53 protein-coding genes and 2 tRNA genes (2 of these 55 cut by a window edge) are annotated in these 56,550 nt (G+C 55.3%); 23 read left to right on the top strand and 32 right to left on the bottom strand.

All coding sequences use genetic code 11. The features are described from left to right. Together ACOSDR_RS14545 and ACOSDR_RS14540 are read left to right on the top strand one after the other, a co-directional pair. Positions 1-1,054, top strand: the 3' portion of a protein-coding gene (locus tag ACOSDR_RS14545) for an SLC13 family permease (RefSeq protein WP_420731727.1). It extends 323 nt beyond the left edge of the window; only the last 1,054 of its 1,377 coding nucleotides appear in the window; the start codon falls outside the window, past its left edge; it ends in the stop codon at positions 1,052-1,054. A gap of 109 nt (positions 1,055-1,163) precedes the next feature. Then, entirely contained in the window at positions 1,164-1,994 is an 831-nt protein-coding gene (locus tag ACOSDR_RS14540; protein ID WP_420725594.1) for a universal stress protein, read from the top strand. 50 nt (positions 1,995-2,044) lie between these two features. Here ACOSDR_RS14540 and ACOSDR_RS14535 read toward each other — a convergent pair whose 3' ends face one another. From ACOSDR_RS14535 to ACOSDR_RS14510, 6 genes are all read right to left on the bottom strand, one after another. Next, positions 2,045-3,142, bottom strand: a complete 1,098-nt coding sequence (locus ACOSDR_RS14535; RefSeq protein WP_420731726.1) for a TAXI family TRAP transporter solute-binding subunit — start codon at positions 3,140-3,142, stop codon at positions 2,045-2,047. Positions 3,143-3,303: 161 nt separating this feature from the next. Further along, positions 3,304-4,305 (bottom strand): ketopantoate reductase family protein, encoded by a 1,002-nt coding sequence (locus tag ACOSDR_RS14530; RefSeq protein ID WP_420731725.1) that lies wholly within the window; start codon positions 4,303-4,305, stop codon positions 3,304-3,306. Positions 4,306-4,472: 167 nt separating this feature from the next. Then, positions 4,473-5,240 carry an amino acid ABC transporter ATP-binding protein gene (locus ACOSDR_RS14525; protein ID WP_420725597.1) on the bottom strand — a complete coding sequence of 256 codons (768 nt, stop codon included), beginning with the start codon at positions 5,238-5,240 and terminating at the stop codon, positions 4,473-4,475. Positions 5,241-5,263: 23 nt separating this feature from the next. Further along, the gene (locus ACOSDR_RS14520; protein WP_420725598.1) at positions 5,264-6,379 is read right to left on the bottom strand and encodes an amino acid ABC transporter permease; all 1,116 of its coding nucleotides are present in this window, start codon (positions 6,377-6,379) and stop codon (positions 5,264-5,266) included. A 9-nt stretch (positions 6,380-6,388) separates the two neighbouring features. Then, the gene (locus tag ACOSDR_RS14515; protein ID WP_420725599.1) at positions 6,389-7,588 is read right to left on the bottom strand and encodes an amino acid ABC transporter permease; all 1,200 of its coding nucleotides are present in this window, start codon (positions 7,586-7,588) and stop codon (positions 6,389-6,391) included. Between the two features lie 185 nt (positions 7,589-7,773). Then, positions 7,774-8,790, bottom strand: a complete 1,017-nt coding sequence (locus ACOSDR_RS14510; protein ID WP_420725600.1) for an amino acid ABC transporter substrate-binding protein — start codon at positions 8,788-8,790, stop codon at positions 7,774-7,776. Positions 8,791-9,265: 475 nt separating this feature from the next. Between ACOSDR_RS14510 and ACOSDR_RS14505 the strand changes: the two genes are divergently transcribed. After that, on the top strand, positions 9,266-9,673 hold the full coding sequence (locus tag ACOSDR_RS14505) for a hypothetical protein (RefSeq protein WP_420725601.1): 408 nt from the start codon (positions 9,266-9,268) through the stop codon (positions 9,671-9,673). 44 nt (positions 9,674-9,717) lie between these two features. After that, positions 9,718-10,341, top strand: a complete 624-nt coding sequence (locus ACOSDR_RS14500) for a flavin reductase family protein (RefSeq protein ID WP_420731724.1) — start codon at positions 9,718-9,720, stop codon at positions 10,339-10,341. A 47-nt stretch (positions 10,342-10,388) separates the two neighbouring features. On the opposite strand, the gene ACOSDR_RS14495 is transcribed toward ACOSDR_RS14500, so the two are convergent. Continuing rightward, positions 10,389-11,093 carry a DUF4197 domain-containing protein gene (locus ACOSDR_RS14495; protein ID WP_420731723.1) on the bottom strand — a complete coding sequence of 235 codons (705 nt, stop codon included), beginning with the start codon at positions 11,091-11,093 and terminating at the stop codon, positions 10,389-10,391. Positions 11,094-11,379: 286 nt separating this feature from the next. On the opposite strand from ACOSDR_RS14495, the gene ACOSDR_RS14490 reads away from it, so the two are divergent. Both ACOSDR_RS14490 and ACOSDR_RS14485 read left to right on the top strand, forming a co-directional pair. Beyond that, complete coding sequence (locus ACOSDR_RS14490; protein WP_420731722.1) at positions 11,380-12,309, top strand: hypothetical protein; 930 nt, start codon at positions 11,380-11,382, stop codon at positions 12,307-12,309. A gap of 39 nt (positions 12,310-12,348) precedes the next feature. Next, the gene (locus ACOSDR_RS14485; RefSeq protein WP_420731721.1) at positions 12,349-14,142 is read left to right on the top strand and encodes an ATP-binding protein; all 1,794 of its coding nucleotides are present in this window, start codon (positions 12,349-12,351) and stop codon (positions 14,140-14,142) included. A 15-nt stretch (positions 14,143-14,157) separates the two neighbouring features. On the opposite strand, the gene ACOSDR_RS14480 is transcribed toward ACOSDR_RS14485, so the two are convergent. Beyond that, positions 14,158-14,592 carry an acyl-CoA thioesterase gene (locus tag ACOSDR_RS14480; RefSeq protein ID WP_420725606.1) on the bottom strand — a complete coding sequence of 145 codons (435 nt, stop codon included), beginning with the start codon at positions 14,590-14,592 and terminating at the stop codon, positions 14,158-14,160. Positions 14,593-14,935: 343 nt separating this feature from the next. On the opposite strand from ACOSDR_RS14480, the gene ACOSDR_RS14475 reads away from it, so the two are divergent. Then, on the top strand, positions 14,936-16,597 hold the full coding sequence (locus ACOSDR_RS14475) for an ATP-binding protein (protein WP_420731720.1): 1,662 nt from the start codon (positions 14,936-14,938) through the stop codon (positions 16,595-16,597). Between the two features lie 113 nt (positions 16,598-16,710). Beyond that, positions 16,711-17,316 carry a histidine phosphatase family protein gene (locus ACOSDR_RS14470; RefSeq protein ID WP_420731719.1) on the top strand — a complete coding sequence of 202 codons (606 nt, stop codon included), beginning with the start codon at positions 16,711-16,713 and terminating at the stop codon, positions 17,314-17,316. A gap of 117 nt (positions 17,317-17,433) precedes the next feature. Here the strand turns inward: ACOSDR_RS14470 and mtgA are convergent, their stop codons facing one another. The 6 genes from mtgA to ACOSDR_RS14440 all read right to left on the bottom strand — a co-directional run bounded on the left by mtgA (position 17,434) and on the right by ACOSDR_RS14440 (position 21,128). After that, entirely contained in the window at positions 17,434-18,099 is a 666-nt protein-coding gene (gene mtgA, locus ACOSDR_RS14465) for a monofunctional biosynthetic peptidoglycan transglycosylase (protein ID WP_420731718.1), read from the bottom strand. Beyond that, on the bottom strand, positions 18,100-18,846 hold the full coding sequence (locus ACOSDR_RS14460; RefSeq protein ID WP_420731717.1) for a cupin domain-containing protein: 747 nt from the start codon (positions 18,844-18,846) through the stop codon (positions 18,100-18,102). A 236-nt stretch (positions 18,847-19,082) separates the two neighbouring features. After that, complete coding sequence (locus ACOSDR_RS14455; RefSeq protein ID WP_420731716.1) at positions 19,083-19,568, bottom strand: hypothetical protein; 486 nt, start codon at positions 19,566-19,568, stop codon at positions 19,083-19,085. A gap of 9 nt (positions 19,569-19,577) precedes the next feature. Next, complete coding sequence (locus ACOSDR_RS14450; RefSeq protein ID WP_420731715.1) at positions 19,578-20,039, bottom strand: hypothetical protein; 462 nt, start codon at positions 20,037-20,039, stop codon at positions 19,578-19,580. Further along, positions 20,029-20,718, bottom strand: a complete 690-nt coding sequence (locus ACOSDR_RS14445; protein WP_420731714.1) for a hypothetical protein — start codon at positions 20,716-20,718, stop codon at positions 20,029-20,031. The genes ACOSDR_RS14450 and ACOSDR_RS14445 overlap by 11 nt, the downstream gene beginning before the upstream one ends. Before the next feature lie 335 nt (positions 20,719-21,053). Then, positions 21,054-21,128: transfer RNA gene (locus ACOSDR_RS14440), tRNA-Val, on the bottom strand. A gap of 351 nt (positions 21,129-21,479) precedes the next feature. Here ACOSDR_RS14440 and ACOSDR_RS14435 point away from each other — a divergent pair. Both ACOSDR_RS14435 and ACOSDR_RS14430 read left to right on the top strand, forming a co-directional pair. Continuing rightward, positions 21,480-22,367: a hypothetical protein gene (locus ACOSDR_RS14435; protein WP_420731713.1), complete on the top strand. Its 888-nt coding sequence runs from the start codon at positions 21,480-21,482 to the stop codon at positions 22,365-22,367. Between the two features lie 3 nt (positions 22,368-22,370). Beyond that, positions 22,371-23,834, top strand: coding sequence for a hypothetical protein (locus ACOSDR_RS14430; RefSeq protein WP_420731712.1), 1,464 nt, complete (start codon positions 22,371-22,373; stop codon positions 23,832-23,834). Between the two features lie 49 nt (positions 23,835-23,883). On the opposite strand, the gene ACOSDR_RS14425 is transcribed toward ACOSDR_RS14430, so the two are convergent. Both ACOSDR_RS14425 and ACOSDR_RS14420 read right to left on the bottom strand, forming a co-directional pair. Further along, positions 23,884-23,958: transfer RNA gene (locus ACOSDR_RS14425), tRNA-Val, on the bottom strand. Positions 23,959-24,074: 116 nt separating this feature from the next. After that, entirely contained in the window at positions 24,075-25,238 is a 1,164-nt protein-coding gene (locus ACOSDR_RS14420; RefSeq protein ID WP_420731711.1) for a hypothetical protein, read from the bottom strand. A 149-nt stretch (positions 25,239-25,387) separates the two neighbouring features. Between ACOSDR_RS14420 and ACOSDR_RS14415 the strand changes: the two genes are divergently transcribed. After that, positions 25,388-26,107, top strand: coding sequence for a hypothetical protein (locus ACOSDR_RS14415; RefSeq protein ID WP_420731710.1), 720 nt, complete (start codon positions 25,388-25,390; stop codon positions 26,105-26,107). A gap of 2 nt (positions 26,108-26,109) precedes the next feature. Here ACOSDR_RS14415 and ACOSDR_RS14410 read toward each other — a convergent pair whose 3' ends face one another. Continuing rightward, positions 26,110-26,511, bottom strand: a complete 402-nt coding sequence (locus ACOSDR_RS14410) for a GFA family protein (protein ID WP_420731709.1) — start codon at positions 26,509-26,511, stop codon at positions 26,110-26,112. A gap of 137 nt (positions 26,512-26,648) precedes the next feature. On the opposite strand from ACOSDR_RS14410, the gene ACOSDR_RS14405 reads away from it, so the two are divergent. After that, on the top strand, positions 26,649-27,833 hold the full coding sequence (locus ACOSDR_RS14405) for an aminotransferase class V-fold PLP-dependent enzyme (protein WP_420731708.1): 1,185 nt from the start codon (positions 26,649-26,651) through the stop codon (positions 27,831-27,833). Here ACOSDR_RS14405 and ACOSDR_RS14400 read toward each other — a convergent pair. The 3 genes from ACOSDR_RS14400 to ACOSDR_RS14390 form a co-directional block, all read right to left on the bottom strand. Further along, positions 27,817-29,034, bottom strand: coding sequence for a M24 family metallopeptidase (locus ACOSDR_RS14400; protein WP_420731707.1), 1,218 nt, complete (start codon positions 29,032-29,034; stop codon positions 27,817-27,819). The two genes, ACOSDR_RS14405 and ACOSDR_RS14400, sit on opposite strands and share 17 nt — an antisense overlap. A 119-nt stretch (positions 29,035-29,153) precedes the next feature. Further along, positions 29,154-30,845: a GMC family oxidoreductase gene (locus ACOSDR_RS14395; RefSeq protein WP_420731706.1), complete on the bottom strand. Its 1,692-nt coding sequence runs from the start codon at positions 30,843-30,845 to the stop codon at positions 29,154-29,156. Positions 30,846-30,907: 62 nt separating this feature from the next. Next, positions 30,908-31,621, bottom strand: a complete 714-nt coding sequence (locus ACOSDR_RS14390; protein ID WP_420731705.1) for an HAD-IA family hydrolase — start codon at positions 31,619-31,621, stop codon at positions 30,908-30,910. A gap of 145 nt (positions 31,622-31,766) precedes the next feature. Between ACOSDR_RS14390 and ACOSDR_RS14385 the strand changes: the two genes are divergently transcribed. Then, a complete protein-coding gene (locus tag ACOSDR_RS14385; protein ID WP_420731704.1) occupies positions 31,767-32,684 on the top strand; it encodes a LysR family transcriptional regulator in 918 nt (305 codons plus the stop codon). On the opposite strand, the gene radC is transcribed toward ACOSDR_RS14385, so the two are convergent. The 5 genes from radC to ACOSDR_RS14360 all read right to left on the bottom strand — a co-directional run bounded on the left by radC (position 32,681) and on the right by ACOSDR_RS14360 (position 37,373). Continuing rightward, on the bottom strand, positions 32,681-33,388 hold the full coding sequence (radC, locus tag ACOSDR_RS14380; protein ID WP_420731703.1) for a RadC family protein: 708 nt from the start codon (positions 33,386-33,388) through the stop codon (positions 32,681-32,683). The two genes, ACOSDR_RS14385 and radC, sit on opposite strands and share 4 nt — an antisense overlap. 47 nt (positions 33,389-33,435) lie before the next feature. Continuing rightward, positions 33,436-34,242: a type I methionyl aminopeptidase gene (map, locus tag ACOSDR_RS14375; RefSeq protein ID WP_420725444.1), complete on the bottom strand. Its 807-nt coding sequence runs from the start codon at positions 34,240-34,242 to the stop codon at positions 33,436-33,438. A gap of 88 nt (positions 34,243-34,330) precedes the next feature. After that, on the bottom strand, positions 34,331-35,065 hold the full coding sequence (gene sfsA, locus ACOSDR_RS14370) for a DNA/RNA nuclease SfsA (RefSeq protein ID WP_420725432.1): 735 nt from the start codon (positions 35,063-35,065) through the stop codon (positions 34,331-34,333). After that, complete coding sequence (locus ACOSDR_RS14365; protein ID WP_420725431.1) at positions 35,062-35,847, bottom strand: DsbA family protein; 786 nt, start codon at positions 35,845-35,847, stop codon at positions 35,062-35,064. Before ACOSDR_RS14365 ends, sfsA begins: the two co-directional genes overlap by 4 nt. 131 nt (positions 35,848-35,978) lie before the next feature. Continuing rightward, positions 35,979-37,373, bottom strand: a complete 1,395-nt coding sequence (locus ACOSDR_RS14360) for a M48 family metalloprotease (protein ID WP_420731702.1) — start codon at positions 37,371-37,373, stop codon at positions 35,979-35,981. Between the two features lie 2 nt (positions 37,374-37,375). Between ACOSDR_RS14360 and ACOSDR_RS14355 the strand changes: the two genes are divergently transcribed. Both ACOSDR_RS14355 and ACOSDR_RS14350 read left to right on the top strand, forming a co-directional pair. Continuing rightward, positions 37,376-39,091, top strand: coding sequence for a gamma-glutamyltransferase (locus tag ACOSDR_RS14355; RefSeq protein ID WP_420725429.1), 1,716 nt, complete (start codon positions 37,376-37,378; stop codon positions 39,089-39,091). 8 nt (positions 39,092-39,099) lie between these two features. Then, entirely contained in the window at positions 39,100-40,257 is a 1,158-nt protein-coding gene (locus ACOSDR_RS14350; RefSeq protein WP_420731701.1) for a pyridoxal phosphate-dependent aminotransferase, read from the top strand. 52 nt (positions 40,258-40,309) lie between these two features. Here the strand turns inward: ACOSDR_RS14350 and ACOSDR_RS14345 are convergent, their stop codons facing one another. Continuing rightward, the gene (locus tag ACOSDR_RS14345) at positions 40,310-43,321 is read right to left on the bottom strand and encodes an ankyrin repeat domain-containing protein (protein ID WP_420731700.1); all 3,012 of its coding nucleotides are present in this window, start codon (positions 43,319-43,321) and stop codon (positions 40,310-40,312) included. Positions 43,322-43,517: 196 nt separating this feature from the next. Then, positions 43,518-43,970, bottom strand: coding sequence for a dihydroneopterin aldolase (folB, locus tag ACOSDR_RS14340; protein ID WP_420731699.1), 453 nt, complete (start codon positions 43,968-43,970; stop codon positions 43,518-43,520). A gap of 206 nt (positions 43,971-44,176) precedes the next feature. On the opposite strand from folB, the gene folP reads away from it, so the two are divergent. The 3 genes from folP to ACOSDR_RS14325 all read left to right on the top strand — a co-directional run bounded on the left by folP (position 44,177) and on the right by ACOSDR_RS14325 (position 46,116). Continuing rightward, entirely contained in the window at positions 44,177-45,070 is an 894-nt protein-coding gene (gene folP / locus ACOSDR_RS14335) for a dihydropteroate synthase (protein ID WP_420731698.1), read from the top strand. A gap of 2 nt (positions 45,071-45,072) precedes the next feature. Further along, the gene (gene folK, locus ACOSDR_RS14330; RefSeq protein WP_420731697.1) at positions 45,073-45,552 is read left to right on the top strand and encodes a 2-amino-4-hydroxy-6-hydroxymethyldihydropteridine diphosphokinase; all 480 of its coding nucleotides are present in this window, start codon (positions 45,073-45,075) and stop codon (positions 45,550-45,552) included. A 258-nt stretch (positions 45,553-45,810) separates the two neighbouring features. Beyond that, positions 45,811-46,116 carry a helix-turn-helix domain-containing protein gene (locus tag ACOSDR_RS14325; protein ID WP_420731696.1) on the top strand — a complete coding sequence of 102 codons (306 nt, stop codon included), beginning with the start codon at positions 45,811-45,813 and terminating at the stop codon, positions 46,114-46,116. A gap of 42 nt (positions 46,117-46,158) precedes the next feature. Here the strand turns inward: ACOSDR_RS14325 and ACOSDR_RS14320 are convergent, their stop codons facing one another. The 3 genes from ACOSDR_RS14320 to ACOSDR_RS14310 are packed head-to-tail and all read right to left on the bottom strand — an operon-like array spanning position 46,159 to position 47,810. Then, positions 46,159-46,956, bottom strand: a complete 798-nt coding sequence (locus tag ACOSDR_RS14320) for a vWA domain-containing protein (RefSeq protein WP_420731695.1) — start codon at positions 46,954-46,956, stop codon at positions 46,159-46,161. 42 nt (positions 46,957-46,998) lie between these two features. Continuing rightward, the gene (locus tag ACOSDR_RS14315) at positions 46,999-47,451 is read right to left on the bottom strand and encodes a hypothetical protein (RefSeq protein WP_420731694.1); all 453 of its coding nucleotides are present in this window, start codon (positions 47,449-47,451) and stop codon (positions 46,999-47,001) included. Further along, positions 47,448-47,810, bottom strand: a complete 363-nt coding sequence (locus tag ACOSDR_RS14310; protein ID WP_420725420.1) for a hypothetical protein — start codon at positions 47,808-47,810, stop codon at positions 47,448-47,450. The genes ACOSDR_RS14315 and ACOSDR_RS14310 overlap by 4 nt, the downstream gene beginning before the upstream one ends. Before the next feature lie 107 nt (positions 47,811-47,917). Between ACOSDR_RS14310 and gorA the strand changes: the two genes are divergently transcribed. Then, positions 47,918-49,291 carry a glutathione-disulfide reductase gene (gene gorA / locus ACOSDR_RS14305; RefSeq protein WP_420731693.1) on the top strand — a complete coding sequence of 458 codons (1,374 nt, stop codon included), beginning with the start codon at positions 47,918-47,920 and terminating at the stop codon, positions 49,289-49,291. 31 nt (positions 49,292-49,322) lie between these two features. Here gorA and ACOSDR_RS14300 read toward each other — a convergent pair whose 3' ends face one another. After that, positions 49,323-49,502, bottom strand: a complete 180-nt coding sequence (locus ACOSDR_RS14300) for a DUF3012 domain-containing protein (RefSeq protein ID WP_420731692.1) — start codon at positions 49,500-49,502, stop codon at positions 49,323-49,325. 315 nt (positions 49,503-49,817) lie between these two features. Between ACOSDR_RS14300 and ACOSDR_RS14295 the strand changes: the two genes are divergently transcribed. The 3 genes from ACOSDR_RS14295 (at position 49,818) to ACOSDR_RS14285 (ending at position 53,025) form a co-directional block, all read left to right on the top strand. Beyond that, the gene (locus ACOSDR_RS14295; protein WP_420731691.1) at positions 49,818-51,203 is read left to right on the top strand and encodes a class II 3-deoxy-7-phosphoheptulonate synthase; all 1,386 of its coding nucleotides are present in this window, start codon (positions 49,818-49,820) and stop codon (positions 51,201-51,203) included. Between the two features lie 83 nt (positions 51,204-51,286). Then, positions 51,287-52,432, top strand: coding sequence for a nicotinate phosphoribosyltransferase (locus tag ACOSDR_RS14290; RefSeq protein WP_420731690.1), 1,146 nt, complete (start codon positions 51,287-51,289; stop codon positions 52,430-52,432). A gap of 35 nt (positions 52,433-52,467) precedes the next feature. Then, positions 52,468-53,025, top strand: coding sequence for a PAS domain-containing protein (locus ACOSDR_RS14285; RefSeq protein WP_420731689.1), 558 nt, complete (start codon positions 52,468-52,470; stop codon positions 53,023-53,025). On the opposite strand, the gene ACOSDR_RS14280 is transcribed toward ACOSDR_RS14285, so the two are convergent. After that, entirely contained in the window at positions 53,022-55,535 is a 2,514-nt protein-coding gene (locus ACOSDR_RS14280; RefSeq protein WP_420725414.1) for a mechanosensitive ion channel family protein, read from the bottom strand. The two genes, ACOSDR_RS14285 and ACOSDR_RS14280, sit on opposite strands and share 4 nt — an antisense overlap. A gap of 75 nt (positions 55,536-55,610) precedes the next feature. Between ACOSDR_RS14280 and ACOSDR_RS14275 the strand changes: the two genes are divergently transcribed. Then, positions 55,611-56,550, top strand: partial view of a glucose-6-phosphate isomerase gene (locus ACOSDR_RS14275; protein ID WP_420731688.1) — the 5' portion only. It continues 434 nt past the right edge of the window; 940 of the gene's 1,374 nt are visible here — the first part of the coding sequence; the start codon lies at positions 55,611-55,613; the stop codon falls past the right edge of the window.

Raw genomic sequence — 56,550 nt, 5'->3', positions numbered from 1 at the left:
CGCCCGGGCGCTGGCGCGGTTGTTTCCAGCCAATTATACCGGCTTGATCGCGGGGTTGATCTTTGTTGCCATGGCTATTTCCTTCTTTATGCCCTCCAGCATGGGTCGCATCGTGTTGTTGATGCCCATCGCGCTGGCCCTGGCGGATCGCTATGGCCTGGCGGAGAAGTCACTGGGGCGCAGCGGCGTGGCGCTGGTTGTCGGGTTTGCCTGCTTCAATCCTCCCAACGGCATATTGCCAGCCACCGTCCCCAACATGGTCTATGTCGGTGCGGTTGAGAAAATCTATGGTGTCGCCCCCCTATATGGCGAATGGATGTTGCTGCACTTTCCTTTGCTAGGGTTTGGGAAAGCAATCCTGATTTGGCTGGTTGGCTGCTTCCTGTTTCGTCAATCGGTCACAATACAGACAGAAACGGAACAGTCTTCGCCCTTGTCGGCTGAAGAAAGACGATTGGCCTTTATTCTGTTGTTTGCCCTGTTGGGATGGTCGACGGATATTTGGCATGGCATCTCACCCGCCTGGATTGGGCTGGTGGCGGCTGTATTGTGTTTGCTGCCAGGTGTCGGCGTATTGCCAAAGGACGCGTTCAAACAGATCAATATTGCCCCTGCAATCTATGTTGCCAGTATTCTGGGCATGGGGGCCCTGATTGCTGATAGTGGTCTTGGGGCGCTGTTGGGGACGGCAATGGCCGATATTCTTCCTTTGGCTCCAGGGGCCGCGGTGCAGAACTTCTTCTCATTGGCATTGGGGGGGGGCGTGACATCGCTTGTATCCACGATGCCGGGCCTGCCTGCAGTTATGGTTCCGTTAGCCGAACCGTTGCATGTCGCCTCTGGTTTGCCGCTGCAAACGGTATTGGCCAGCGTTGTCCTGTCCTATTCCACAACCATTTTACCCTATCAGGCACCCCCGCTGGTATTGGCGATCGGTATGACCGGCGCCCGGTTGATCGATGCCACCAAACTGGTTGTTCTGGTTGGTATTCTAAGTGTCCTGATCATTCTGCCCCTGACTTTTGCGTGGTGGCGATTGCTGGGTATGATTTAATCACATTTTCTTTGCAGCCTTGATTTGCATCAACGCGGTCCCGAAGTGGGAGGCATAGGATGCTGCCATAAGATTTGGCAATAATCAGTGTTATGCGAGGAGATATGATATGACTGTGAAGCGAATTTTGGTTCATTTTGATGGATCCAAACGTTCTGAGCGTGCGCTATCCGCCGCGCTGGAACTGGCGGAAGCACAGGATGCGCATCTGATTGGTTGCGCTGTAGAGGCAGAGCCGCGCATTCCAACCTATGCTGCGGCACAGATTCCAGCAGATGTCATTGCTTCAATGGCAGACGAACAGCGCCGCTATGTCGAAGCAGCAAAAGTATCTTTCGAAAAACTGGTGGCGGCATCCGGTTGGACGGATCGATCCGAATTCGTGATGGCAAAAGGGGATGCGACCCGCGCCTTGTCGCGCATAGCACGGGGCTGTGATCTGGTCATTCTGGGTCAGTCCGAGCCGGACACGGATTTCGTGGAAATTGAAGATCTTCCCGATAATGTCGTGCTGGAAAGCGGTCGCCCGGTTCTGATCATTCCCTATATCGGGAAGAAAAAGCCGATTGGCGGGCATGTTCTGTTGTGCTGGACCGATACACGCGAAGCTGCACGGGCGCTGTCAGATTCTATCCCCCTGTTGAATGAAGCATCAAAAGTGACGGTGTTGAGTGTTGGGGAGAGCCAAAAGAATCCTGCTGTATCAGCCGATGACGCCGCGCGATTGCTGGCGTCACATAACATTTCTGCGGAACTGCGCCATTCCCCTGGAAAAGGTGTGGATGTCGGCTCAGTCGTTCTGAATGAAGCGTCTGATCTTGGTGCGGATCTGATTGTAATGGGAGCGTATGGCCATTCCCGCTTGCGGGAAACGATACTGGGCGGCGTGACCCACACGATCCTGAAGGAAATGACTGTGCCCGTTCTGATGTCGCATTAGAACAAAGCCTGTGTGAACCTATGCGAAGGCATGATGCGCTAGAGTTTCTATCAACTGCTGTGAATTGTATCGTAGTAGGCTTGGGCACCTGGATGGACCGGAACACGTCCTTTCGGGCGCCCTTCCTCTACCGTCGGGAAGGTCAAACCCGGATTGTTGTGATTGAATAAATCTGCCGTGCTGCTTTGCCACAGCGCGCGCGTGATATTTTGTATCAATACCGCATCCATTTTTTCTTTAACCACCCATTTAACGCCCAGCTTTACGGTCGTGATTTCTTCAATCTTGCGATAAACCTGGGATGGGATGGTTCCTGCAGACAGAAATGGGAAGAATCCCTTCAAGGTTTGTTGCGCCGCGCCATCGATGGGCAACAGTTTTATGGTCTCTTCCTGTTGAAGCTCTGAAATGGCTTCGATAGGGGCGGCCCCCATTTCAAAGAACGCGTCAATAACCCCGGTGATCAAATGGTCTGCGGCTGGGCCTGGGCGCAAATATACCGGTTTGATGTCTTGGAGATTCAGGCCATTCAGGCGCAACAGCGTGTTTACGATTGTGCCTGTCCCGGCCCCTCTGGCGCCAAGGGATATGGTGCGCCCTTTCAGGTCCCGGATGCTGTTGATACCGGAATCGGCCCGAACAACAATATGCAGGGAGACGGGGATCAGGTCTGCGATTACACGCAGGTCGGGAACGCTGGCCTCGTCCGCGAAGGGGCCACCGCCGGTAAAGGCCCAATAGGCCATATCTGCGTGGACCAGCGCTGATTCCAGAACGCCATCGCGAATGTCACGAATATTGGGGATGGACCCAGCGCGGGTCTGAGCTACCGCGATCAGTCCGGGAACACCGCAGATGCCCCCTTCATCACACGGGCTGCTGCCGGGGGGACGACTGATCCCTGCTGAAATCGCGGTCCCCAGGCTGTAAAGTGACTCTGCTGAAGGGCCGGTCCCGATCCGGAAAAAGGAAAGGCTGGGGCGTTCATCCTGCGCCGATAGGGGGGTAAACGGAGTTGGCAGCAACAATCCCACCACAGCACCCCCCAGGCCCGTGGCGAGGATGCGGCGTCGATTGGGCTTATGACTGACGAAAGACTCCTGAGTCTGGGCCAGGACCGTTGACGATGGCGGCTTTTCACGGGTCATTTACAATTCCACCGTGGGAGATCAGGACACAAGCATCATGCGTTCGCATGAGCTGACAAAGGACAAGCGAGCATCATGCGTTCGCATGAGCAGCAAAGCGATACTCTAGTAAATTGCGATCAAGGTAAAGACGGACCACAGGACGAACGCCCCGATTTACCCTATACGGGCTTTTGATAACAGCCTGTCGCTTCTGCCCGCATTCGGGTCAGGGCATAGACCATCCGCATTGTATCACACGGCGTCTTCAGCAGGTCGGCGACTTCTATCGCCGCGCCCAGGATCGCATCCAGTTCTATGGCGCGTCCACGGTCATAATCTTGCAGCATGGAGGTCCGGAATGCCCCCAGTTTCAGGCCCCCCTGGAACCGCTGATCGATGGTGACGGACAGGGAAACCTTCAACGCGGCACACAGGTCTGAGAACTCTTCCATCATACGCCGCCCGATCCCAGAAATCTGTGGATCATGGGTCATGATATCAAGTGTTCCGCCGGTCACGACAGAAAGCGGGTTCGCCCACAAATTCCCCATCAGCTTGTTCAACACGTCGGCGCGGATTGCTTCAGACACGGTGCATGTCAGTCCCGCCGCTTCCATGACGGGTGCGATTTCTGACAGGATGGCAGGGGGCGGTTGTGTGATGGCGCCGATGACCAGTCTGTTCGCCCCTGAACTTTTGATCGTGTAGGGGGCGATGACTTCTGAAGCCAGATAGACGGCACATCCAATAATTCTGGACGGATCGAACTGCCGTGACAGGGTGCCATCCGGATCCACATGTTTCAGGATGTGATTCTTGTGGGGACCGTCCGCGCCTTGGAAGAACCACCAGGGCAGGCCATTGATGGCGGTTAGAATATGGGTGTTGGGACCCATCAACGGGGTAATCATGGGCAGGGCGCTTTTAATCTGGTGGGCCTTGACGGCAATAATGATCAGGTCCTGTGGGCCCTCAACCTGTGGCGCATCCGTGACTCTGGGGTGACAGGTGAAACCGCTTGCAGCGTCCTGGAATGTGGCATCTTCAAAGGTCAGGCCATATTGGCGGATCGCAGCCAAAGTCGAACCGCGCGCGATTAACAGAGGGTCCGCCCCAATCCTGGCCAATAGTGCCGTGATCATGCCCCCGATAGCACCCGCCCCAACAATCGCAATCTTCATTTCGTACCCTTTATTGGTTCTTCACCGCACTGTAGCGCGATAGGAAACGGGCGTCAGAGGATTGCCACTGACGCCCGTTTGCTGATGAGGTGCCACTGCGATTGGGTGGCGACCATCCCCTCTTTAGTCTGATATCTCCCTAAACTCAGGCAATTTTTTCGCCGGGTTTAATGTCCCAGTATCTGGCTCAGGAACAGTTTCGTGCGCTCGTTTTGTGGATTGGTGAAGAATTCCTCAGGTTTGTTTTCCTCGATGATTTCCCCGCCATCCATAAAGATTACACGGTCGGCGACTTTGCGTGCAAAGCCCATTTCATGGGTCACACACAGCATTGTCATGCCGGTTGAGGCAAGGTCGATCATCGTATCCAGCACTTCGGAAATCATTTCCGGGTCCAGGGCAGATGTCGGCTCATCAAACAGCATGATACGCGGGTTCATGCACAGGGATCGGGCAATGGCAACGCGCTGTTGCTGACCACCGGACAACTGACCCGGATATTTTAATGCCTGTTCCGGGATTTTGACCCGTTCCAGGAATTTCATGGCGATTTCTTCTGCTTCGCGCTTGGGTGTCTTGCGAACCCAGATCGGCGCCAACGTGCAGTTCTCAAGGACCGTCAGATGCGGAAACAGATTGAAGTGCTGGAACACCATACCGACTTCACGGCGGATCGCATCAATATTCTTCAAATCGTTCGTCAATTCGATGCCATCCACCAGGATATGACCTTGCTGATGTTCCTCCAGCCGGTTCATACAGCGGATCATTGTTGATTTACCAGACCCGGATGGGCCACAGATTACGATCCGCTCGCCCCGTTTAACGGTCAGATTGATGTTTTTGAGAACGTGAAATTCACCATACCATTTGTGCATTTGCCGCACTTCAATGGCGTTTTCATTTTCAACCTTACTTGTGGCAACCTCTGCCATGTCAGTATCCTCTCGTCGCGCGATTAGCGTTTGTGGCCTGTGTGCAGTTTTTTCTCCAGATACATGGAATACCTGGACATACCAAAGCAGCAGATGAAGAAGAATCCTGCCACGAAAACGTAGATTTCTACGGAAAGCCCATTCCAGACCGGGTCAGACACCGCGGATTTTGCAACGCCAAGAACGTCCAGCATCCCGATCACGATCACCAATGTCGTATCTTTGTACAGGCCGATAAAGGTGTTCACGATACCTGGAATTGATATCTTTAAGGCTTGCGGCAGAACGATCAGTCGCATCGTCTGCCAATATTTCAGACCCATGGCGTCGGCGGCTTCGAACTGGCCCTTGGGCAGGGATTGCAGCCCCCCCCGGATAACTTCCGCCATATAGGCAGAGGCAAACAGGGTCACCATGATCAGAACCCGCAGCAGAAGATCAAAGGTCGTCCCCGGCGGCAGGAAATAGCTCAACATCGTCGAAGCGACAAACAGCAAGGTAATCAGGGGAACCCCCCGGATGAATTCGATAAAGACGGTACAGACGATCTTGATCGCGGGCAGGTTGGAATACCGACCCAGAGCGAGAAGGATGCCCAATGGAAGCGAGAAGGTAATGCCGGTGACGCCGATCACGATCGTCAGCAACACGCCGCCAAACAACCGGGTGTCAACAGGTTCCAGGCCAAACACGCCACCCACCATCAGAACCCCCGCGATGATTGGGAAGGCGAGAGAGAACATCAGGCCATATTTACGGAACGGGATGTTGTCATACAGCACCGGCGCCAAGGCAACGAACAACAGGACAAAAGTCAGATTGGGGCGCCAGCGCAATTCATTTGGATAGAACCCATAGATGAAAACCTGGAACCGGTCCCCGATAAAGGCCCAGCAGGCCCCTTTTCCGAGTTCTGCGCATTCTGCCCGTGAACTGGCGTTAACAACGGCATCGAAAATGAAATAGTCCAGTATGCCCGGCACGATCAGATACAGCAGGTATACTGACAGCAGGGTCAGTACCGTATTGGTGACGGTTCCAAACAGGTTATCCCAAATCCAGCGTTGCCAGCCGACAAGGTTCTTCGGGGGCGCAAGGCTGGGATGTTGACCTGGCTCGTAGCTTTTTGCGTCGCTCATCTCAGCCTCCTATCGCTCTATCAGTTTAATTCGGTTGTTATACCAGTTCATAAAGCCTGACACCGCCAGCGAGATGCACAGATAGATCGCCATGACCAGGACCATGCATTCCATTTCCCGCCCGGTCTGGTTCAATGTGATGCCCCCCAGCGTGGCTGTGATGTCCATATATCCAATGGCAATGGCCAGGGATGAGTTCTTGGTCAGGTTCAGATATTGGCTGGTCAAAGGCGGAACAATAACGCGCATTGCTTGGGGAATGACCACCAGTTGCAGGGTCCGGTTATTGCGAAGTCCCAAGGCGCCCGCAGCTTCCGTCTGACCATAATTCACGGCCAGAATGCCGGCCCGAACCGTTTCCGCGATAAAGGCGGAGGTATAAAGCGCCAAAGCCAATGTCAGGGCAATCAGTTCCGGTTTGACGACATAGCCGCCCTGGAAGTTGAACCCCTTCATAACAGGCGTGTCCCAGTCCAGGGGTGCACCGGTGATAAAGTAAACGATCACGGGCAGCACAACGATCAGACCCAGGGAAACATACAGGACTGGTAAAATCTTACCCGTTTCATCCTGTATTTTTTTGGCATAACGCTTGAAGATAATCGCGCCAATTATTCCCAGAATAAAGGTAATTGCCGTCGCCCAGAACAGCGGATGTGGAACCGGGCTTGGCATATTGATGCCACGATTTGAGAAGAAGAAGGACTCGCCCAGACCAAGCGCCTGCCTAGGACCAGGCATATTGATCACGATAAAGCCGTGCATCAACAGGATCCACAGCAGAACCGGAACATTGCGCAATGCTTCGACATAGCAATAGACCAGACGGTTCATCAGGAAGTTCTTGCTCAATCGCAGAACACCCATAATGAAGCCGACAACCGTTGCGATGAGGATACCCAACCCGGCGACAAGGAATGTGTTCAGCAAGCCGACGACAGCAGCTTTCAGGTTCGTACTGCGCGAGTCATATTCCAGAAAAGATTGATTGATGTCGTAATTGGCGGGCTGGAGAAGGAACTCGAAGCCCAGCGTTTTACCAATCGCGTCCAGATTAATGATGGCATTGCGAATAAGGTAAAAGACCAGTGCGAAAAGAACGGCGATCGTGAAGATCTGAATGATGACTTGTCGTGCTTCGCTATCGTACCACAATCGCATTATTCCGCCACGCTGCGGTGTGGAATCAGTGTCAGATGCTACAGACATCAAGAGTCTCCCTCGAGGTTTGCCGTAACTGGGGCCTCGTCAAAGGGTGTGAATGGCAAATACCGTCCGGTTACGATGACCTATTGCCGGTCAGCACAAAACGGGAGCCAAGCTTGTAAAGGAACATAGGGCTGAAAGAACCGAGGCGGCACCTTTCGGAACCGCCTCGGATACTCATTCAGTCTTTAGCGGATTGGCGGTGCGTAAAGAATGCCGCCTTGGCTCCAGAGAGCGTTCAACCCACGCTCCAGACCGATTTCAGTGTTCGGACCGATGTTGCGGTCGAAGATCTCACCATAGTTACCCACGGCTTTGATCGCGCGCAGGGCCCATTGATTGTCGAGACCAATCATTTCGCCGTAGTTACCTTCGGCGCCCAGGATACGGGCAACGCTTGGGTTTGGCGGATTGGCGGCCATTTCATCAGCATTTGCTGCGGTGATGCCATATTCTTCGGCTTCGATCAGTGCGTTCAGAACCCAACGGGTCGTGTCCGCCCAGGCATCATCACCCTGGCGCACGGCCGGGCCCAAAGGCTCTTTGGAGATGATTTCTGGCAGCAGGATATGATCCTTGGGTGCTTCAAAGGTCGCACGGGTTGCCGCAAGACCGGACGCATCCGTGGTGTACACATCGCAACGACCGCTCAGATAGTTGGTCCGGGCTTCTTCGTTGGTTTCGATCGGAACCGGCTCATAGGACATGCCCTGAGCACGGAAGTAATCGGCCAGGTTCAATTCCGTTGTCGTCCCGGTCTGGATGCAGACCGATGCGCCATTGAGTTCTTTCGCAGAGGTAACACCCAAAGCCTTGTTCACCATGAAACCCTGACCGTCATAGTAGTTGACGCCCAGGAAGGTGAGCTTCAGGTCGGCGTCACGGCTCATCGTGACCGTTGTGTTCCGATACAGGATGTCGCCTTCGCCAGAGTTCAGGGCGGTAAAGCGGGTTTTACCCGTGGTCGGGACGAATTTCACTTTCTCGCCATCGCCCAGCACGGCTGCCGCAGTGGCACGACAGAAATCGACGTCAAAGCCGTTCCAGCGTCCGTTGGCATCCGTGTATGCAAAGCCGACGAGGCCGGTGGTGACGATGCAATTCAGTTCGCCACTTGCTTTAACGTCTTCAAGCGTGGCTGCATTGGCGACGGTAGCCGTCATTGCCAAAGCCGCGCCTGCGACCAGGATTGATTTGAGTTTCATGTGGTATTGTCCCCTATTCTTTCGGTTGTTGCCAGTTTCATAACTGGTCAAGCAGCTTGCTCAGGCCCTTTTTAATGCTCCCAAACGGCTGCTATCGCAGCTCTATTCTGGTTAGGTAAGAAAATATTCCAAATCTGATGACGTTTTGCAAACCGAAATCTTGCGGTGCACATTTTTTTAATCATCAGCGGTGTTTATTGTTGGATTTCTTACCCATCCTTAATCCCATACTCACACAACTAGTGTTGAATGTCCAAAAAATTGCAGCATTGGTCGCTTTTGGAATTCTCAGGCCACATTAACACTTTGGTATAGACGGATAAATGCACAGAAACGCATACACGTTTAATGTGCAGGTTACTATTTAAATAGACGCAACCGACCGCATTATGCGACATTATCCATGCGCGATCTGGAATTGAGCGCGCCCGGAATCTATACTGGGAAGAAATTTGCGACGCACAGGGGGCTGAGTATGGGCGAGTCAAACAGCAATGCGGGTATTCGAATTGATTCAGCGATGTTGGAGGGGCGGTCTCGTGAAGAGCTGATCGATGATATGGCGCTTCCGTTCCTGGACATGGCGGAACAGATTGAGGCCGCGAAACTGAACAATGTTTCCGGGGAGGCCTGGCAAAGCATTCTGGAAACCAATCTCTTCCTGTGGCGGTTTATCTCCAACTTTCTGCCCCGCCATTTTTCAGAAGATGTGACCACTGAAACGGCCGGATTATTGTCGAAAATCAGCGATTTTATGACGAAGGTCACAGTTGCGATGGCCGATGGCGGTGCGCGGGAACCCGAATTGCTGGATAAGATGATCAAGCTGAACCTGAATATGTGCGATCAGATCCTGGCAATGCGAAACAATCCGGACCTTTAGGCAGGGCGCGTTTCAGGATCCGTTTTCCTTCCATAAGGAGTGGTATGTTTTACAAAGCCAGCGAACCGCACGGCCTGCCGCATAACCCTTTCAATGGTCTGATTGTCCCGCGTCCAATAGGCTGGATTTCCAGTATGGATAAGGACGGTAACGTCAATCTGGCACCGTATTCTTTCTTTAATGGTGTTTCATACTTCCCGCCACAGGTCATGTTCTCGTCTACGGGTCCCCATACTCAGCATGACGGCCCAAAGGATTCCGTCAGAAATATTCTGGAGACAGGTGAGTTCGTTCACAATATTGCGACCTGGCCCTTGCGGGAGGCGGTAAACATATCGGCGGTTTCTGCACCGCACGGGGTTGATGAATTTGAACTGGCCGGCCTGACCCCGGTGCCGTCCCTTCTGGTGGCGCCGCCACGCGTTCGGGAAAGTCCAATTCAGCTGGAATGCAAATTGGTGAAAGTCGTCGACCTTCCTTCGACCCAGGAAAATGGGTCCAACACCATTATCTTTGGGGAGGTGATAGGCATTCATATCGACGACGCTGTTCTGGTGGACGGCATTGTCGATATCAGAAGAGTCGATCCCATTGCGCGGTTAGGCTATCGCGACTATGCGCGGATCACAGAAACTTTTTCCATGGATCGGCCAAGCTGGCCACTTTAGAGTAATGCTGCGCAGCATGCTGTAGCATCCGCCAAGAGCCTGATGCGCTATTTCGAAAACACCTTTTGCAGCAGTTCTGTGGTTCGTTTTGCCGGATTTTCGCGAATGGCGGCTTCTTCCTGCGCAACATAATGAAACAACCCTTCATAGGCTTTTTCGGTTGCGTGGGTTGTCAGATCACCCTTCACATCTGGAACAAAGGGCATTTTCTTGTAGCTGGCCATCATTTTATCCAGAGCCTCTACCGCGCCAACCTCTGTCAGCGCCTGGTCGACGATGGGGCGGATTTTCGCCTTGATGTCGTCGCCTGACACGCGTGCCAGATATTGTGTCGCGGCGTCATCGGGACCCTGTAGAATGCCTTTGGCATCGTCCACACTCATGGCTTGAATAGCGTTGATGACAATCTCGCCACTGTCTTCCATCGCGCTTTCTGCGGCGCGGTTCATCTTTAACTCAACTTCCTCACCCAGACTGCCCAGGCCAACCTTGGACAACATGGATTGTACTGTCTTTAGCTGATCCGGCAGGGGGATATGCACGACAGGGTCGGTGTTGAACCCGTCTTTTACCCCCAGCGTATCGACGACCCGCTCGCTGCCGATGCGCAGAGCTTCTTTCAGCCCCTTGGTGATGTCGGCACTGCTGAGCCCGGATACGTCGGGCGCAGTGGACTGAGAGGAATTCAGATTCAGCAATGATTTCGCACTGTCCAAAAGGCCGGTTGCCTGAGCCGTAGACGCCGATGACAAAACCAATAAGCCAATCACCAGAAATGGGCCGCAGAATAGGAAAACACTTGGTAGGGAGCAGCTTGATTGGGGCGAAGAAGCCAAGGAGGTAAAGCGCATTGTTGGCGAACCCTTTCAGAACAAAAGACAGTGATTGCTGTTGCATCAGCCTAATCTATGTGCCCCTGAAAGAGAACTAATTTGAGCGGTTTCTGCTCTTACCTGGCATCGTCCCCACGCGATAGGTGACCCCGCCGCTTTAACAGGTTAGACTGCGAACAACTTATATTTTAGGGGGACTCTGGTGATGTCATTTTACAGCAAGATCACGGATGGCCTGCGGTATCAGGGCGGAATTAAGCACATATGTGTGGGCCCCCTGGTGGCGCTGGGTCTGGTTGCGGCGCCCATTTCGATGGCATGGTCTCAGACAAATGGGACGGCTGAAGTCGGGGAAACCGGCTCAACGCTGCCTTCTGTTGAGACCGCTCCCCCCGGGGGACTTCCTATTCTCAACAAACTTGGCGAGCAGATGAGTGGTTTGAATGAGACCATCGGCGCAATGGCCAAGCAGTTACAAGAGAAATCAGAGCAAATTCAGTTATTACAGGCGCAAGTGGAAGCGTCACAGAATGAACTGAAGGCGGCGAAAGCCGAAGGGAAACAGAATGCTGCCCTGATTGATGAATTGCAGAATAATCTGATCGCAGCGTCGGGCACGTTAGACACAGCGCAAAAGGATTTAGCGGAGTCACGTACGGTGATTGAGGATCTGACCGCCCAGGTCGATGTCGGAAAGTCCAATGCCCAGGCTGTTTCAGATTTGAAGGCAGATGTCGAAGCCTTGACCCAATCAAACAAAGCACTGGAGGCAAAGGCCGCGGAAGCCACGGCGGCGCTGGAGACGGCGCAGGCGGACCAGAAATCCAGCGATGACATGCTGGCCCAGGTTCAAATGGAGCGCGATGCCCTGGCGCGGCAACGGTTCTGGCTGTCAATTCTGGTGGCATTGTCTTTGGTCGGGGTCGCGTATTTGGCGATGCGGGGTCGCCAGTCCAGTTCTGATGATGCAGTAACCAAACCGAACTCTAAGTCCGACCAGAATCAGAATGCCAGCGACACCCCGGCGAGTAAGCCCGACACAACGGCAAAGGGCGCCGCGTCCAAATCAACTCCGAAAACCAGCGCCCCGGCGGAAAAAACAAGTAAAGCCAACAGCGACGACAAGACGTCATAGCAATGGTACGCAGATACCAGATGCGATAAGGGAGCATATGTGAAACTGGGTCTCAGAGTGATCCTGGCCTTGGCCTTCATGGTTGCGTCGATTGTTCCCTTATCGGTCTGGGCCGTTTGGGTGCGTTCAGCGGCATTGGACCGGGAGATTGAGGAAGTTAGGGACAGGCACCTGTTGCTCGCCCGGAATCTCAGTCTTGCCCTGGAGCGGTACGCCCAGGATGTGTCGGCGGTGTTTTCCCATGTCGTTGAAACTGATCCGGAATTGCGCGGGTCCCAACATTTGGGAACATTGTTGGCATCGCTCAGTTTTCGGCATATCTGCTTGATCGAAACTGACACGAAGCGCGTGGTTTCCGTTACGCCATCGGCCACTTACAGCATGGAAAGTATTGTTCTACCGCCTTTGGATCGGTTCATTGAAGTGGCGGAATATGGTCTTGGCAAACTGGTTTTCACCAATGTGATGCTGAATCCATCCGGCAAGCCGGCAATTTATCTGTTGAAGAAGATAGAACCTAATACGCTGGCGCTGGGGGAGTTGAGCACGGAATTCTTGCGAACAACCCAGCGTGCTGTGGCGTTCGGCGAGGGAGGGCATGCGGCTATTGTCGATGCCATCGGTCGTGTCGTAGGTCATCCCCGTGCGGATTGGGAAAGGGACTTGAAAGACCTGTCTGCCGTCGACCCAGTTGCTCGAATGATCAAAGGGGAAACCGGGGTCTCCAAGTTTTTCTCACCCGCCGCAAAGGAGGATATGATTGCGGGTTTCACAACCGTTCCCGCTACGGGATGGGGGGTGATGATACCTCAGCCGTATCGTGAATTGCAGGCCAAGGCCGATGAAGTGCAAAAGTCGGCCTATTTCATCGTCGCCTTTGGTGTTGGTTTATCCACTTTACTGGGGTTTGCCATTGGTGGCTTTATCGCCGGCCCGATTAAAGCTGTTTCAAAGGCTGCGGATCGCGTTGCGGATGGCGACGCCGATGTTTCTGTTTATGTTCCAGGCGGCATTGTTCCGGTGGAAGTAAGGGCGCTTACCAAACGGTTTAATGAAATGAGCATTGCCTTAAACAAGGCGCGGCAGGCCGAGGTCAGGGCCTTGCGTGCCGCGGAGGAAGCTGTTGAAGCGAAATCAGATTTTCTGACCCGGGTCACGCATGAATTGCGCACCCCGCTAAACACGGTGATCGGATTTTCCGGGATGATCCGGGATCAGACTCAAGGACCCATCAATTCGCCCGAATACGTCGAATATGGTCGTTACATTCATGATGGCGGCCAGCGTTTGCTGGAAATGGTGAATGATATCATTGCCTTTTCGCGTGTCGACAGACGAGGCGATGACGTTGCGCGTTCTGTTGTGGATATCACCGTAATCTTGACCATGGCAGTTGAAAAAGTTCGATCGATGGCAGGCGACGGGCAGATCAATGTTTCTTTATCTCTGGCGGAGGACCTGCCTGATCTTTGGGTGGATGAGGTGAAGTTTCGCCAGATCATTTCACATCTTGTGACGAATGCCGTTAAATTCACACCATCAGGCGGATCTGTTGTTATTGACGCGCATACAGGTCCTGCGGGCGGTGTGGAAATTGTGATCCGTGACACGGGAATTGGCCTATCAGAAGAACAGATACCCCTGGCGTTAAGCCCGTTTGGACAGATATCGACCCATCTTGCGCGGGACTATGAGGGGGCCGGGCTTGGCCTGCCGCTGTCGAAAATGCTGGTAGAACAGCATGGAGGAACGCTCACGATTCAGTCGACGCCGGGGCAAGGCACCATCGTCACAGTATTCCTTCCCCCGGAATGCGTCGCTGCATCAGCCTGAAACAAGATGTTTCTGTCAGTCTATTTTGGCATCCGTAATGGTCAATGCCTCTGCGCTTTTCGCCTGATCCTCCGGCAGGGTAACGGTGGTACCGGTTTCCAGGCTGGCTTGAACCGCGGTTACGTCAGAGGTTGCGATCAGAGCGCCTGATTCCACATCGAACATGCGATGCAACAGCCGCAAATGTTTGCGACCCACAGCAATAAAACCGCTTTCGACGCGGACCAACTCCCCCCCGCGCAGTTCCCGGATATACTGAAAGTTCTGACGCACAACGGCGATACGTCGGCCTGCTTTCTTGATTGAACGCGGAGAGACCCCGATCCCATGCAACAGGAACCATGTCGCCTGATCGAACCGTTCGATATACAGACGCGAATTCATCGATGATTCCGGGTCATACTCAGATGCCAGAACGGCACCACGGAATGTTTCGGTCCAACTGCTCATAAAGGATTCCTCCGGTTTTGGATCGATGGATGTGATTTCTGGACTTGTCTTAGCAAAGTTCAGCAGGTAGGGCCATGCCCCCTGGCGATGCGACTATGGATTTAGATCGGCCTGCCACCCTAACGCACCTGTGAATTGTAATTCAGCCATAAGACGAAAAAACCTTGGTGCCGGAAATCAAAATACCATAAGGCGCCAAACTGGCTATAGTGGGAAACCAAAGGGGAATCTCAGGCCAAGTACTGGCTGTTGGGAGATTTGTATGGCGGTAAGGCGGGTGCGTCAGAACCGCAATTGAAACGGCGTTCAGAGCGATTGTCTGGATGTGAATTGGAGAATTCTGGTGTCAGAAGCAGGTAAATCACAACACGTTCTGATATTGCGGAAAGCCGCCGTCCGGTTCGCGTTGTTGCTGATCATTTGTTCGGCACTGGGCGTCCTTGTTGAGCGTATGATCCTTCAGGACGCGCTGTTGCAGATGCGTGTCGAGGCGCAGAAAGAAATGGGCAGCCTAAGGATTTCTATTGAAGGTGTGCTGAATAACAACACACAGCGTGTACAAGGGCTCGTGGGCTATGTCGTTGACAGCCCGGATGTTTCTCAAGACAGTTTTTCCAGCGTAGCGAGTTTCTTAATCGGCAAAGATGAAGGGCTGATACGCAATATAGCTTTGGCTAAAGACCTGGTTGTTTCGCATATTTATCCGACCGCGGGTAATGAAGCGGCCCTGGGGTTGGATTATCGGAAAGATAGAATCCAATGGCCGACTGTTCAGCACAGCATCGAACAGAATAAGATAACGCTGGCGGGCCCTTTGGAACTTGCGCAAGGCGGAATGGGATTGATCACGCGCTATCCGATCTATCGCGACAATAGTCAAGGGAAGCCGGACCTTTGGGGAATAGCCTCGCTGGTTATTGATTATCAACGCTTTCTGGAAGCCATCCAGATATCCAGTTACTCACAAATCTATGATATCGCCTTGGTCGGCAGTGATGCGAAAGGAATGTCGGGTCCTCCATTCTGGGGAACCATGGAGGGTATGCCAAAAGCGCCCATTGATGTGGATGTCTACGTGCCTGGCGGAAAATGGGTAATCATTGCCGCCCCAAAGGGCGGTTGGCCGCGGGTTTCTTCAAAAGTCTGGTATATCGTGGCGGCATCCATTTTTGTGTTTTGCATTGGATGTGCCGTCATTCTGGGCACGGTCCGGTTTGAAGTTGCGATGGTTGAATCGGCACAGGAACTGGAATTGTCGCGCAATGATGCGGAATGGGCGCGCATGCAGGCTGAACAGGCCAATCGGGCAAAAAGCTTGTTCCTGGCCAATATGAGCCACGAATTGCGGACCCCTTTGAACGCGATCATCGGGTTTTCTGAGATCATGTCCCATGAACTGATGGGCAAGATTGGGAACGAGCGCTACAAGGCCTATGCCATGGATATCTATAACTCATCCAACCATCTGATGGAGGTGTTGAGTGATATTCTGGACATCACCCGAATTGAATCGGGGGATTTGGAATTGAATGAAACGGTGATCGCGCCAGATTATCTGGTTAAGTCGGCCCTGCGTCTGATCTCTGACCCTATGGATAAAAAGGCGGTGAAGCTGGAGGTGACAGTGCCAGAGGCATTGCCGAATATCTCCGTAGATGCCCGTTTGATGCGTCAGGTGCTGGTGAATACGATTCAGAATGCGATAAAATACACCCATCCGAACACGACAATTTCAATCACAGCCCATGTCCCGGAACAGGGCGGTGTCGCGTTTTGCGTTCTGGATCACGGCCCCGGAATTCCATCAGAGGATCTGGAGCGTATTCTGGAACCCTTTATTCAGATACGCCCCACCGCAGAGGTGACTTTTGAAGGGGCGGGCCTGGGCCTTCCGATTGCCAAGAAACTGATGGAAGTGCATGGCGGCAGCCTGAATATCGACAGTGTTGTCGGCCAATGGACTCGCGTGACCCTAACCATCCCCCCCAGTCGCATTGTCACCTGATCTGACCTGACAGATCGCGCCATCCCTGCAAAAGGATGCAATCTGAATAACCGTCCCCGACGTAGCATGAAAGAAGGGTCGTTATTCTGGCTTGCCGTGTGAAAGGGATTTGTATGTCTGATTTTTCCAGTGTCGGGTTTTACCGCTCGACCATCGTCACCGCTGTGGCCGCTGTGCTGCTGGGTGCCTTGATGCTGGCACCACCGACTTATGCATCGGATACTCAGAATCTGTGGCAGTCCCTGCAATCGGGCGGGCATGTAGTGCTGATCCGCCATGCGATTGCGCCTGGTACCGGTGATCCGGACACTTTCGATGTGAATGATTGCAGCACACAACGGGTGCTGTCCCAGGAAGGCCATCAGCAGTCAGACCGCATCGGCACCCTGTTTCGGGACAATGGCATCCAATCAGCACAGGTTTATTCCAGCCAATGGTGCCGCTGTCTGGAAACCGCACGGGGCCTGTCCTTGGGGGCGGTGCAGGAAATGACGGCGCTGAATTCCTTCTTTCAGAACAGGGGGATGCAGGGGCCTCAAACCCAGGCTTTGCGCGAATGGCTGCGCGAGGCACCGCTGACCCAGCCGACGGTTCTGGTGACGCATCAGGTAAACATCACCGCCCTGACCGGCCATTATCCGCAATCGGGAGAGTTGATATTTCTGCGCGTTGAAGAGTCAGGGGATGTGGTTCAGATCGGCACGATCCAGACTCGATAGAGCGTGTTTCAAATGTATTTAAGCTCATGCGGTCGCATGATGGTGGGATTATTCGTTAAGCTCATCCGGTCGCATGATGCAGGGAGTATTTATAAAGCTCATCCGGCCGGATGATGCTTATAGGCACCCCCACAATTCCGCCGGTGCGCGGTACAGGTCGCCTGCAATCTTGTCCGCCCGCGCCTGTGTCGCCGCATCGGGATTGGCCGGGTTCCGCTCCAGCGGGTTGGGCAGGACAGCCACCAGCCGCGCCGCCTGGTTCCGGGTCAGGTCCTTGGCGCTGACATTGAAATGCCGCCTGGCCGCCGCTTCCGCCCCATAAATCCCATCGCCCCATTCCGCGATATTCAGATACAGTTCCAGAATGCGCCGCTTGCTGAGCAGGAAATCCATCATCACGGCCATGGGGATTTCGATCACTTTGCGAATGCGGCTGCGGGCGGGCCACAGATACAGGTTTTTCACCACCTGCATGGTGATCGTGCTGGCCCCTCGGCTGGCCGCACCGGTTTCCTGTAATTCGTCCAGCACCTTGGACATTTCCGTCCAGTCTATGCCCCGATGGGTGCAGAACCGCTGATCCTCTGACACGATCACCGCCCACTGCAGGGCAGGCGCGATCTCCTCAATAGACACCCAGTCCTTATCCATCGGCGCGTCGCGCATCAGCATCAGTGGCGTGACCGGCACCGGCACCACGCCATAGATCAGGATCAGCAGCACCGGCAGCCCGATCAGGACCGCGGGAATGCCGATCAGCACTTTGCGACGGGTGACGCGCATTCACCCAGCCGCCGGCGTGACCGAACAGTAAATCTTGCGCACATCTTCTGTGCTGACCCAGTCAACCTCCGCCCCCAGCGGCACCAGGAAGGTCTCGCCCGCCGTGAAGGTCCGGGGTTTCTGTCCAGTCTCCGTCAGGGTGACCGATCCAGACAGCAGATGCATCAGCTCATACCGCTCAAACCGCACCGGCTTGCGGTTATAGGGCGTGGACTGCCACAGGCCGACGCTGAATTGCCCGGTCGCATCCTCATAGACCTCAACAGCTTGTTGTTCGGGGGCCGCCCCGATCAGGATATCCGCCCCCGGCCCAACAGAGGGCGCCAGCGGCAGGGCGGGATCAATCACCAGTCCCGATCCGTCATGGTCCACCCCCTCAAGGGTCCCGGCTGCGCCCTGTTCAAAGATCACATAGACCTTCTTGATGTTCCCCGTCTGATGCCAGGCACAGACCAGCCCCTTGGGCAGGAAGAAACTCTGCCCCGCCGACACCGTAATCTCCGCCCCCGACTCAAGGCGGATCGTCACCGCCCCTTCCAGCACGATCATAAACTCATCCACCGAATAGGGCCCCATCTGCGCCGTCCAGGCCGTACACGCCCAAATCCCTGCGGTCAGCCCCAGTGCTGGCACCTCCAACAAATCCACCCCCCGATGGACCGGCGCGCCGGAGGCAATGACAGAGGCCGGAATCTCCGGCAATACCGGTAGGTCAGACAGATCATGTGGAAACGAGATGATAGGCATGTGCGATGGCTCCCCAAAAGGCACGGATGATACGGCGCGATACTAATCGCGGAACGGGGAAAGAGCCATGCTTGGATTTTGGGGTGAATTGGGGGGGGAGGGATTGGACTTGCGATGTATGAGATGTCAATGAATCTAACGAGGGTAGGTATCTGCTATTTCTAGCTTTTTACAGGTTAGCGGTTGTAGTCAAAATTAAAAAAAGACTGTGTAAGTAGGACACAGACAAGACACAACTAACTCCCAGTGTCATGCCCATGGTAGCCTAGACCATTAAGCATTTCCCATTGACGGGCCCGCATGTGAACAAATGACAACAAGACACCAAGGATTAGACCAGCGACCACTAGCGCAGCCGAGGGGCCTACAGCGTCCGCAAAACTCAAGTCAATTGCGCTTTTTTCGTCAAGCGTCACTACCAGTCGTTCGATAGTGAAGATACCCATGTTAGCGGACGCACCACCAAAACAAACAATTCCACAAACACGCTGCCAGCCAATTATGTTTCTTCCTACTGATGGAAGATGAAAGTACCAGATCATCAGAGCGCAGATACAAAAACTGCTGATACATATCATGCACAATACCAAAGCTTTTACCGGAATGGTATCGACGAGACTTACATAACGCTGGGGGAAAAATGAGACTGCAATGACCTGCCCAACCAGCAATAGTAAGAACATCAGTGCTGAGCCGAAAAACAACTTAGCTGGACCACTCATTGAAATGCCCTATCTTAAAAGCCGCAATCTGGTCTCGACAATGAAGCTTAGTATTGAGACAATTAACAATCCAACTGCAAAGAAACCTGCTGCAATCGAATACCCTAAATAGCCTGAGTCAAGAAGTTTTGACGCAACAGCAGACGAAACCATTGCGAATAGGAAGGTCAACAAAGGCATTAAGTAAACAAATTGCTCTTTCAAGACACTCACAAAAGGTTCATAATCACATTCCTGGTCAACTTGCATAGAATTTTTTTTGTCTTTTGCTGCTCGATCGTGTTCTACTTTATGTTCTGCGGTCGCTCGAGCTTTTCTCTCCATTAAGCTGATTACTTGCCCATACGCATCTCGATTATTACTGCGACCATTGCGGGATGATCTACCTTTAATTGCCGTGTGACTGTTATCATCTCTATCAAATAACTTGTACAGTTCGTCCCCACTCCCAACTGCATAATCAGAGCCCAATGTCTTCCTCCCCAAGTATGAAACAGTCAACGTTGCAGCTGGTTATCATTAAACCCTTCAGTTTTTCAGCTTTTTCCAACGCTATTGTACATGATTCTTTTAGGTTCTCTATATCTTTCAAATCCATTGTTATATCAAATTTCTCGTCTACACCCTTTCTGGATACGTCCATAAGAAGCTTAAACACAATGATTGAACCAGCTACTTCGTTTCGATCACCATTAAACACAGGCCTTACATCAGTTAGTACCTTGCCGTCAATATACAACTCAGAATACTCGTAGCTCAAGTTCATCGATTTCAGGGCTATTCTTACAGCCTCTGAATTCAAAAGCTCGACAAATATAGGGGCGACCTTTTCCCAATCGTCGCTTGAGTACACTTTCTCCAGATCGTGGGCAGCGAGGGCGTCTCCAATAGCACGCACGGTGTCATGAGACGAAACACCTTTCCGGTCCTTAAGACCGGCCAAACCAACTAGGTGCCTAACGAAAATCGCTGCGACCTCGTCTCCGTAGATATCGTTTGCGATTTTACGGAGTGCAGACAGACGAACAATTCCTGGCTTCGCTGCTCCTACCGCATTTTTAAACTCATGAGCCTTATCAACACCCATTGCTACTATGCGTGCTAAATCATTTGCGTGCTTCTTGGTAATTTGGACGTCGACATCAGACATGGCTCAAACCCTTTAGCTCATAAGAATTAACCTTACCTAAGCTATAAGTTGGCCAACATTCCAACTTAGCAAGCTCATTATCCAGATCGGCAAGCGATCTAGAAGTAACGTGCATGATTATATTGTCTTATGCGGGTACATTCAAACGATACGAACCCGTAAGATTGATATTACGTTTCCAAAGGGCGTGAAACAGAAATTGGGAAAAGTGTTACGATGATCCTAGAAGCCAACAAGACATCTTCGGGTCGATTGGTTTGACCTCATTGACCGAAATACAGTGTTTCAACAACACCCTCCAAAACAAAACCCCCAGGTTTCCCTGGGGGTTTTGATGGTGGGCGCGGGAAGGATTGAACTTCCGACCCCTGCGATGTCAACACAGTGCTCTCCCACTGAGCTACGCGCCCGTCGCGGTGGTTTGCGAGTGGCGGGGGTGTATCACCGCCGTCCCTTGGCTTCAAGCGTTATCGCGGATGCGGGCAGCATGTCTGGTGCGGGGTATCTGGGGCTGGGGATCTGGGGCAGGGGATCTGGGGCAGGGGATCCGACCGGGGCGGAGTGCCCTCGCGACACAATTTATTTGGATGACTTTCTTGAGTAATGAAGGCGCTTGTGCTCCTATTCTGTCATTGGGAATGGCGATTGAGGGTCGCCCTTAGGGGGCTCGGGCGCCAGAATTGGGTCGTGCGCAGTGTTCTGGTTTTGCCTTGGTTTAGAGGTGCGTTGGTCAGAGTGCGCGTTCGAGGGATGAGGCTTACATGGTTTGGTTTCTTAAACTGCGACCTCACTTTGTCATGGTCGTAGCGGGTCTGTTCTTGTCGGGATGCGTAACGGCTGCCGATCCTCCTGCAACCCTTCAATCGTCCTTCCAGACCGCCGCCGGGCCTGTGCCTGGAAAGGAGGGCCGGTTCTCCGCGAATGCGGCCGACCCGGCGACGGATGGTCTGTTGCATGTCTATCGCGAAGATCTGTTCGTTGGCAGTGCGGTGGACTCGGCGGTTCGGATCAATGGCGATATTGCGGCGGCGTTCAGCCATGGCGCGGCGAGTTTTCCGATCGCGGCTGGCACATATCCGATTGCGATTTCCTATGGCATGGCCTGCGACTGGATTATGGCCGCGTCGGATTGCGCTGAAAACCCCTACCCCTATCAAGGCCAAGAAGCTGAGTTGACCATCCGTCCCGGCGAAGAGGTGTTCTTGGAGGTGAAGTCGATCAACCAACTGCCGGGATATATTTTTGTCCAGGCCCCTGCGGACGCCTTTCTGACGGGGCAGCATGCAGCAGTTGAAAAGCGGATCGCACGGATCGGCCCTGTTGCGCCGAGCAATGCAGAGCAGTTGGCCGCCTTTGAAGACAGCACGCTTAAGCCTGCGGCGATGGAGCGGGATAATCTGGTCATCTGGATCAGTGCGCTGGTTAAGGAGGGCGATTGGGTGGCGGCACTGCCCCTGTTCCAACGCCTCAATCAGTTGCCGGTGCCTGTTGACCCGATGGTCGACTATTATTGGGGCCGGGCGCTGGTTGAGAGCGGCGATACCCCGGCGGGTCTGGCGAAGCTGAACCGCCTTGCCCGGCGTCTCGACCCGTCTTCGCCCTATTACCAACCTGTGCTTCAGTTGATTTCACAGACAGAGCAGAGCTAATCGATGACAGTCAGATCTTTTCTTGCAGCCCTCGCCCTGGTGCCGGTTTTGTGCGCCCCCGCTATCGTCCCGGCCAGCGCACAGGATACAGAGCGTTTCAGTGGTGACGTCGCGCGCACAATTCAGGCGGCCTGTCACAGCTTTATCGTTGATGCCTTGCCGGATGCGGTGGCCTGGCTGCGTGAGGACATATACCAGAACAGCCCGTTTTGCAGATCGCTTGACGCGGCTGGCGATATGGAAGCGTTCGGTGAGACGGTTCAGGAAGCCTATAATCGGCTGGGCCCGGATGATCCGCGCCTGGATCTTGCGGGCCGGGTTGACCGTGATCTTGCGATTACAATCGAGTGCCAGAGCGAATATATGTGCATGGAGACCCGGTTGAAATTCCTGGGCTCCGATAATCCGGTGGATCAGGCGGCATATGACACGGTCAGTGCCTATTGCGATGGTCGGTATGGCTGCATCCAGGCTTATTTTAGCCGTTGGCCCGCGCCACTGCCGGCCCCAAAAGCACTCTCAGAGATCGCGATGGCGCGATTTGAGAAAGAAGTAGGCCCGCCCGGGCAGGCAGATATGCCTCCCGCTCAACAGGTTGCTTCCGCCCCGGAAATGTCATCAGAACAACCCCCGGCAGTTGATCCCGTCCAACCGATTTCGGCAGCCCCGGTAAGCCCGGCGGCTCCTGAGGAACCCGTGGCCTCGCCGACCCCAGCGGCCCCAGCGGAACTAGAGGCCCCGCCGACGGGTGAAATCTCAAAGCGGATCGATACGTTGAATGCGTCGCTGCAGTCGAATTGTCGATGCTCTCTCGCCGGGGCGCCATGTTTCGACAATCCCTATGGCCCGGTGCGGACGCATATTCAACAGGTCGAAGAACAGCGTTTGCGGTATTGCAAGGCTTGGGATGATCTGAGCCGGGGCGGGATCGCGCCGTCCGATCAGACTCAGGCGACGGCGGATCAATTGTCACAATTGTTAAAATCGGTGACCGACGCGGATGATCGCGGGGAGCAGATTATCCAGATCGCCATGGAAGATTTCGAAATCATCAAATATCGGGTTAGGAATAATTTGCCCTTCAAGCCGATGCCGGAGCGAGACAAGATGGTCGAGCAACTGGCTGCGGACCCGTCGCCCCCGCCAACTCAAACGGAGCAGACCGCGTCATCCACCGGGACAGACGGGACAGCGCAGTCTGACGAACCAGAATTCATCATGGGCCAACGCCAGGGATGGGAACAGGCCGGCGCCTTTTGCAGCAGCATCGGACGCCGTCTGCCGACCGTGGCCGAAGCGCGGGACCTGCGCACTAAAATTCCGGATGAGGATTGGTACTTTGGCCTTTGGACATCGGAAGCGCACTATGTCGACGCCTATGTCAAACGCTATAAGACGATGCGTCCGAATGGCCGCACCGAAGGCGAAGACCGAAGCTGGGAAGCCCGCGTTGCCTGCGTTCAGTAACGGAGGTTTGGTCTGAAAGGATGAAAGTCCTAATCGCCCTTGGGGGGCATGGTGGGCGCGGGAAGGATTGAACTTCCGACCCCTGCGATGTCAACACAGTGCTCTCCCACTGAGCTACGCGCCCTTGTGCAGCCTGCACGCTGTGCGTTTGCTGCGGCAGGGTGAATAGCACCGTGGGGCGGGTCCTTCAAGCGTTTGATCGGGGTGTGACAGATTTTTGTCTGTGGCCCGGATTTTGGCTCAGGGCGTGGTCCAGAACTGGTCTTTCAGGCAGGTCAGCACCGTTTCCATCCGCTGGGTCCAGGTATGGGTGCGGGCATAGTGTGCCTGGGCCGTGTGGCGGTCATCGTCGGTGCGTGCCATGGCCTGGTCTATGGCGGTGGCGGCCCGGTCTGCGGCAAAGGGCAGGGGGGTGATGCCCAGCGTCGTTGCCTGCGCCGGTGTCAGGAAGCGGCTGGGCTCTGTGACGACCGATGCGCCCCGCGACAGGCCATAGAAGACGCGCTCATGCGCGCCATTGCGGAAGCTGGGGCTGCTGTTGATCAGCACACGGGCGCGGCCCATCAGGTCGGCGGCGTCTTCAAAAGTGACGGCACCGCGATCTTCCATCGTGCCGGGCAGGGCGGTGCGCAGCGACGGGTCGATGACGCCGCAATAGACGATTTTGTGATGTTTCAGGCTGTTCAACAGGGCAATCCGGCGGGTGCTGATCAGATGGGATTCCAGATCATTGGTCGCCGCCAGCCAGTCCTGGGGGGACTTGCCGGGCAGGGCGGCCTTGCACAGGGCATACAGGGGGGCATCAGTCTCCCGCGCCGCCTCCACTGCCTGGGACAGCGCCTTGCGCAGGCCCGTATCGCTGCCGCCATGGCGGGTTAGGAAGTCGTCCTGGCTGGGGGCGCTGGTGATGTTGCCCACAAACAGGACGGGGATGTCGCGCTGGTCATTGGACAGGGGCGCTGGCGCTGGCGGGGGACCGGCATGGGGGAAGGGGATTTGACAGCGGCTGGGACAGGGAAAGTCGGCCAGAATGTCTGGGAAATCCCCATCCACCAGCCCCAGAATGCTGTGTTCCGGCATCGCCTGAATCTTTGCCATATGGCGCAGGGGGGAGTCGGTGATAAAGCTCATCCTGGGCAGGCGATAGGCATCATACAGGGAGCCATTCTGGACCCGATAATTCTCATTCGCGTTGATATCCAGCACGAAGCGGGGGCCTTTGAATTCCGCGATCATTTTCACCATGATGCGGTTCAGCCCCTCATTGGGGAAATCGCTGCGCAGATATTCCATGACCGACACGTCTGCATTTTCCAGCGCGGTGCGCATGCCGCGCCCCATATCCCAGATGGAGCTCAAGGGGGCGAAGTTGGCGATCAACAGGCAGCGTGGTTTGGTCATCATAAACTCCATCAGGAACCGCGACACCTTACACAGCGCCGGGGGATAATCCAATTGTGCTGGGCCAGGGGCCTGTTACTTTGCAGTCTCTGGCATGGTGCTTGCTTCTATTAGGGGCAGAGAGAGCGTTCGACACGGCTTGGAGAGGCCAGATGAGAGTTCTAACGATATGTGCCGCGTTCATTGTGTGTATGGCAATCGGGGGGCTGGGTCCGTCCAGCGCCTGGGCCAGTGCGGATCAGGAAACCAGGCCCCAGGCCGGTCCCTGTGCGGCGGCGATTTCCGTGGCGGAACGGGCGCGCAATATTCCGGTCCACTTGCTGCAGGCCATTTCCCTGACGGAAAGCGGCCGGTGGAGTGCGGATGATGATGCCTTTGTTGCCTGGCCTTGGACGGTCATGGCGGAAGGCAGGGGGCGATATCTGCCCAGCAAGGAAGCCGCCATTGCCGAGGTTCAGGCCCTGAAGGCCAAGGGCATCACCAATATCGATGTCGGCTGTATGCAGGTGAACCTGTATTATCACGGCAGCAATTTCGATGATCTGAACGAAGCCTTCGATCCCGTCCATAATGTGGCCTATGCCACGTCCTTCCTGATGGACCTGCGCCACAAGCGCAACAGCTGGACCCGGGCGGTGAAGGAATATCACTCCACCAATCGGGAGCGGCAGCAACTGTATCAGGACCGGGTCATGACGATGTGGGATGCCCTGAAAAAGGGCCGCCCGATCGCAGGTAAGGAGACCGGCATTGCAGAGGTCGGCCTGACCTATATGAGCAACGCCCAATGGCCGCCCAAGAATTACCATCAGCAAAAACAGCTGGAAGCCGCAATCCGGGGCCGCGTGATGAGCGGATCCGGGCAGTTTTAAGGCTATTTCGCCTGTGGCTCTGATCGACCGGCCGACTCTCTGTCGCGGTCATAGTGCTGAAGGCGCGGCATGTCGGGCAGCCAGGATTCCCGACGGATGGTCCATAATTCATAGGTGGGTTTAAACTGGTCCGGGGCATCCAGGGACCCCAGATTGACCTCAATTTCATCCTCACTGACGGAAAAGACCGATGCGCCGCAATGCGGGCAGAAATATCGCCCTTCATAGGCGCCGGTCTTCCCCTCTATGGTGACAGCCGATTGTGGAAACACGGCGGATGCATGGAACAGTGCCCCATGATGCTTGCGGCAATCCATGCAATGACACAGGCCAACCCGATAGGGGTCACCAGAGGCCACAAACCGCACTTTCCCACACAGGCATCCGCCCGTTACGTCGGACATCTCGCCACTCCTTCCAGGGAATTTGCCTATATCTTAGGGGGAAATAAGGCGGGATTCCAGATCTTCATTGCATCGCTGTAGCGGATGTCTTGATCGACGGGGCGATGCGCCGCACGATGCGGGGACGGAGGATGATCATGACACAAATTGATGTTGATGGATTGCGGGCAGACACGCCGGGCTGTGGCGGGGGAATGGCGCATTTGAACAATGCTGGGGCTGGCCTGATGCCGCGCCCGGTGCTGGAAGAATTGACCGGCCATCTGGTGCGGGAAGCAACCGTTGGCGGCTATGAGGCGACCGCCCTGGTCGCACCCAAGATGGAGGCCATGTATCACAGCGCCGCGCGGCTGATTGGCGGCAAGGCCAGCGAAATCGCCTATTTGGAGAATGCGACGCGGGCCTGGGACGCAGTGTTCTATGCTTTTGATTGGCAGCCTGGCGACCGTGTTGTGACGGGATCCAGCGAGTATAATTCCAACATGATTGCCTTTCGCCATGCACAGGATCGCTATGGTATTGAACTGGTGCTGGCCCCGGATGCGGGGGATGGCACGGTTGATCCGGATGGGCTGGAAGCAGTGTTGGATGACCGGGTGCGGCTGATCTGTATCTCCCACATGCCGACCAATGACGGGCTGATCAATCCGGTTGCAGAGATTGGCGCGATTGCTAAGCGCCATGGTATTCCCTTTCTGCTGGATGCCTGTCAGTCGGTCGGGCATATGCCGGTCGATGTCAGCCAGATCCACTGCACCATGTTGTCTGCGACTGGGCGGAAATACTTGCGCGGGCCGCGTGGGACGGGGTTCTTATGGGTCCGGGAAGGCTGGATTCCGCGCCTGAACCCACCCTTTCTGGACAATCGCGCCGCCAAATGGACGGGGGTTGATCACTATGAAGTCGCCCAGACTGCACGGCGGTTTGAGAACTGGGAAAGTTACATCGCGGGGCGTCTGGGCCTTGGGGTGGCCCTTGATTATGCACACAGCATCGGGATGGCGGCGATCTGGGACCGCCTTCAGGCCCTTTCTGCGCGATTGCGAGATGGGCTGTCCGATTGCCCCGGTGTCACCCTGCATGATCGCGGCACGGCCAAAAGCGGGATTGTGACCTTCACCAAGGCCGGGCTGACCTCGGCAGAGGTTTCAACCCATCTGAGGCTGCAGCATCGGATCAACACATCGGTCTCAGATGTGCAGTTGACCCGGGAAGCTTTGATCGCCAGCGGGGTCCCCAATATGGTTCGGGCATCGCCCCATGCGTATAATACAGAGGCAGAGGTCGACGCCCTGATCGCGGCGGTTAATGCTTTGAAATAATGTTGTGTTCGGGACCAAACGGGAAGCCGGTGATATCTTCGGCCCCGGTTTCGGTCACGATCAGGATGTCATGTTCGCGATATCCCCCGGCGCCGGGCAGATGGTCTGGCAGCATGATCATTGGTTCCATGGAAACCACCATGCCGGGCTGTAGGGTGGTATCAATATCCTCGCGCAGTTCCACACCCGCTTCGCGCCCGTAATAGTGGCTCAAGACGCCAAAGCTGTGGCCATAGCCAAAGGACCGGTATTGCAGCAGGTCCCAGCCGCGATACATATCGTTCAATTCAGCGGCGATATCGCAACAGCGTGCACCGGGCTTGATCAATTCAATGCCACGGCGGTGAACCGCACAATTCTTTTCCCACAGGTCCAGTTCCACATCGGTCGCTTGCTCACAGAACAATGTTCGTTCCAGGGCTGTGTAGTAGCCAAAGATCATGGGGAAGCAGTTCAGGGACAGGATATCCCCGGACTCCACAATGCGATTTGTGACGGGGTTGTGGGCACCGTCGGTGTTAATGCCTGACTGGAACCAGGTCCAGGTATCCATCAATTCCACATAGGGATAGGATGCGGCGATTTCCCGGATCATGGCATTGGTCGACGCGATGGCAATCTCATGCTCTGGCACACCGGCCTGCACGGCCTCGACCAGGGCGGCCCCGCCCAGATCAGCAACCTGCGCGCCTTTTCGGATCAACACATGCTCCTCAGCCGATTTGATAGAGCGCATCCACATGGACGGCTGGCCGACATCCACGAATTCAACCCCTGGCAGAGCGTCTTCCAACTGCTTGCGGGTGTCTAAGGTGACGTGATCGAATTCGATGCCCAGGCGCTTGGTGCCCTTGGTCAGGGATTGGATCGCGTAATAGTAATTGTCCCGCCGCCAGTCGGTATAGGTGATGTTGTCGCCTGCCGTGCGGCGATAGGGTTGCCCGCCATCGATCCCGGCGGAAATGGACGTGGCCTTTTGGTGGTCAATGACAAAGCCGAACTTGCGCCCGAAATAGCAATACAGGAACCCCGCATAATAATTTATGCAGTGATAGGATGTGAACAGACAGGCATCCACATCTTCCTTTGCCATCCAGTCCCGCACAGCATCCTGGCGTCGTCGCATCTCTTTCTCAGAAAAGGGGGAGTAGGTCTTGTCCCCATTATGCCAGGTTACCAAACGCGCCAAGTCATCGGACATAGAAACCCCTGTCGTGGTTATCGAATTATTCTAGCTTTGTTTCATGGGAAGGGAGGCTCGCCAAGTGGTTTGTGATCGTGCCATATGCGGATTCGAAAACCTGTCTTTGATTTAACAGGTTAGTCATGGGTTTCTGCCTGAGTTAAATCAGCAATTCGCTCCGCCATCATGATGACGGGAATGTTGGTATTGGCACAGGGAATCGATGGCATCAGGGAGGCATCGCAGACCCGCAACCCAGTAACCCCATGCACACGGCCTGACGCCGATGTGACCGCCATTGGATCCTCAGACGATCCCATACGACATGTGCCTGACGCGTGCCAAGTGCCACCGACATGCCGGCGGACAAAGTCGGTCATCGCATCGTCGTCTTGCAAGAGGGCATGAAGGGTGGTGCCCAATGTGATGGTGCTGTGAACCAGGGGCGCGCGCAAAGGCCCAGCGATATCCAACAATGCAGACAGGGCACCCCGCTGCAAAGCGTTCCAAAGACCGGGACTGGCGATCTTGGCAACACGCGGGGAATAACTGGACGGGAAAACAGTATCGCGGAATCCGGTCATATGGGGGTCCAGCAGTGCTTGTGCGCCCAGGCGCAGGGAGAGCTTTAAACGATCAAGGTCTCGATCATCCGATAACATCTGGAAATCAACCACGGGTTCGATCGCGGGATCTTGCGAGGTTATTTTCATATGACCGCGCGAATAGGATTTATTGACCCAGAAGAACAGCCCCCCCATCCGATGTCCCACGGAATGCCAGCCGGACCGGGATAGGATGGCCCCATGCATATCGCCTTGCGGTGTTCCGGGCAGACCTGAGGAAAATCGCCAAACGGATTGTTCGTGATGTTCTCCAGGATTGGTTTCGCGCATCTTGCGGGGCAAATAGGCGGCAAGGGCGATGGACGGATGTTCCATAAGATTGCGCCCAACACCGTTGAGGGGCGCAACGACAGGGATGTTCAGGGCGCTCAGGTCGTCTGTGGGACCAATACCGGATCGCATCAGCAAGGCCGGGGAATGTATCGCACCGGATGCGACGATCACCTCCTTTGCGTAGATTGACTCCGACACGCGCCCGACAATCTGTGCCCCAACCGCTTTCTTGCCTTCAAACAAAACACGCGCGGCGGTGCTGTCGGTGATTATGCGCAGGTTTGGGCGCCGGCGGACCGCCGCTGTCAGGTAAGCCAGGGATGTCGGCTGTCGATCTCCGGCATCGCTGATGGCGACGGCCCCGCGAAAAGTTCCATCCTGCCAGGGTCCGTTCTGATCGGGTCGTATCGGGTATCCTTGTTGATCCAGGGTTTGCATAACACGATCGACAAAGGGCGATATCTGCGCATCTGTAATCCGCCGGATTGCCAATGGCCCCTCTTTTCCATGCAGCGGGCCATCAAAATCGCGGTCGCTCTCGATCTTACGGAAATAGGGTAGGCAATTCTCCCAGGTCCACCCGGTCGCCCCTAATGCATCCCATTCATCATAGTCCGATGGCGCGCCGCGATTGGCCATCAATGCGTTAATGGCAGAGCCGCCGCCGAGTATCTTCCCCTGCTCATAACGTCGGGGAATGCGTGGTGGGCGGTTTGTGCCCATCAATGCGGTCAGGCTGTTCCAGATGTTGCGGGTGTCCAGATAGGCCCGTCCGGGATAGCGACTGCGAATATCGTGTGGGACGTCATCCTGGTTGATACTGCGACCGGCCTCAACCAGGACGACGGTGCGTTTCGGGTCTTCGGACAGTCTGGCAGCCAAAACGCAGCCTGCAGAACCACCACCCAGGATCAAATAATCGATTGTCATGCGAAACATCCCCCATGGATTGGATTCTGCGTTGCTGCCAGAACATGCCTAACAGTGTCAATTCAGGCCTTTGCCGCGAATTCCGCATCCACTGCGTCGGCAAGCTGTTTCAGTGAGGTGAAATGTAAGTCTGGCTTGGTGAACGTTTCGGGGGTGGGGGTGCCGCCATAGCCTTCCTGGTCGTGGCGACGCTCAATCCAGCATGTTGTATAGCCAAGCCGCATGGATACCCCGATGTCATGATACTGGCTTTGTGCCACATGCAGAATTTCTGATTGTTTGTAGCCAAACGCGGATTGGCGACCCTTGTTAAAGGCAAAGAACTCCGGGTTGGGCTTGGTACAGCCGGTGTCGTCACAGGTGACGCTGTCATGGAAGGGATTGCCCAGCGTATGGGAATGACCCGAAAATACGGTTCGATCTCCATTGGTCATCGCGACAAGGCGAAAGTTCTTACGAAGACGGGCCAAAGCCTCAACGGAGTCTGAAAAAGCGGGCCAATGGAAAATTCCTGCCTGAAAGGCACGCGCCGTCGTTTCGTCATTCTTAAAGCCAAGCTCATTGGCCACAGCCAGATAGACATCCTTCATGGCGGCGGAGGAGCGCCCATAGAATTGATTGCGCGCTCGAATATAGGGTTCGAAAATCTCGTCATCCGTCGCGGCGGCTGCTTTTTCTCCCCCAAGCGCGCGGAAGCCATTCAAGACGCCAGCCTCGAAGTCAATTAAGGTTCCGATAACATCAAATGTCATCACTTTAAAATCGGTGATTTTCATCGCTTCATTTCCTTGTAAGTAAAATGTCTTATTCAAAGCTGCCTTATTTGAAACTGACTGCGGAACGGCTTTCTTCGCAATTGAAAAAAAGTTCTGATCGGTATTACATCATGTAATGACAAAGCTGCGACGATCAGTGCCTTCAATGAACGGGCTCTTCACTTTTGAGGCTGCGGGTCGCTGTGGCAATTTCTCAAAAGCGGCAGAGGAGTTGAATGTAACACCGGCCGCAGTCAGTCGGATGATCTCCCGGTTGGAGGATCATCTGGACAGCCCCCTTTTCTTGCGCCGCCCCGGGGGTGTGGATTTGACGCCGGCGGGTCAGATCCTGTTCGATGCCATCGCACGGGGCTTTTCCGGTATCGAAAATGCGCTTCGGGAAATCGAAGACCGGCGGGGTGGGGTGGAAACCGTCACCCTGTCTGTATCTACAGCCTTTACCACGCATTGGGTGATGCCGCGGATGACCCGGTTCAAGGAGGCTTTTCCAGGGGTTGAACTGCGCTTCCATCTGATGATGGGTCCCATTGCCGGGACAGTGAATGATGTCGACCTTGGAATGCGCTATGCAGACGGTGCGGATTCCCGGCATGAAGCCGCCTATATCATGCCGGAAATTCTAATCCCGATTTGTACGCCATCTTATTTGGAAAGTCATAGGACCAGCGGGCAGGGCACCAAGCGGGCTCCAATCTCAACCATCAATCTCAGCGATGCGCAACCGGACTGGTCCAGTTTCTTTACCTCGGGCAAGCAGGGGGAAGTTGATCATTCAATGGTCTTTTCAGACTATGCCATCGTTGTCCAGGCAGCCCTGCTGGGCCAGGGGGTTGCCTTGGGCTGGTTGAATGTTGTTGCCCATTGGCTGCGCACACAGGCATTGGTGCCTGAACGCAATCAGGTGCGGATTACGGATCGAAAATGCCAGATGCTGCGCCTGCGCGACAAACCCACACGGTCAATCGTGATGAAGGTGCAGGATTGGATTATCACTGAGTTGCATAAGGATATGCGGGCGGTGGACACCCTGTATCCCGAACTGGATCTCGCTAACCTGCTTTAAATGTAACCGTCGGTCTTCAGACTGCGGAACTCTGATTTGGCAACGATGATATGGTCGTGCAGTCGAATATCCACTTTGGACAGGGCGTCGCGCACATCGCGTGTCATGTCGATATCGGCTTTGGAGGGGGTCGGGTCGCCGGACGGGTGATTATGCACCATGATCAGGGCGCTGGCCCCCAATTCCAGGGCACGTTTCACAACTTCGCGGGGGTATAGCGGCGTATGGTTCACGGTGCCGCGCTGTTGCACCTCGTCTGCCATCAGGCGGTTTCGATTGTCCAGGAACAACAGCCGGAACTGTTCGATCTTCTCTCGACCCATCGCAGCGCGGCAATAGTCCACCACCGCCTGCCAGGAAGAAAGCACATGCGCGCCTTCAATTTCCTGGCGCAACAATCGAATGACGGACTGTTGTACAATCTTTAATCCGACGACAGAGGTCTCTCCCAGGCCGGGCTCGGCGGCCAATCGTGCCGTATCCGCCGACAAGACACCGCCAAAGCTGCCAAACTTCGTGATCAGGGATTTTGCCAGGGGTTTAACATCGCGGCGCGGAATGGTCTGGCATAACAAAAGCTCCAGCAACTCATAGTCTTCCATATGCGCGCCCATGTCCTTCAGAAAGCGAGTTCTAAGGCGCTTTCTATGCTCCAGGTGGTGGGGCTTTTCAGGTTTATCCACCCGGGGAGCATCATCGGTCATAGAAGGGGCATCCCGCGTTGTGCGTTGGTCCGGTCAGAAGGTCTGACTTACAGGTAGGGGGGCTTGTCCCAGCCTTTCGGGGATTTCGTGAAAATCTCCACGCCCGTGCCGGTCACGCCGATGGAATGTTCAAACTGGGCCGACAGAGAGCGGTCCTTGGTAACAGCCGTCCAACCATCATCCAGGGTTTTTACGGGGTACTTCCCGGCATTGATCATCGGCTCGATGGTGAAAAACATACCCTGTCGCAGTTCGATTCCGGTATCGGGCTCGCCATAATGCAGCACGCTGGGGGCATCATGGAAAACGCGGCCCAATCCATGACCACAGAAATCCCGCACGACAGAGAAGCGCTGAGCCTCTGCATAGCGTTGAATGATATGACCGATATCGCCCAGGCGCATACCGGGTTTTACCGCTTCGATCGCCATCATCATGGATGTATAGGTGACATCGATCAGCTTCGTTGCCTTGACCGGCACCTTGTCGCCCACTGGGAACATGCGGCTGGTATCGCCATGCCAGCCGTCCAGAATAACGGTGATATCAATATTGATGATATCGCCATTCATCAGCTTCTTATTGTCATCTGGTATGCCATGGCACACGACGTGATTGACGCTGGTGCAGATCGATTTTGGAAAACCGCGATAGTTCAGCGGGGCCGGAATGGCACCATTATCTGTAATGAATTCATGGCACAGACGGTCCAGTTCGCCAGTCGACACGCCGGGCACCACATAGGGCGTGATAAAGTCCAGCGTTTCCGCGGCCAGACGTCCGGCTTGGCGCATCGATTCAAAATCTGCCGCGTCGTGCAGTTTAATGCGGCCTGCTTCGGTATTGTACAGCATGTCAGTCATGATCCGTTGCTTGATTGCGCGCGGGGTCAAATGGAAGCAATCCAGATCCCGGCAGCGCAAATTGTTAAAACGCGCGGGGCTAGACCCGCAGCGGTACAGGAGAGTTAAGTTTTATGCCCTCTGGCGTCACGATGCAATCATAGCATAATGCTTCGACCCCTGCAGCCTTTGCTTGCGCAAAGGCCACGGCATAAGCGGGGTCGATATCCTGGGCCAGGCTGAAATGGGTGCAATCGCTGCGTTGTACAAGATACAGCATCACGGCGCGTGCGCCTTCTGAAACAATATCAGACAGTTCCGCCAGGTGCTTGGCGCCTCGTTCGGTCTTTGCATCCGGGAATTGCGCCGCTGCCGGGTCCGGGCCGTCGGGGCGGCGCAATGTCACACTTTTAATTTCAACATAACAGGGGGACCGTTCCTGGTCTTCCAGCAACAGATCAATGCGACTGTTACGGCTGCCATAGCGGACCTCGCGGCGCATATCGCTGTAGCCCGATAAGGGTTTGATCTGGCCGGTACGGATTGCCGATTCAACGATACGATTGGCCAGATTGGTGTTGATGCCTACAGCTGCGGGACCGTCTGGACAGACTTGTGTCGCAATTTCCCAGCGCCAGGCCAGTTTCGCCGTCGGGTTTCGATTGGGCGATAACCACACCCGGCTGCCGGGATCGGCCAATCCCATCATGGAGCCCGGATTGCCACAATGGGCGATCCCTTCGCTGCCATCGGGAAAGGCGATATCGGCCAGAAATCGTTTGTAGCGCTTGATCAGGCGGGCTTCGATCAAGGGTTCCGGATAGCGCAGCGTCATCCTTCGGCGCGAACCTGTTCGACAATTTCCTGAAGTTTTTCATAGGGGACATACCCCCCAACGAAGTTCTTGCCGATCACCATTGCCGGTGTTCCGCGAATATCCAGGCTTTCCGAAATACTGCGGATCATGGCCAGATATTGCATCACTTTCGGGGCATTCATGTCGTCTTTCAGTTGTGCAACATCCAAGCCCACTTCATCGGCGATATCAAAGATGACCTCGTCGCTTAGCTGACCCTGATGACCCATCATGGCATCATGAAATTCCAGGTATTTCCCCTGCTCCTGTGAGGCAAGCGCCGCGCGGGACGCAACCAAAGAGGCCGGGCCCAGAATGGGCAATTCCGCGAAAATGACCTTCAGCTTTTGGTCTTCTTTCATCAACTTTTGCACACCGGGATGGAGGCGTTTGCAATAGCCGCATTGATAGTCGAAAAATTCCACCATCACGACATCGCTGTCATCCGCGCCGAAAGTGGGCGTTAAGGGACTGGCGGTCAGTGTCGGGACCACTTGATCAATTATGCTATCGCGTTGTTGCTCCTTGGCGGCCTGTTGCCGTTCTTCCAAGGACCGGATTGCCTCCAGGATTACTTCTGGATTGGCCATCAGGTAATCATGAACAATGCCTTCGATACGCTGACGTTCTGCCGGGTCAACCGCATCCTGCGCGCGCGCTGAGGGGACGGAAATGGCGACCATTGTCACAAGCGCCAGCATCGCAAGACACAGCGCGCGATAGGGGTTTCCGATTGCCGCATGAAGGGGTTGTCGTATCATTGACTAAAGATTCCTGTCTGTAGACTTCACGTTTATAAGGTTTAATTTATCATGGGTTTAGTTGGAAATGCAGGCTGGGCCAAGTCTTTCAGTCACCCACCTGTGCATTGTCACGAAGCTTTGATCATTCGCTATTTATCATCCGCGCGATAGATGATGTCTTGCGCCTGAATCCAGGAAGCTGATTCCTTTGGCAAGGCTTCCATCGCCCGTGTCGCCAGCGCCTTGGCCTGTTCTTTCTCGCCTTTTCGATGGGCAACCTCCGCCTGGGTCAGCAGGACCATGCCGGTTTCTCCGCGATTTTGATGCGCCTGCCCTTTGACGTTCCATGCACGGATCATGTCGGGTTCATACGACAGTGCGATATTGGCGTTATCCAGGGCTTCCTGAACATTCGCCTCGCCGCCAAGCTGCAACAGGGTCTCGCCCAAGGTCGTTCGAACCAATGCCGCCCAGGGAAGGATCTCTATGGCGGCGCGATAGCTTTCTGTCGCCTCCGCCAGTTTTCCTGATCGTCTGAGGATATCGCCTTTGGTCTCCAGGAAGAAAGGATCCTTGGGACTGTCCGCCAACAGCGTATCAATCTCCTTCAAGGATTCGTCCAGCTTGAACAATTCCATATAGGCGATGGATCGGGCGTAATGAGCGGGAACAGAGGTATCGCTGACGGGATAATCTCTCAGCGCGTCTTTTGGCGTCAGATAAGCCTCCAGTTTTGCGCGCATACGCAGATGCACAGCTAAATATTCCGGGGGCAGCTTTGCGGCACTGACGGGGGAGGTGTCGACATGGTTCTGAACAAAAAGGATGCGGTCTTCGGTCAGCGGGTGTGTGCGGGTATAGGGATTGGCCCCTGCACTGTATAGGCGGTCTTGGGATTGCAGGATATGCATGAAATCCAACATGCCTTTCGCAGAAATTCCCGCTTCGTCCAGAAAGGTCATGGCGGCCTGATCTGCCGCCTGCTCGTTGGCGCGGGAATAGGACAGAAAGCTGCGTTCCCCGATTTGTTGGCCCAAGGTGGCCCCTGCCGCAGCGGCCTGCCCATCGCCGGTTGCCAGCGCTGCGCCCAGTCCCAACAGCATGCCCGCAATGGCAGCAGCCTGCGCATTCTCGATAGTGCCCTTGAATTTTGATAAATGTCCGCCAGTAATATGGCCCAATTCGTGCGCCAGAACGCCGATTACCTCGCCGGGCTCATCGGCTGTGATTAAAAGACCCGTATTGATAAAAATGCGCTGTCCACCTGCCACAAAAGCATTCAGACGGCTGTCATTAATCAGATGAATCTGGATCGAACTGGCATCTACCCCTGCAGCCTCAAAAATGCGTTGCAGATAAAACCGAATGGTGTTTTCAACTTCGGTGTCGCGGATAAAACTGATATCTCGGCCTTGCGCATGCGCCGGGGAAAAAGGCACACTCCCAGCGACGCTTGAAAACAGAATTGCCAAGCACAGGAAAACGCGCGTTGCGACGTTTGATACCCGACGCCGCCCCAGCGGCATTTTAAGGAGGAATTGCATCCTTGTTTGATGCTCCAGCCAAAAGGTCCATGGCCGCACCCGCGACCCCGTTCGCTTCTAACGTAGTGTGTTCCCGCAGCAGGTTCAAATGGCGATTGCCAAAAACCGTGGCGGCGATGCTTGCCAGCGCTTTGGTTTTGCAAGGATGCACGGGGACCACGGATGTCGAATATGGCGTTGCGGGCTATGTTCGCGGTTTCTTTGGTGGTGTTGTTGCGGAAGAACCAAATGCGGCCCTGATCGGGCGGGATGTTCTGACTGCTGGTGGAAATGCGGCAGATGCGGCCGTGGCGATCAGTTTTGCCCTGTCGGTCAGTTATCCTTCTGCGATCAGCCTGGGCGGCGGTGGCGTTTGTATTGTGCATGATGGGGCGATTGGCGTTACCGAAGTCATTGATTTCATTCCGCCCGCTGGAACCGGTGCCGGGGGTGATCGACCGTCTGCCATTCCAACACTGGTGCGGGGAATGGCTGCCCTGCATGCGCGCTATGGTCAGTTTCCCTGGTCTGGGGTCGTTTCCCCCGCAGAACGCATGGCGCGGTTGGGGCATCGTGTTTCCCGGGCGCTTGCGGTTGAAATGTCGCGGGCTGCTGAGCCGTTATATGGTGAACCTGCTGCACGTGCCATTTTCGCCCCGTCTGGTCGGCTGGTCGGGGAAGGTGATATACTCAGCCAACCCGAATTGGGTGCTGTGTTGGGACAGATACGGGCCGGAGGAGCAGGTACCTTTTATAATGGGGCCATGGCCCGTCGGATTGTGGATGGCGTCCAACAGGCTGGGGGAAGTTTAACATATGAAGAATTGCGCAATTACACCCCGACATGGCGTTTGCCGCTGATCGTTCCCTTTGGGGATGATGAGTTAAATCTGGCCCCACCACCGGCTGCTGCTGGTCCTATGCTGGGCGTGATGTGGCGTATGTTGATTGACGATGACCGCTATGCCGATGCGGCGCCGGAAGAACGCGCGCATCTGCTGGCAGAGGTGATGAAGCGGGCCGCCGCAGATCGCAAAACCTGGCTGGGAGAGGGATATTCATCGACCCTGCCGTTGGAAGATGTGCTGGATCCGGATCGCGTTGCTGGATTGATGGCGAATTATTCACCAACCCGTGCAACACCCGGTGCAGAGCTGGATCCAAAGGGCCGGCAATTGGCGGAGGTGATTTCTGGCACCGGTTTTGTGGCGGTGGATCGCAACGGGATGGCGGTTGTCTGTGACCTGACGCTGTATAACCCGTTTGGCACCGGACGGGTGGCACCGGGGACGGGTATTCTGCTGGCCGCAGCGCCCGGTTTGCGGGGGCGCAATCCCCTTAGCCTGAGCCCTGCTATGGTCATCAATACCGGGACGTTAACCTTTCGGTTTGGGCTGGCCACGGGCGGCGGGCCATTAGCCCCGGCATCCAAGATACAGATCATGGCTGATACCCTTTTGGCCGGAAAACCTTTGGATACGGCCATATCGGAGCCACGTTTCCTGGCGGTTGATGTTCCAGATGCCGTGTTGGTGGAAAAGGAAGGGGGCGACGATTTAGCCGCATCCCTGACGGCACGAGGCCATCCTGTTTCGCGGCTGACCTGGCCTGGTCAGGCCTCTGCAATTCATTGTCCCAATGGGGTGACCGGGTCCAGCAGTCGATCCGCCCTGTGCCGTGTGGTGCATGACAACCGGGGCTACGGGCTTTCATCCTTCTCGGATGAGAGTGGAGGCTAAGGGTCGCGATGGTGTTAAAAGTTGGCAGTCGCGGGCATATTCCCGCCTTTATGGTAATGGAAGTCATGCGCGCCGCAGCGGAGCGGGAACAGCAGGGGGACGCGGTCTTTCATCTGGAGGTCGGCCAACCCGGAACGCCTGCCCCAAAAGGCGTTATCGCAGCCGCCCATAAGGCGCTGGATACGGATCGGATTGGCTATACGACAGCTTTGGGCATTCCAGACTTGCGCGCCGCGATTGCCGGGCACTATCAGGATTTTTATGGTATTTCCGTTCCCGCCTCTCAGGTTGTGGTGACGACGGGTTCATCCTGCGGCTTTATCCTAAGCTTTCTGTCGGCCTTTGATCCCGGTGATCGGGTGGCCCTGGCGCAGCCTGGATATCCCTGTTACCGACACATTCTAAATGCCCTGGGCATTGATCCGGTGATGCTGCCAGCAGGACCCAAGGAACGGTTTCAGCCGACCCCGGCCCTGATTGAAAAGGCCCTGGAAGAGGGTCCGCTGGACGGCTTGATCGTTGCATCTCCATCAAATCCAACAGGGACGATGTTGGACAGACAGGCAATGCAGGATTTGCTGACTTGCTGTCGTGACAATGGTATTCGCGTCGTGTCTGACGAAATTTATCACGGGATCTCCTATGGCATGGAGCCCGTCACAGCGGCGCAATTGGACCCTTCGGCAATTGTAGTGAACAGTTTTTCAAAATACTTCTGTATGACAGGCTGGCGGCTTGGATGGTTGATTGTGCCGCCGGATCTGCTGCGGGCGGTGGAAAGCCTGGCGCAGAACCTGTTTATTTCCCCCCCGACCCTTAGTCAGCTTGCCGCCGTTGCGGCCTTTGACTGCCAGGAGGAATTACAGGCCAATATTGAACGCTATGCGGAAAATCGGCGCTTGCTGTTGCAGGAATTGCCGAAAGCCGGGTTTACAGATCTGGCCCCATCTGATGGGGCATTCTACATCTATGCGGATGTCAGCGACCGGACCGATGACAGTGTGGAATTCTGTGCCCGTATCCTGAAAGAAACCGGCGTCGCGATCACGCCTGGATTGGATTTTGATGCCGTGCGGGGCAATCGTACGGTGCGGTTTTCCTTTGCAGGCACTAGGCAGGAAGTGAGCGCCGCTGCAGAGGCGCTTATAGCCTGGTCAAAGGGCTGACACGACCGTCGCATTAATACATAACATGACCTGTGAATAACCACGCACCACCCTAACTGGCGCGGAACGGATTGCCGATCACGATGCGATAGAAGCCATGGCTGTCGTCCAGACCAGTCAGTTTCAGGTGAACGAAGACGGGGCGACGACGATCCTGATCCGGCCAATAGCTGAAAAAGCGTCCTTGATTGACCTCCGGTCGCAAGGACTGAAACAGGCTCATCTTGCTGCTGACTTCCGTTGTCAGGAAGCCTGCATGGCTGGCTGGAATACGTTCCTGAATGGCGCGGCGGGCAAATTCGAACCGGTCCATCGCATTTTCGGGCGTGGAAAAGGGGCGGCTGTCGATCTGCAGGGCGACCAGACGATTGGATGTCTTGCGGTCGAACTGGGCAACGATGACCTTGGCGTCGCTCAACCAGCTTGTGATGTTCAGCTTGCAGGCGGTGAAATCATCGCCAATGTCCTTACAGACCTCAATTTTGTCGCGCAGGGAAGACAGGGTGTCTGACCAGCTGAGCCCCATCATCAACTTGCGATATTGCGGCTCTGCAGCGGCCAGAACCAGTCGTTCTTCCAGATCGGCCCGTCCGGATTCCTTGGCAAAATCAGACGCCAGACGCCCATCCGTAGAAACCATGGCAGGGTCCGCGCCAAAGGCCATCAGGACATAGGCGGTTTGCGGATCCCCGCGCAACGAGGCGCGCATCAGTGGTGTCAGGCCATCAGACATGCCATTCGGGTCCGCGCCTTCTTCCAGCAGGGTGCTTAACATGCCTGCCAGTTCCGGGCGGTCTGAATGTTGAACAATTCGATGGATCAGACGCGGCGGGATGGACGCGCCATCGTCGGCCAGCAGTTTTACGATATCTGTTTGGCCGTGCAATGCAGCTTGTTCCAAGGCGGTGCGCACGCCAGAACCAAAACCGTCTTCAACCGCAAATTTTGCTTCATCCAGGGTGAAGCCGGGCGGCGGTGATCCCAGTAAGGCGACAACAGCCCCCTTATCAGCGGAATCAATCGCCGTCTTAAGTTTGCTTTTAAAGACGCGGGGGCTCAGCGCCGATGCACTGGCGGTTTGCGCTGGTTCTGCCGGTTTTTCCACATTTGAATCGGGCTTGCTGGGGGGCAGGAAGACCGAATTTTCACCCGGTTGCGCCTTAGTGGAAGGCGGGGCGGTAAAGTTATCTTGTGGGGCCTCCAGTTCAGGGGGCGCTTCCAAGGATGCAAGCGTTTGTCTGTCCAGGGCTTCTGGAATGGATTTCTCCGCAGGCTCCGTCTGGGGGGTATTTGGTTTCGCGTCAGCCTGCTGTGGCACGTTCGACGCCGTGACCAGCGCCGTTCCAGACCGGGTCGGGGTATCCGATTTTGCATTGGCCCCCGCCATTTGCAGCAGCGCATCCCGCTCTGCACGCATCTGTTCCAGACGCGCTAAGACATGCGGATGGGCGGCGGCAATCTCCATCGGTCCGACGGAACATCCCCGCTGTTCCTCAAAGCTGGCCCCCCGCTCTGCAAGAAGGGTTGCCGCCCGCACGCGGCCATTGGCGGCGGCGACGGATAGGGGCGTCAGACATCCATAAACGCCACCGGCCAGATCGACCGGGGCACCGGCATCAATCATTCTCTGCAGGGCCTGACCTCGTCCTTCGGCGGCAATACGATGCAGCACGGATCGTCCATCCTGAGTTGGCAGGGTGGGATCAGCCCCGGCCTGTAACAGCAGGCTGACCGCCGCCAGATTGCCGGACCGTGCCGCGCGCAGCAGGGCGGGGTTGCCTTCTGAATCCAAGCTGTTGGGATCAACGCCTTCGGCCAGACGCGCGCGCACCGTGGGCAGGTCGCCATTGGCGATGGCATCAATTAAGTTGGTCCGTGGCAGCATTTCGCCAACCTGGCCTGAAATACTGGCAAAGACGCGTCCTGCGAAATCAGGATTAATCGCTGACAGGGCCAGGCCCGTAGCCAGGGCCCCCGCAAAGACACCACTCATCAAGGCAACGCGTCCGGTAGGATTGTCTGAGTGTCGACGCCCGGCGTCACTGGGCGACGGGTTTGCTCGGCTGGCCGCGCGTCTGGCGCTTTTTTCGCGACCAAACAGACGAAAGCGATCCGGTCGGGGGGCTGTATCCTTGGCTCTGCGATCCGGATCAGCCGCCAGATGCGTCGGCTTTTCTTTTTGCGCCGTCGGGGTTGGTTTCTCAGCGCGCCCCTTTGCGGCGGTCCTTTGCGTGGACTTAGTTAGCGGAGGTGGGATGTCCTGCATCGACGCGACACGGGGATCGTAATCGCCTACGATTGCGGCCTCATCCTCACTTAATTCCGCAGGGAAGGTCCATTCGCGAATGGTTTCCAATTCGTCCCTGAGGTCCTCATTCAAATCATGGTCAAAGGGGGGCTGAGACGCAGCGGTGGCGCTGTGCACCGTCGTGTGCGGTACAAATTTCGCCGTGCGCCGTTTGGGGCGCTGCGGTTCCGCCTGATCAGGATTTTCGTCAGGCCCTTTGGACTTCGTTTCGGGGCGCGGTTGTGCCTGATGGTCCTGCGGAAAATAGTCTTCCGCGTGATCTGTATCACCTACCCAGCGGTTTTCACCCCCCAGCCCCAGGCGGCCTTGCATGTTTTCCGGTTTCGGTGTGGGCCAGAAGCGCAGTTGCGGGTGTTGCGCCGGGTCCAGGGTATCTTCCTCGCCGGAGAATTGTTGGGCTGCAATTTCAGATCCATAATCGCGGTTGGCGTTCTCCTGATCGTCCTCTGACAGACCGGGATCGCCTCCGGATGCCTGCGCGCGCAGCATGGGAGAATCAACAACCTGTCCGTCGCGCACTGTCACAATATTGGTATAGGTTGTGTCGCCGGTTATTGCGGAAACCTGCGCCTGCACCAGGCGCAATTCGTCATAACGATCCTGACTGATCAGCGCGCCCAATCGAATGATAGCGGTCTGGTCACTCTCAAGGCTTTCCAGGTTCTGCCAATAGCGCCCTGTTCGCCCCTGTATCCAGAAAGTCCGCTCCACTGTTTCGCCCCACATGCCTCGAATAAATAGGTCCGGCAGCGTCAAAACAGACTCCTGCCAAATTCAGGGATACCCTACATGTTGTGGCGGAAACGGTGCAAGTATTAGCATCTAGGGGGTATTCCCCCAAACGTCAGGCGCGGAATTCCGCCTGTTTGAGACTTGTTTGCAGTGCAAACCTATGCGGCGCTATTGTGTGCTGTCCGCCAGTAATAGCGAATCGGGGGCCGGGCTATCCAGATCAGGCGATGCGTGTGCGGGTGATTTCAACGCCCACAGAGCCCGCATTTTTCAAAGCTTCCGGTTTCTCAACGCGGATTTTCGCGGACAGGATTCGATCATCCTCAAGACACATTTCGGCGATGCGATTGGCCAGTGTTTCGACCAGTTTCACATGGCCTTCGGCCGCCATTTGCCCAATGCGTTCAACGATCCGGGCATAGCAGGGAACGGCCTGATAATCGTCAGCGTCCCAATCGTCCAGGGCGCGCGCTTCCAGATCCAGGTTGATCAGGATAGGCTGGCGTTTCTGATGTTCATAGTCATAAACGCCGATGCTCCAGGTGACTTCCAGGTCACGAACGGCAATGCGATACACAACATCGGTCTGATCTGGCGCCTTGTTTATGTCGTGCAGGGATGACGGTTCAGACTCATTGGTCAGCGGATAGGCGTCCTGTGCTAGCTCGGACATCACGCGCATCTCTGCTCACCCTTTCGCTTGGGGCGGAGCCTGTCCTATGGTCACAGGATATCCGCACCGTTAATCACCGGCCACTGGGGCGTCTGAAGACTTGGCAAAGCCATTCTGACGGTCTACTTCCCCGACATCAAGCGGCACACACTACCCAAACAGGCCGGGAACGCAAGAAAAGTCAGATCAGATAGGAGGCTTTCCATATGCCCCGTTCCATCCTTCTTTCGCCACCGTCTCGATGCCTTGTTATGGGTATCGTGAATATCACACCGGACTCCTTCTCAGGCGACGGACTAGGCCGCGAACGCGACATCATCGCCGCCGCAGTGGCGCAATCGGTGAAATTTTTCCAGGCTGGCGTCGATATTCTGGATATCGGGGGGGAAAGCACGCGACCGGGGGCGGCCTATATCCCGGCCCAGGAAGAGGCCCAGCGTGTCGCACCGGTTATTGCCGCCCTGCGTGCGGAATTGCCCGATGTCGCGATATCCATCGATACCTATAAGGCATCCGTCGCACAGGCAGCACTGTCGGCGGGGGCTGACATTATCAATGACGTCTGGGCCTTTCAGGCGGACCCGGATATGGCCGCCGTGGCACAGGCTGCGAATTGTCCGGTAATCCTGATGCATAACCGCAGCAAACCTGGCCATGCAGAAATCGACCGCGTTTTGGGTGGCAGTTACACCGCACCGGATTATGGCGCTGGATTTTTGCGCGTCGTCTGTCAGGAAATGGCGGATCTGGCGCAGAATGCTATCAAAGCCGGTGTCAGTGGTGATCGGATTATACTGGATCCCGGTGTCGGGTTCGGTAAAACGCCCGCCCAGAATATGGCCCTGATTGAAGGGATCGATGTTATTCGGGCAATTGGCTATCCGGTTTTACTGGGGGCCAGTCGCAAAAGCTTTATGGGGCGTGTGCTTAATCTGCCAGCAGATGATCGACGCGATCCAACATTGGCGACCACCGCATTAGCGGTACAGCGCGGGGCTGCCATTGTGCGCGTCCATGATGTTGAAGAGAATGTGAAAGTGGTTCGAATGACCGAAGCAATGCTGCAAGCCGGGAAGGCAGCACGCGCGGAAAGGGGTTGATCATGGTTCGGGTCTATCTGGCGTTAGGCGGCAATTTGGGGGACCGGCATCTGTCGCTTGAAACCGCGATTGACCGGCTGCAGGAACATGTGGTGATTGATCAGCAATCTGGCATTTACGAAACGGCCCCGATGTATGTGGCCGACCAGCCCGCGTTTCTGAATATGGTCGTGTCCGGGGTGACGGATTTGACGCCGCTGGCCCTGCTGGATTTTCTCAAACGCCTGGAATCGGAGATCGGTCGCGTCCCTTCTGTTGTGAACGGCCCCCGTCAGATCGACCTGGATATCCTGTTTTTTGGCGATACCGTGCTGAATTCGGAACGTCTGACGCTGCCGCATCCGCGAATTGCAGAGCGTGCCTTTGTCCTGGTTCCGCTGTGTGACATCGCGCCAGACCTGATAGGACCCACAGAACCCCTCAGCATTTCTCAGCTTTTGGCACAGGTTCCGGGACGCGATACTGTCCAGCCATGCGTTTGACGCATCCCTGCGTCTCGATCTTTGCGGTTAAGTTATTTGTGCATTGCAATAATGTGACGTCCAACGCCGAGGGACGATGACATCGGCGCTGTGATCCACCCGGTTTATCAGGCCGCCGCGCTCATGACACCATGAACGCACAGCATCTGTTAACCATTTATTGGCATAGCGCATGCATAAATTCCCGTATGGCAAATGGAAAAACCAGCGCGCTTTCTTTTCTGAGAGGTGCGCCCGACAGAAATGAAGGACAAGAGTATGACAACGACGACAGACATTCGCGGCCCCTGGGCTGAAGGCGGTCACCAGATTGAACAATTGCGCCTGGCCCGTGAAATCACCCAGGCTGAATTGGCCGAACAGGCTGGCCTGCCCAATGCTGGCTGGCTTTCTGATATTGAAGTAGGCCGCCGTCCGGTGCCGTCTGCATTCTATCAGTCAATGGCCCTGCAACTGGGTATGACGGCCTCTGATTTTGCCGCTCTGTGCCTGCGCCATTACGATCCGAAAGCGTATGAAGCATTGTTCGGTGTCGAAGTGCCTGCGCTGAAGCTGGCCGCTTAAGTTCCGTTCCTGATAAATTCCCGCCCCTGTTCTGGCAGTTTGTTAGGACAGGGGGCGCGAGCCGCATCGGTTGATGATATCGGCAATGGCTTCTGCTGCGCCCAGACCTGACGTCTGGGTGATGGCAAATACGCCGCCGGTCAGTTGCGCATAGGCGCGCATGATCTGCTCCACGCGCGGGTCTGGCGACATTTCAAATCCAGATGTCGGGATGTAAACCGACGAAATGCGGATATCCTTATCCAGCGCCAATGTTGTGACATCGCGGGCATTCAGGTCATCCACGCCCTCATCAAACTGATCATCAAAACCGCCTGGCAGGTTGTCTGTGACCAGCACCAGGATGCGGCTGCGTGCCTCCCAAACGCCCGTGAAATCCCCGTCTTGCGGGCGGTTTTCTGCGGTCAGATTGGCGACGGCCGTATGCAGGGCTTCGTCACTGGCTTCCGGTCCGCCATTGCCGCCTTCTGCAGTCAGGCGGCGGATGCTCCAACTGATTGCCTCTGCCGTGTCTGGATTATCGGGGGTACCTCCCAGGTCGACCTCGACCGTGATGCGATCCTTGAAACTGATCAGTCCTAGTCGGTAATCCCCACCTGAGACGAATTTCGTCAAATCCAACAAATGGACCATTTCGCGTTTCACATCGCGAATAGCGGTCGCCATGGAATGGGTCGTGTCCATCGCGATCACCAGATCAACCGCGCCGCATTTTCCTTCTCGCCCGGTCGGCGTGGTTTCCAGCGCGGCGAAACTGCGTATGGGAGGGGGCCCCGCCATGCCGGACAAAAGGGCCAGGCCGAAACAGGCGGCAATGCAGACTCTAATAACAGGCTTCATGTCTGTGGACCTCTTGGTCACCCCTTGCGACGGCATAATGCCTTAAAATGTTTTGGGATAGACATAAACTTTACACTCTGATGTCTCATCCCGGTCAAAAAGATAGATGACATCTGTACCGCGTAAACCGTTTGGGTCTAACAAGTTCAATCCATCCCCCTGGGCATAGCCGAACCGCAAGGGGTCCTGGTTCGGACGGGGCACCATAATGAAATAGCGGCCATGGCGCGCCTGATTGAATTCCAGCCGGGCACAGGCCTCTGACAGGTTCTTCGACAGGGCCTGGTTAAGGGATTGCGGGTCCACAGGATAAATTATCCGGGTGCCGCCAACTTTTGTTCGGGTGGGCTTGTAGGGTTCTGGCTGAACTACTTCTGGAATACGGCGCATGAATTCCTGGCTTTGCGCCAGCGCGACTGGCGATGATTGCAACAGGGCCAGGCTGCCAAGTCCAATACATAACAGGATTATCAGAATTTTGGCGCGCAGGATCATGGCTTTTTCTGAACGGTCTCAAATTCATCGGGGTTAGCAAATTTATGTTCCAGGATATCATAGGATTCAGCCTGCAGCAGGTCGGCGATACACGCCGCATCTGCGGCCTGGGCCCCCTGTAGAAACGGCCCAGATGGCAGCAGTTTCAGGGTTGGGCCAATATGACATTTTCCCAGGCAATGCACTGTCTCCAGGCTGATAAAGTCGCCGCGCTTGGCAATTTCTTCCTTTAACGATTGGGCCAGTTCCCTAGACCCCTTAGCGCCACAGGAAGGCAGCACGTCGCCTGCGCGAAAATTCACACAGACCTTTAAACGGGGATAGCGCCGTTCCGGGGTGTTTTTCCTGGTTTCTGACATTCGTTCCTCATGCCGGGCGAACCGGCTCTTGTCCTCTTCGCTGTTCTACCCCATGTTTCCGCTAGATGAGGATTTATCTTTAGTACCATATAGGAGCGCGTTTCGCGATGAGCCACTATGACTATGATTTGTTTGTAATTGGTGCCGGTTCCGGCGGGGTCCGGGCGGGACGTATGTCTGCGTCTCTGGGCGCGAAAGTGGCTGTCGCGGAAGATCGATATCTGGGCGGAACCTGCGTCAATGTTGGCTGTGTTCCCAAGAAACTGATGGTCTACGCCTCCCACTATCGGGAAGATTTCGAAGAAGCTGCCGGTTTTGGCTGGACGGTCGGGCCACGCAGTTTCGATTGGGCCACTCTGGTGGAACGGAAGAATACTGAAATCAATCGGTTGAATGGCATTTATGATGGTTTGCTGAAAAATGCAGGCGTCACCCTGTATAATGCCCGCGCAACGGTAAAGGGTCCCCATGAGGTTGAGGTGAATGGGGAAACCATCACGGCGGAACGTATTCTGGTCGCAGTCGGGGGCTGGCCGTCGGTTCCAGAGATTCCGGGGCGCGAGCATGTCATCACATCGAATGAATTCTTCTTTATGGATGCCCTGCCCAAGCGTGTGATTGTCGTGGGCGGCGGTTATATTGCGGTTGAATTGGCCGGCGTTCTGAATGGTTTGGGATCACAGGTCACGCAATTGTATCGTGGCCCGCATTTCCTGCGTGGATTCGATGACGATGTGCGCCATTTCCTGGCGGAGGAAATTCGCAAGAAAGGAATTGACCTGCAATTCAACGCTAATATCGCGAAGGTCGATAAACGGGACAACGGGACATTGGTGGCAACCCTGGAAGACGGGTCCACGATGGAAGCAGATACCATCCTGTATGCTACGGGACGGGCGCCCAATACGGCGGGCCTGGGTCTGGAAGAGGCCGGGGTTGAATTGGCAAAGGGTGGGGCAATCATCGTCAATGATGATTTCCAGACCTCGGTTAAGTCCATTTATGCCCTGGGCGATGTGATTGATCGTGTCGCCCTGACGCCGGTCGCCATCGCGGAAGGCATGGTTTTCGCCCATAACACCTATGGCAAGGGTGGGCGGAAGATGGATTATCGCGATATTCCAACCGCTGTTTTCAGCCAGCCGCCGATTGGGACTGTCGGCCTGTCAGAAGCAGAAGCCCGCACGAAATATGGTGAGGTGGATGTCTATTGCTCTGAATTTCGCCCAATGAAGCACACAATGTCTGGCAGTGACGAGCGCAGCTTCATGAAGTTGATCGTTGACACCAAAAGTGACCGTGTGGTCGGCTTGCATATGGTCGGTCCGGAATCCGGCGAAATCGCCCAGGGCTTTGGGGTCGCGATGAAGGCTGGCGCGACAAAGGCAGATTTCGACGCGACCGTTGGCATTCATCCAACAAGTGCGGAAGAATTCGTGACGATGCGAGAGCCCGTAGTTCGGGCAGCCGCAGCGGAATAGGCGTCAGCAAAAAGGACGAAGTAATTGCGTTTTACAGGACGCAGTTTTTCGCGAAATTTGCGGTTTCTTTTGCGGTCACGTTCTCGACACCTTTTTCTTTGATCATCTTGCACCATTCTGGTGTGCCCATTTCGGGTTCACAGGCGGTCAGGAGAAAAAGGGCACTGATGCTTGCGATCAGGGTCGTGATGCGAATTACAGGTTTGGTCATTGTGCCGGTTATCCTTGTTGGAATGTTGGTGTATACCTGAAGATAAATTTGCGCAAATAAAGGCGTCCATGACGATGAACGTACCAGGCTATCAAATGGCTGGAGTATCTTGATATAGGGCTGCGCGAGCGCATAATGATTTAGCGTGAATGCGCCTTCAAGTCCATCGACGGTTTGCGTTATTTTGGCGGAATAGGAATTTGTCCGCAATAACCTGTGGAAAACCCCGGTGTGAGCGCGTAAAACACCCCCACAATCTGATAATGTTCTCGTAACGGACAGGTGTCAGAATGGTAATTTCTTGGAGTGGATGAAATGGCGAACGGTACTTGGAGTCCTGAAAGCTGGCGCGGAAAACCTGTTAAACAGGTGCCGGACTATCCGGATTTGGCGGCTTTGACCTCAGTGGAGGCTGAACTTGCGGCGAACCCGCCGTTGGTTTTTGCGGGTGAGGCACGCAAGCTAAAAGCGTCTCTGGCTGAGGTCTCCGAAGGCAAGGCATTCCTGTTGCAGGGCGGCGATTGTGCCGAGAGCTTCGCTGAGTTTTCCGCCAACAACATCCGCGATACCTTTAAGGTCTTGCTGCAGATGGCGGTCGTACTGACCTTTGGTGCAGCATGCCCGGTGGTTAAAGTTGGCCGCATGGCGGGTCAATTTGCAAAGCCGCGCTCTGCCCCAATGGAAAAGATTGGCGATGTGGAACTGCCCAGCTATCGCGGTGATATCGTCAATGGCATGAACTTCACGGCAGAAGACCGCACACCGGATCCGACGCGGATGATGCGCGCCTATCACCAGTCTGCCTCCACCTTGAATTTGCTGCGCGCCTTTGCACAGGGCGGGTTTGCAGACCTGCATCAGGTGCATCAATGGAACCTGGATTTCGTGGCTGGCAGCGCCCAGGGGGAGCGTTACAAAGCTCTGGCAGAGCGACTGGATGAAACGCTCAGTTTCATGGCCGCCTGCGGTTTGACCTCTGAACGGGTGCCAACCATTGCGGAGACGGATTTCTACACCAGCCATGAAGGCCTGTTGCTGTGGTATGAACAGGCTTTGACCCGGCGCGATAGTCTGACCAACAAATGGTATGACTGTTCTGCCCATATGATTTGGATCGGGGATCGCACTCGTCAGATCGATGGTGCCCATGTTGAATACTGCCGTGGCATTGAAAACCCGATCGGCATGAAATGCGGCCCCAGCAGCGACCCGGATGAACTGATCCGTTTGATCGATGTGCTGAATCCGAAGAACGAGGCGGGGCGACTGACCCTGATCGCGCGGATGGGCAGCGACAAGGCTATGGAGCATCTGCCCCCTCTGGTGCGCCGGGTAAAGGCGGAAGGCCGTAAGGTCGTATGGTCCTGTGATCCAATGCATGGCAATGTCATCAAGTCTGAAAGCGGCTTTAAAACCCGCCCGTTCGATCGGATTTTGAGCGAGGTTCGTCAGTTCTTTGACGTGCATGAGGCTGAAGGTACCCATGCCGGTGGCGTGCATTTCGAAATGACCGGCCAGGACGTCACGGAATGTTTGGGCGGTGCGCAGGAGATTTCGGATGCGGACCTGTCAGCGCGGTATCACACCCATTGCGACCCACGCCTGAATGGCGCGCAAGCATTGGAATTGGCGTTCCTGATCGCTGAGGAATTGAAGGCCGGTCGCGTGGGGCGGGCACGTCCCTCGCAGGCTGCGGAATAAGCGCTGGAGAATTCTCTCGATCTGGGTTTCCTGATAGTGGAAAAGCCCAGCGGATCAATCCTTGTCGGGGGGCTTGGGTCACAATGACTGCCGCTGATGCCAATGATGTTGATGCCTTTATAGAAGACTGGACCGATGCGTATTTCCTGCGCACGCGGGAAATTGTCGCCAAATTTGGCGATATCCAGGTTACATACGCAATCTTCATGCGCCGCCCGGTCGTGTCTGCACCCCGGTTGGCTATTGATTGGTTGAATGACATCATTGCGGCACGCGGCAGCATGGTGAAGATCGACCTGCTGTTTGAAGAAGGTCGATGGGTCGGGGCGGGGGAGCCGTTGATGTATATCACAGGGTCTTTTCATGACCTGTGTGATCTGGAAACCCTGTTCCTTCAGAAAATTGGTCCGGCCTGTGTATCGGCCTATAATGCTTTCACCATGTGTCAGGAACTGCCCAATGTTGCCTTTCTGGCGATGGATGCGCGCCATTGCGCCGGGACGGAAATGGCGGAAATCATGGCCTATGCGGCTTCTGTCGGGTCGGATCGTGCGAAGCGGAAGTCGGCGGCAGTTGGATTCATCGGGAATGCGACCAATGCAACAGCCCGTTATTTTGGCCGGGATTCCGGCCTTGGCACCATGCCCCATGCCTTGATCGGCTATGCCGAGTCCACCGTTCGCGCGGCGGAGATGTTTCATGAAGCCCATCCTGATCAACCCCTGACCGTTCTGGTGGATTACTTTGGGCTGGAAGTCAGTGACGCCCTGGCGGTCTGTCATCGGTTTCCTGAAATAGCAGCGGAAGGCAGGCTTTCCGTGCGAATAGATACGCCGGGTGGTCGTTTCCTGGAAGGTTTGGACCCCGCAAACTCCTATGCCGTTCTGGATCGCAATGCGCCGCGGTCTATCCGGGGCTATCGCAACGAGGGAGAACTGCGCCATCTGATCGGCCCGGGTGTTTCCGCCGCTGCTGTCTGGCATATGCGTGAGGCGCTGAATAATGCGGGCTTCCCAGCCGTCAAGATTGTCGCTTCTTCTGGCTTCGGGCCAGAGAAATGCAAGGTTATGGCGCTGGCGGATACACCAATTAATGTCATTGGGACCGGAAGCTATCTGCCGGAACGTTGGGCGGAAACCTATGCCACCGCGGATATCGTGGAATATGACGGCCAACCCCGCGTGAAGGTCGGGCGCGAATTTCTTCTGCGCAAGCCGCCGGTCTCCTGATTGAATTATCGCAGCATTTTAGAGGTTTGTGCGCCGTGATAGAGACCCCGACACTCCTGGATCTGCAAGAGTTTCGGTCCAATCTGGTTGGCCAATACATTCGGGACTTCTTTGACTATTGGGATCGGTTGCGTGGGTCCAGATCCATGCCAATGCGATCCGAGGTCGATCCGCTGGATGTTCCCCGGCCCATACTCCCCAGCCTGTACATCCTAATTCGCGATGATGATGGCGGGTTCCGCTTTCGATTGGTCGGGACGCGCCTGGCGGAAATTTTTGGTCGGGATATTACGGGCAAAAGAATTGAAGAAGTGCTGCATGATGAGGTTCTTAGCAATGCGCTGCGATCCTATGATATGATAGTAAGACTGGGAAAACCCTCGCATTCCCAGGCACTTTATTTCCCAGCCTCTGGCGAAAACCCGTTCCTGTATCAACGGCTGACCTTGCCTTTGGGAACAGACGCACAGACAACTCACTTGCTGGGTGCATTGTTTCTACAGCGGGAAGATCTGCCTTTTGTAACCTACAGCGACGTCGAAGCGCGTGAGGTGGTGACAACATCAGATCGCGTTGAAACTATGTTGGCTTAGGCCTCATTGGGGTCTTCTGTCGTGGGTTTAGGCGGGGATGCTTCAGAGGGGATAACGTTGTTCAAATGAACAACGCGCTGGGCATAGGGAATGACGATCCCTTCTTTCGGGAAGCGCCGCAGGATTTCTTTGTGAAGGTCGCTGGATATCCAAAGAACCCAAAGAATATCGCTGGTGAAAATGCGCAACTCCATATCGATCCGGCTTTCGCCGATATTCATAACCAGGGCAACGGGTTCTGGAATTTTGCGGCATCGCGGATGGGCACGCCCGATTTTCAACAGAACCTCGCAGACATGATCAATGTCGCTGTCCAGGGCGACCCCGACAGGTACATCGACTCGCCCGATTTTATCCTTATGGGTCCAATTCTTTAGTGATTGAGACAATAGGTCCGCGTTGGGGACAATTACGCTGGCCTTCTGCCAGGTTTCAATTTCTGTCGCACGCATGTTGATTTGCTTCACAAAACCTTCGTTTTGGCCAACAACCACCCAGTCGCCAATCTTAATCGGGCGTTCAATCAACAGGATCAGGCCTGATACAAAGTTATTCACGATATTCTGAAGGCCAAACCCGATACCGACCGACAGCGCCCCGGCAATTAGGGCAATATTGGTAAGGTCGACGCCAATAACGGCAACCGCCATCCCGGTCGCAAAAATAAACCCGATGTAACCGATTGCTGCGGTAATGGTATGGCGCAGGCTTTCCTCAATCTCAGTTTCAGGCAGGATCTTTTCGGCCAGGCTGCGTTTCAACGCCCGGACCAATGCCAGACTGGTTACAAATACAAAGATTGCCAGCAAGATATCAGCGAGCGAAATTTTGACGCTGCCAACCTGCATTCCCCCAAGGATAAATCGCGCATTGCGGAGTAAATCCGTTTCGGAAATACCCCAATTGGGGGCAATCACGCTGATGCCGACCAAAAAGATCAAGATATCCAAAAGGAAACGTGCAGAAAATTTCAGGCGGCTTCTTGTTTTGTGACGCAGGGCCAGATTGTGCCGAAAAACGGTGCTTCTGGTGGTAAGCGCGATGCCTTCGCGAAACAAACCTCGTAAAATGTAGAGGATGGAGACCAGAATGGCTGTCCCCAGAATATTGTTCAAAAGAAAGTTACCCAGATTGGTATAGCCAAAGACCGGCGCAAGGGCGCCTGTACAGGTAATCAGAATCAATATGGCCCGTACCAAAGCCCAAAACGGTTTGGTTGTGCGACCAATCGTGTCGTCTGGATCATCTGGATCGTCGGGGTCGTCCTGTTGGTCTTTTGTCGACGTATCGGCGGGAACAGGACCGTCCGCAGGCGTGTCTTCCGTTTGCGGTATGGTCCAAAGACTGCGCTGCAATAGGGCAAGTGCCAGACCACCCTGCGCCAGATTGAAGATCAGGGTCCAGGTTGAAAAGAATTCAGGTGTTAGAATTCCTTGCAATGGGCCGATTTCAGTACCGGCGCGGGTCACGAATTCATCAATACAGAATAACAATGCCAAGGGGACCAACAGAGCCAGAATCCGCTTTGCCTGATTTGGGGATAACAGGGTCAACCGCCAATCAGGATCATTTGGTGATAAGGCGGCATGGGGCAGGGCCGTGGCCAATACGAACGTCAACAGGCTTTCCGCCACCAAACGCAGGATCAGTCCAAAATCATTGTTCAGCGCCCCACCATCCGTATAGGTGCGCACAATAATGACGGTCAAAATGACAGCGGGAATGATACCACGTGCAACGCCATCCGCTGTCGCGGCTAATAGACGGCGGCTATAGGGGGGCTCCTGCTCTACAGGGTAGGGGCCAAACCGCTTTAAGACCCTGATGCGCAGCCACCAGGCGATTCCAACACCAATCAGGATGAAAATGCCTGGCTGTATGACGGTCCCATATTGCCGTTGCTTTTGCAGAAAGGTTTCCCACCAGTCCGACGCCATTGCGCCAATTTTTGCGATGAATTGTCCAATATTGCCCGGAATCTTGGTCAGGGTGGATGGATCATAGGGCAGCGGTCCCTGCTGTATAAGCTCCTCATACAGGCGGCTGCGCTGGGCAACGCCGACCTTGGTCTCTAAGGCTGTCGCCCGGGATATGGTCAGGTCTGCCAGGGCGATATGGGATTTTGCCTGTGACAGGGCCTCGTTCAGACGGGCGCGTTCTTTTGCGACGGGATCCGGCTCCGGGGCTGCGTCCTTTTCATCCGGCGGGGCGCCAAGGGCGGTAAGGTTCGACTGGAGTTCTGCCTGTTTTTGTTCAGCTGCTTTGCGCGCGTCTGTTGCCTGGGAAATGACGCGCGTTACCGTTCGCTTCACGAAATCGCCAGCATCTGGTGACGGGTCTGGTTGGGTGATCAATTGTTCCGCAACATCCAGATCCGCATTCCAGTCATCGACCTGATTTTGGAAATCCTGTAAGTCAGTTTCGATCGAAGATTGCGCCCACGACGACTCGGTCGGTGAAACAGCAACCGCCAGCAACAGGAAAAAGGCGACGAGTATTCTAAAAGGCATCAAGACTCTCAACGGGTTGCGGACGGACATGTGTGCGGGATGGACTGTAGCATAGTGCTCCGTTAAGAACAGTCTATGCAAACAGATACAAAAACGACTGATTTGGATACGGACCCGGCTCTGGCACACCAATTGGGCTATGGTCAAACTGTCCGCGATTGCCGCGCCGATCAGATAGGCCCGCGCGGTCTGGATGATGCGGTTCTGGGCGATCTGCTGAGCCGGTTGTCCCCGGCCTTGAAGCGGCTGCGATCCGCCCATGAGATGGACACGATGCCTTTCCTGCGGCTGCCATCGGCACGCAAAGATCTGGCAGCGCTGGCGCCGATTGCCGATCATTATCAGCGGCGCTTTGATGATGTCTTGATTCTGGGAACGGGCGGCAGTTCGCTGGGATCACGGGCCCTGTATGAAATGGCAGACGGCGACTCTGACCGCATCCGCAGCGCGCCCACCTTGCATATCATCACCAATGTGGACCCGTTCGTATGGGATCGAATGATCCGGCGACTGGACTATCGTCGCACCGGGATCATCGTGATTTCCAAGTCGGGCGGTACGACGGAAACGATGATGCAGTTCTTATCGGTTCTGCCGGTGGTACTGGAACGGTTGGATCCGGACGAATTAGCGCGCTGTATCACGGTAATCACAGAACCGGGAGATAACCCGCTTAGGAAACTCGCTGCGCGCTATAATCTTCCGGTGCTGGATCACGATCCTCGTGTGGGCGGGCGATATTCCGTGTTAAGCGTTGTTGGCATGCTGCCGACCCTGATTTCCGGACTAGATGCGGTGGAGATTCGACAGGGCGCACAGGCAGTATTGGATCAGGCCTTCGCGTCGATTGATACGCCTGCAGCCTGTGCGGCGGCGGTTGGGGCGGCCATCAGTGTCGGTTTGCAGCGTCAGCACAATATTGCTGCGACGGTGATGTTGGCCTATTCGGATCGTCTTGGCTCTCTGGCGCGCTGGTATCGCCAGCTTTGGGCGGAAAGCCTGGGCAAGGACGGGC

The sequence above is a fragment of the Hwanghaeella sp. 1Z406 genome, from assembly GCF_048892425.1.
In the GTDB taxonomy this organism is placed as follows: Bacteria; Pseudomonadota; Alphaproteobacteria; order UBA8366; family Aestuariispiraceae; genus Pacificispira.
Note: the sequence above shows the minus strand (reverse complement) of the source record. Positions and strands in the feature narration are given on the sequence as shown.

Excerpts from the sequence above, each read along its gene's own strand:
- ACOSDR_RS14540 (WP_420725594.1), top strand. The coding sequence starts at position 1,164 with ATGACTGTGAAGCGAATTTTGGTTCATTTTGATGGATCCAAACGTTCT.
- ACOSDR_RS14535 (WP_420731726.1), bottom strand. The coding sequence starts at position 3,142 with ATGACCCGTGAAAAGCCGCCATCGTCAACGGTCCTGGCCCAGACTCAG.
- ACOSDR_RS14530 (WP_420731725.1), bottom strand. The coding sequence starts at position 4,305 with ATGAAGATTGCGATTGTTGGGGCGGGTGCTATCGGGGGCATGATCACG.
- ACOSDR_RS14525 (WP_420725597.1), bottom strand. The coding sequence starts at position 5,240 with ATGGCAGAGGTTGCCACAAGTAAGGTTGAAAATGAAAACGCCATTGAA.
- ACOSDR_RS14520 (WP_420725598.1), bottom strand. The coding sequence starts at position 6,379 with ATGAGCGACGCAAAAAGCTACGAGCCAGGTCAACATCCCAGCCTTGCG.
- ACOSDR_RS14515 (WP_420725599.1), bottom strand. The coding sequence starts at position 7,588 with ATGTCTGTAGCATCTGACACTGATTCCACACCGCAGCGTGGCGGAATA.
- ACOSDR_RS14510 (WP_420725600.1), bottom strand. The coding sequence starts at position 8,790 with ATGAAACTCAAATCAATCCTGGTCGCAGGCGCGGCTTTGGCAATGACG.
- ACOSDR_RS14505 (WP_420725601.1), top strand. The coding sequence starts at position 9,266 with ATGGGCGAGTCAAACAGCAATGCGGGTATTCGAATTGATTCAGCGATG.
- ACOSDR_RS14500 (WP_420731724.1), top strand. The coding sequence starts at position 9,718 with ATGTTTTACAAAGCCAGCGAACCGCACGGCCTGCCGCATAACCCTTTC.
- ACOSDR_RS14490 (WP_420731722.1), top strand. The coding sequence starts at position 11,380 with ATGTCATTTTACAGCAAGATCACGGATGGCCTGCGGTATCAGGGCGGA.
- ACOSDR_RS14480 (WP_420725606.1), bottom strand. The coding sequence starts at position 14,592 with ATGAGCAGTTGGACCGAAACATTCCGTGGTGCCGTTCTGGCATCTGAG.
- ACOSDR_RS14470 (WP_420731719.1), top strand. The coding sequence starts at position 16,711 with ATGTCTGATTTTTCCAGTGTCGGGTTTTACCGCTCGACCATCGTCACC.
- mtgA (WP_420731718.1), bottom strand. The coding sequence starts at position 18,099 with ATGCGCGTCACCCGTCGCAAAGTGCTGATCGGCATTCCCGCGGTCCTG.
- ACOSDR_RS14460 (WP_420731717.1), bottom strand. The coding sequence starts at position 18,846 with ATGCCTATCATCTCGTTTCCACATGATCTGTCTGACCTACCGGTATTG.
- ACOSDR_RS14455 (WP_420731716.1), bottom strand. The coding sequence starts at position 19,568 with ATGAGTGGTCCAGCTAAGTTGTTTTTCGGCTCAGCACTGATGTTCTTA.
- ACOSDR_RS14445 (WP_420731714.1), bottom strand. The coding sequence starts at position 20,718 with ATGTCTGATGTCGACGTCCAAATTACCAAGAAGCACGCAAATGATTTA.
- ACOSDR_RS14435 (WP_420731713.1), top strand. The coding sequence starts at position 21,480 with ATGGTTTGGTTTCTTAAACTGCGACCTCACTTTGTCATGGTCGTAGCG.
- ACOSDR_RS14430 (WP_420731712.1), top strand. The coding sequence starts at position 22,371 with ATGACAGTCAGATCTTTTCTTGCAGCCCTCGCCCTGGTGCCGGTTTTG.
- ACOSDR_RS14420 (WP_420731711.1), bottom strand. The coding sequence starts at position 25,238 with ATGATGACCAAACCACGCTGCCTGTTGATCGCCAACTTCGCCCCCTTG.
- ACOSDR_RS14415 (WP_420731710.1), top strand. The coding sequence starts at position 25,388 with ATGAGAGTTCTAACGATATGTGCCGCGTTCATTGTGTGTATGGCAATC.
- ACOSDR_RS14410 (WP_420731709.1), bottom strand. The coding sequence starts at position 26,511 with ATGTCCGACGTAACGGGCGGATGCCTGTGTGGGAAAGTGCGGTTTGTG.
- ACOSDR_RS14405 (WP_420731708.1), top strand. The coding sequence starts at position 26,649 with ATGACACAAATTGATGTTGATGGATTGCGGGCAGACACGCCGGGCTGT.
- ACOSDR_RS14400 (WP_420731707.1), bottom strand. The coding sequence starts at position 29,034 with ATGTCCGATGACTTGGCGCGTTTGGTAACCTGGCATAATGGGGACAAG.
- ACOSDR_RS14395 (WP_420731706.1), bottom strand. The coding sequence starts at position 30,845 with ATGACAATCGATTATTTGATCCTGGGTGGTGGTTCTGCAGGCTGCGTT.
- ACOSDR_RS14390 (WP_420731705.1), bottom strand. The coding sequence starts at position 31,621 with ATGAAAATCACCGATTTTAAAGTGATGACATTTGATGTTATCGGAACC.
- ACOSDR_RS14385 (WP_420731704.1), top strand. The coding sequence starts at position 31,767 with ATGAACGGGCTCTTCACTTTTGAGGCTGCGGGTCGCTGTGGCAATTTC.
- radC (WP_420731703.1), bottom strand. The coding sequence starts at position 33,388 with ATGACCGATGATGCTCCCCGGGTGGATAAACCTGAAAAGCCCCACCAC.
- map (WP_420725444.1), bottom strand. The coding sequence starts at position 34,242 with ATGCTGTACAATACCGAAGCAGGCCGCATTAAACTGCACGACGCGGCA.
- sfsA (WP_420725432.1), bottom strand. The coding sequence starts at position 35,065 with ATGACGCTGCGCTATCCGGAACCCTTGATCGAAGCCCGCCTGATCAAG.
- ACOSDR_RS14365 (WP_420725431.1), bottom strand. The coding sequence starts at position 35,847 with ATGATACGACAACCCCTTCATGCGGCAATCGGAAACCCCTATCGCGCG.
- ACOSDR_RS14360 (WP_420731702.1), bottom strand. The coding sequence starts at position 37,373 with ATGCAATTCCTCCTTAAAATGCCGCTGGGGCGGCGTCGGGTATCAAAC.
- ACOSDR_RS14350 (WP_420731701.1), top strand. The coding sequence starts at position 39,100 with ATGGTGTTAAAAGTTGGCAGTCGCGGGCATATTCCCGCCTTTATGGTA.
- folB (WP_420731699.1), bottom strand. The coding sequence starts at position 43,970 with ATGTCCGAGCTAGCACAGGACGCCTATCCGCTGACCAATGAGTCTGAA.
- folP (WP_420731698.1), top strand. The coding sequence starts at position 44,177 with ATGCCCCGTTCCATCCTTCTTTCGCCACCGTCTCGATGCCTTGTTATG.
- folK (WP_420731697.1), top strand. The coding sequence starts at position 45,073 with ATGGTTCGGGTCTATCTGGCGTTAGGCGGCAATTTGGGGGACCGGCAT.
- ACOSDR_RS14325 (WP_420731696.1), top strand. The coding sequence starts at position 45,811 with ATGACAACGACGACAGACATTCGCGGCCCCTGGGCTGAAGGCGGTCAC.
- ACOSDR_RS14320 (WP_420731695.1), bottom strand. The coding sequence starts at position 46,956 with ATGAAGCCTGTTATTAGAGTCTGCATTGCCGCCTGTTTCGGCCTGGCC.
- ACOSDR_RS14315 (WP_420731694.1), bottom strand. The coding sequence starts at position 47,451 with ATGATCCTGCGCGCCAAAATTCTGATAATCCTGTTATGTATTGGACTT.
- ACOSDR_RS14310 (WP_420725420.1), bottom strand. The coding sequence starts at position 47,810 with ATGTCAGAAACCAGGAAAAACACCCCGGAACGGCGCTATCCCCGTTTA.
- gorA (WP_420731693.1), top strand. The coding sequence starts at position 47,918 with ATGAGCCACTATGACTATGATTTGTTTGTAATTGGTGCCGGTTCCGGC.
- ACOSDR_RS14300 (WP_420731692.1), bottom strand. The coding sequence starts at position 49,502 with ATGACCAAACCTGTAATTCGCATCACGACCCTGATCGCAAGCATCAGT.
- ACOSDR_RS14295 (WP_420731691.1), top strand. The coding sequence starts at position 49,818 with ATGGCGAACGGTACTTGGAGTCCTGAAAGCTGGCGCGGAAAACCTGTT.
- ACOSDR_RS14290 (WP_420731690.1), top strand. The coding sequence starts at position 51,287 with ATGACTGCCGCTGATGCCAATGATGTTGATGCCTTTATAGAAGACTGG.
- ACOSDR_RS14280 (WP_420725414.1), bottom strand. The coding sequence starts at position 55,535 with ATGCCTTTTAGAATACTCGTCGCCTTTTTCCTGTTGCTGGCGGTTGCT.